Origin of the sequence: Mesorhizobium yinganensis (genome assembly GCF_040081985.1) — a bacterium.
GTDB lineage: Bacteria > Pseudomonadota > Alphaproteobacteria > Rhizobiales > Rhizobiaceae > Kumtagia > Kumtagia yinganensis.
Genome location: NZ_JBEBMH010000002.1, coordinates 505,875 through 558,790, shown reverse-complemented (window position 1 = coordinate 558,790; position 52,916 = coordinate 505,875). Strand labels below are relative to the sequence as shown.

Below are 52,916 nucleotides of genomic sequence, written 5' to 3'. Positions count from 1 at the left end.
TACAAGCCGCAAGGCCCGTCCGATCATGTGCCGGCCGACCCGATGTCGATCGCCGTCGCGCTGGCCGAAAAGGTCGATACGCTCGTCGGCTTCTGGGCCATCGACGAGAAGCCCACGGGATCGAAGGACCCCTACGCGTTGCGCCGCGCGGCGCTGGGAGTGATTAGGATCGTGGTGGAGAATGGGGTGCGGATAGGCCTGTTGGTTCCACTAATACGCAGTGGGCGGCTAGTAATGGCCGCTCGACACGATGCCCAATCTAACTTGGTTGAGAGAAAATTGCAGACCATTCGCCAAGTAGGAGATGTCGCGCTCAAAGATCGCTTTGCGACGGCGGAGACATCGTCGCCCGCGGCTGTAAAGGCTCTTCGCGATGCTCCGATTGCCGCGGAAAACATAGCCGAGTGGGAAACATTGGCATCTACCGACCTCCTCTCCTTCTTCCACGACCGCCTGAAAGTCTATCTCCGTGACAAGGGCGCGCGGCATGATCTCATCGATGCCGTAATCACGCCGGAATCCGACGACCTCCTCACCATCGTCCGCCGGGTCGAAGCGCTTGGCACCTTCCTCGACACCGAGGACGGCAAGAACCTCCTGGCCGGCACGAAACGCGCCGCCAACATCCTTGCCGCCGAGGAGAAGAAGGGCACGGCGATTGCCGCCGCCGTCGAGCCCGCCCTGTTGCGCGAAGATGCCGAGAAAACCCTGTTTTCGGCGATGAATCAGGCTGAGAAGGAAGCCGGCGAAGCGATTCAGAACGAAGACTTTTCCGCCGCCATGCGTGCCCTTAGCGCGTTGCGTGAACCCGTTGATTCATTCTTCGAAGGGGTTCTCGTAAACGACGAGGATGTGGCCGTGCGCGCCAATCGCCTGGCGCTGCTCGGCCGCATCCGCGCCGCGACGGGACAGGTCGCGGATTTTTCGAAAATTGCAGGATGAGGCAGTCGGCAATGGGCAGTCGGCAGTAGAGAAGCCCATAGAAGGCTGCGCGCAGCGCCAGTATCTTTTCCTACTGCCTACTGCCTACTGCCTACTCCCGTCACCCCGGCACCGCGAATTGCCGCGTCGACTTCGCCGGGGCCGGCGCTGCTGGCGTCGGCTGCTGCGGCGCTTCCCGTTTTCTGCGGTTCTCGCGCTTGTTCTGGCGCGGCGTGTCGGCCTTGCCGTCGTTCGCCGCGGCCTGCGGCACGACCACCGGTTCGGCGCGCTGGGTGAAGGCATCGCCGGCGATGCCGCCGCGGATCACCAGCGGCTTTGGCTGGGGGGCCAGGTGCGGACGGCCGATCGCCGCGACCTTTTCGGAGGTCACCGGCGGCATGGCGTTTTCGACGGCCACGACGGAGGGGCTGATGGCCAGGAATTTTGTCGGCGCGGCGGGCGCCTGAGGAAGCGGGTCGGTGAGCGGCGCCAGTGCAGCGCCCTTGCTGTCGGGTTGCGCCGCCGCCACGTCCGGCTGCCTCGGTGAAGTCGGCCTCGGCAGTCCGATTTCGGTGATCGAGGGGGACTGGCCGGCCGAGGGCGGCGCGACAAAGGCGAAGGACGAGGCATCGGCCGCGCCGCTTGTCGCCGTCAGAAACGCCAGTGTTGTTATTTTCAGCCGCAAGGCCGGTCCCCGGAAATCCTTCGATTGACTTTATGCCGGTCGAAGTCGATGCCTGAATGCTCGTGTAATGACATCGACCGGTTGAACAAAAGCTCATGAAGCGGTCAAAGCCATGATTGATGAGGCTAATTTGGCGAAAGGGTTAACATTTGGTGGCTGAGGTGAAACCGGCGGACCAGGCGCTGGACGCCGCGCTGGCGCTGCTTGCCGCCGGCGAGGTGGTGGCCATCCCGACCGAGACGGTCTACGGGCTTGCCGGCGACGCCACCAGCGGCCAGGCGGTGGCGCGCATCTTCGAGGCAAAGGGCCGGCCGCGCTTCAACCCGCTGATCGCCCATGTCGCGTCGATGGCGATGGCGGAAAACTTCGCCCTCTTCGATCCGCTATCGGCACGGCTGGCGGAAAAATTCTGGCCGGGACCGCTGACACTTGTCCTGCCGTTGCGCGAAGCGTTCGGCATCCATCCTCTGGTGACTGCAGGACTGGATACCATCGCGCTACGCATGCCGCGCGGTTTTGCCTCCGGCCTGATCGAAGCTCTCGGCCGCCCGCTGGCCGCTCCGAGCGCCAACCGTTCCGGCCGCGTCAGCGCCACCACGGCGGCCGCCGTCGCGGAAGATCTGGGCGACCGCATTCGCCTCGTGGTCGATGGCGGGCCGACGCCGGTGGGCGTTGAATCGACGATCCTCAAAGTCGACGGCGGAAAGCTGCGCCTGCTGCGGCCGGGTGGCGTCACGGCGGAAGAGATCGAACAAGCCGCCGGTGTCACGGTCGAGCGCGCTGGCGACGCGCCGATCGAGGCGCCCGGCATGATGACATCCCACTATGCCCCTGGCGCGGCGGTGCGCCTCGATGCGCGGGAGGTCTATGACGGAGAGGCGCTGCTCGCTTTCGGCCCCGTTCGGGCGTCGGGCGCCGGGAATGCGGCCGCAGTGCAAAACCTCTCCGAAGGCGGCGATCTGCGCGAGGCTGCCGCAAATCTCTTCTCCTTCCTCAAGCACCTAGACCGTTCAAGTGTCGCCACCATCGCCGTCGAGCCCATTCCCTTCGACGGGCTCGGCGAGGCGATCAACGACCGTTTGAGGCGGGCTGCTGCGCCGCGCGACGCCATGACATGAACGGGGACTGACACGATGCCTGCCGCAGACGATGCCGCTTTCGCCGCTTTGCTCGACCGTTTCGCCGCCATCGTCGGCGAGCATCATGTGCTGCGCGCCGAAGTTGACATTGAAACCTATGTCACCGAGCGGCGCGGACTTTATCCCGGCATCTCGCCGCTGGTGCTGCGCCCCGGCAGCGTCGAGGAGGTCAGCCGCGTCCTGAAACTCGCCACAGAGACCGGCACCGCGATCGTCCCGCAAGGCGGCAACACCGGCTTGGTCGGCGGCGGTATGCCGGATCGCAGCGGTCGCCAGCTCGTGCTGTCGCTGTCGCGGCTGAACCGCATCCGCGAGATCGATACGCTGTCCAACACCATCACCGCCGAGGCCGGCGTCATCCTGCAGTCGCTGCACGACGCGGCCGAAAATGCCGAGCGGCTGTTCCCGCTGTCGCTTGCTTCGCAGGGCTCCTGCGAGATCGGCGGCACTTTATCGACCAATGCCGGCGGTACGGCGGTGCTGGCCTACGGTAATGCGCGCGAACTCTGCCTCGGCGTCGAAATCGTGCTGCCCACCGGCGAGGTTTTCGACGATCTGCGCAAACTGAAGAAGGACAACACCGGCTACGACCTGAAGAATCTTTTCGTCGGCGCCGAAGGTACGCTCGGCGTCATCACCGCCGCCGTGCTGAAACTCTTTCCGAAACCCCGCGGCCGCGAGGTGGCGATTGCCGGGCTTGCCTCGCCGCGGGCGGCGCTCGACCTGTTCAGCCGTGCGCTCGACCGTGCCGGCGCCGGGCTCACCGCCTTCGAGCTGATCGGCAAACGGCCGATCGAATTCGTGCTCAAACATCTGCCGGGCTCGCAGGCGCCGCTTGCCGGCGACTGGCCGTGGCTGGTGCTGACGGAGATCTCGTCGGGCCGCTCGGCCGAGGATGCCCGCGCCACCATGGAGGAGATCCTCGGCGAGGGGCTGGAGGCTGGGCTTGTCGGCGACGCGGTCATCGCCGAAAGCCTCGCCCAGCAGAATGCCTTCTGGAAACTGCGGGAGGACATTTCCGATTCGCAGAAACCCGAGGGCGGCTCGATCAAGCACGACATCTCCATACCGGTCGCCTCTGTGCCCGTATTTATCGAGCGCGCCGCCGTCGCCGTCGAGCATGTCTGCGCGGGAGCCCGCGTCGTCTGCTTCGGCCACATGGGCGACGGCAATCTTCACTACAATGTGTCCCAGCCGGTGGGCGCCGACCCAGCGGCGTACCTCGCGCTCTATCGGCCAATGAACAAGGCGGTGCACGACATCGTCCGCGACCTCAACGGCTCGATCTCGGCCGAACACGGCATCGGCCAGTTGAAGCGCGACGAACTCGCCGCCACCGCCCCGCCGGTCGGCCTCGATCTGATGCGGCGGATCAAGGCGGTCTTCGATCCCGCCGGCATCATGAACCCGGGCAAGGTGATCTGAAGCCTGGCGCGCCATCATTCGGATGGGCGGCCGGCCATCCTACCGCACTGGCGGTACGGGAATAGGCCCGGTCGGCGGAACGGGTGATGGCATCGGATCGGGAGCCGGATCCGGGTCTGGAAACGGCCGGGGCGGCATGGAGCGCATGGCGAAAATCTCCTTTGCGCCTCAACGCCGGGTCATGCGAGCGGTTCCTGTATGAACATAACGGAACGGCCATGCACGGGATTGCATGGCCGTTCCGCTTCGTCGGAAAGGCGGCGCGGGACGGGGTCGCGCCGCCCTTTCGAGCGATCCGCTCAGATGATGATAAAATCCTGGTAGGTCAGGATCGGAACGTCGCCGGAGAAATTGTCGGCGATCGCAAACAACTGGGCGGATTTGCCGCCGGCGCCGTCCGCGTCGTAGTAGATGGCGCCGGTGTTCTGGTTGTAGAGGATGTGGTCGTCGGCATCGATGGCCTGGCCGTTGCCGATCACCTTGAACTCGCTCTGCTTGATCGTGCCGAGCGCCTGGCCGGTCCACTGGAAGACGGAGTCGTCGAGGCGGATCGAGTCGTCCTGCGGGCGGAAGTCGCCGAGGTGGTCGACATTGGTCGATGCCACGGCTGTGTCGAACACGAAGGCGTCCTTGCCGTCGTCGCCATACATCGTGTCGCGGCCGAGCCCGGCATTGATGACGTCGCTGCCGGCGCCGCCATACATGGTGTCGTTGCCGCCGCGGCCGTGCATCCAGTCGTTGAAGTCGGAGCCGATCATCTCGTTCTTGCCGTCATTGCCGGTAAGCACGACGCGCGACGTCGCCATCGTGGCTTCGATGTTCAACTGCAGCGGCTCGGTGAAGCTCTTCGAGAAGTCGAGTGTTCCGCCCGCGCCCTGCAGGAAGAAGTAGAAGCTGTCGTTCTCGTTGTTCACGCCGAAATGGGTGACGTCCTTGAGCTGCGCGATGCTGGCCGTGAGGTTGGTCGAGTCCACGATCATTTCGTCGACGCCGACAAGGGTCAGCCCTTCGTCGAGCACGTTGTAGCCGGCGCCCTGCAGGTGGACCAGGTCATAACCCGCGCCACCATCGATCAGGCCGGTCTGGCCGGTCTCGATCATGAACAGGTCGCTGCCGCCATTGCCGCGCAGGCTGTCATTGCCGCCAGCGGTGCCCTGGAAGATATCGGTGCCGTTGCCGGCACTGATCGTATTCTGGTTTTCATCAATGGTGTAAGTCGTCATGGTAGTATCCTGATGTTGTTTGTGTTGAAGGTTGCAGATAGAAGCCGGCATTCGCCCTGAGGTTTTGTGCCGGCCGACTGCGAGGGTCGAAGTTGCTCGTGTGTGCGTGGTGCCTTCCAACCTTTGGGGCATGACCTCGCAACGAAGCCATCCGACTCCTCTACCGAGCCGCGCGTTGGGAGGACGCGCAGCTTATCCAGATGTTATGGTGCCGCCTTCGCGTTCCGAGGCGGATTGCGGGTTTGGCGCAAACGGCGCCGTTCCTTCAGTCAGTGGTCTAAAGGCGAGCCGTGGAAGAGAGCGTGGGAGAGAGCGTGGAAAAACCCATTGAATCGAACGGGCTACGCCCGGACGAAACGGGTCTGTCGCTTGAGATACGTTTTTTCGGCCCGCTGGTTATCCGCCAGGACGGCATCACTCAGGCATTGCCGGCGTCCCGCAAGGCGCGTGCGCTGCTTGCCTATCTCGCCCTGTCGCCGCATCCCGCGACGCGCAGTCAGCTCTGCGACCTATTGTGGGACCTTCCAAATGATCCGCGCGGCGAGCTGCGCTGGTGCCTGAGCAAGATCAGGGGCCTGGTCGACGGGCAAGGCCGGCGCCGGGTCCAGGCGCAAGGCGATGCGGTGCGTCTCGATCTGTCCGATTGCTTCGTGGACGCGGCCGCCGTCGCCGCCGCGGCACAGCGTGGTTTCGACGCTTGTTCTCCGGAGAAGCTGAAGGCACTGGCCGACCTGATCGCCGGCGATTTTCTGGCGGGCCTGGAGATCGACCGCAGCCCGGCCTTCGAGGGCTGGCTCGTCGCGCAGCGGCGCCGTTTTCGCGATCTCCATGCCGGCCTTCTGGAACATCTCACAAAACGCCTCCCTGACGAGGAGGCGAAAATCTATCTCGACCGGTGGCTGCAGCTAACCCCCTTCGATCCGCTCCCTCACGAGGCCCTGCTGAAGGCGCTGGCTGCCGAAAACCGCATCCGTGAAGCGGAAGAGCACCTGTCGGCGACCGCGAGACTGTTCGAAGCCGAGGGTCTCGACTTCGCGCCCTTGCGCGCGGCATGGCAGTCTGCCCGAGCCCGTCCGGCCGCTGCGCCGACACCTCGCTCGGCCGCCCCGGCCGCTGCGGCCGCGCCCGCCGTTCCTTTGCCGCTGCCGGTCAAACCCTCGATCGCCGTCCTGCCTTTCCTCAGCATGAGCGACGACCCTGAGCACGAATCCTTCGCCGACGGATTGACCGAGGACCTGATCACCGACCTGTCGCGGAATGCCGGCCTGTTCGTCATCGCCCGCAATTCGGTCTTTGCCTACAAGGGCAGGGCCGTCGACGCGCGCCAGGTCTCGCAGGAGCTTGGCGTCCAGTACCTGCTGGAGGGCAGCGCGCGCCGCGCCGCCGGCCGCGTGCGCATCAACGCCCAGCTCATCAACGCGGCGGCCGGCGAGCATTTGTGGGCGGAGCGCTTCGACCGCACCCTCGAGGATATTTTCGCGGTCCAGGACGAGGTGACGGCCAGGATCGTCGAGGCCCTCGTCGGCCGGCTGACCGCGCCGGCACCACGCAAGAGGCCGCAAAACCTCGACGCCCACGACCTTTGCGTGCGCGCCCGCGTGCTCACCGAGGAGTCGCCGCAGACGGCGCGCGAGGCCTATCTTCTGCTCAAGAGGGCGGTAGACCTCGATCCGTCCTATGCCGAGGCGCACGCTTTGCTTGCCTACAACCGCTGGCTGGCCTGGACGCATTTCGGCGAGCCGGAGGACCCGAACCGGGCGCTGGCGGTGGAGTTGGCGGAAAGGGCCGTCGCGCTGGACCCCAACGACGCCGGCAGTTTTTACTTCCTCGGCACCATTCTGGCCTATGAAAGGCGCTGGCCGGATTCGGATGCCGCCTTCGCGAGAGCGCTGGAGATCGACCCGAACCACGCCGACACCTGGGCCGCCTTGTCGGACATGTCGGTACTCAGCGGCCGGATTTCGGAGAGCCGGGAGCAGATCGAAAAGGCGCTGCGGCTGAACCCGTATCCCGCCTGCTGGTATCTATGCCACCTCGGCCAGGCCCAATACGCCGCCCGCGACTACGAGGCCGCGGCCGCCACGCTGCGCCTCGAAGAGACCTACCGCACCAACTCGCGCAAATTTCTTGCCGCGAGCCTGGCGCAACTCGGCCAGCTCGACGAGGCCGCGCGGGAGGCGGAGATGTTCCTGGTGTCCCACCCGCATTTCACGATCGGCCATTGGACAAGTTCGCAGCCCCTGCGTGATGCCGCCGTGGGAGAGCATTTTGTCGATGGGTTTCGAAAGGCGGGCCTGCCGGAATGAACGGGTGAAGCGGAAAATCTCTGGTCGGTGGCGGGTAGACTCTCAGAAGCATCCGCTAGGCGCGGTTCGCGGGATGATGGGTTTGGCGAGCGTCGGCTCGAAGAGGGTCACATGCAACTCGCCCGTGTCGTCATAGATTATTTGGACTGGCCGGCCTTCAGCGACCGGTTCGACAGGCCGGAGACGCCGTTCTACCTCGATACATCCCACCACGGCAGCGAGGATGACTACGGCTACGGCCTGGTTGGCCGGAGGGCCTGTATGTAACGGAGTCCCCACTGAAAGTCCTAACCCCCTCCAATATCGAGTTTGCTCCGCATCTGAACGCCGGGGACAGGACAATAGCCGGGGGCGGTTTGGTTTTGGACTTGTGGCCCTTTCTCTATCCATGCGAAGCGATTCTTCACCCGCAGGCATGTATCGACCGGAGGCGATTACGATCAAAAATCGGAACGAGAGTCGGGTGCCTATCCGGTTTGATTGGGAGGCTGGGGTCCGTACCGGTGGTGAGATAACGTTGGTCAATAGGATTTAGCGCAAAGCGGTGCCAACTGAAGTTGCGCACTGTGCGATTTGATTTTGCGCGCTACACCGCGCCGATTTACCCCTTCTTGATCCCTCTTTCCAAATCCTTCCCTACGGTTGCATTCCGCTAACCATCGGGCGGATCAGCGAAAATTTAACCCAATTCCTTAAGCGGGCCGATAAGGCTGCCGCGTATTGTCATTCCCATAAAGAGCCCGGGGAAAACCGGGGCAGGGAGACCGGAACACCGGCTCTCGGGAGTAACAGGAGACGGCAAATGAGCACCGGGCTGAAGCCAGTCTGGGCGGGACGCAATATGCGCCTCGACCCTTCCCGCCTGCCGCAGGTGGTGAGCTATGCGACACGCGACGACTTCGGCGATGTCACTTTCACGATCGACCATCGCGGCGCCGTTCTGCGCCGCGTCCTCGACAGGAGCGGCCTTCCGGTGACGGTCGCCCTGCCGGCGCGCGCTTTCCGCGGGGTGGCGGCGCGCGCCATCGAGGACGACCGCGGCAACGTCACGGTGACGCTGGAACTGATGCACCGCGATCCGATGCTGTCGGTTCCGCTGCTGGTGGCCGAGGATCTTGACGACGTGGCGGCCGACTGGCGCGCGTGGTCGGAGGCCTACGGCCTGCCCATGCTGCTGGTCGAGGCCGATGGCGTCGCCCGTCCGCTCGAAGAGTCGCTCGGCAAGGCGATCCGCCCGATGCCGCCGCAGGCGCGGCGCCAGGGCAGGCCGACCAGAGAGCGCCGGCCGCGCTTCCTCATGCGCCGCCGCACCGGCGATCTCGGCCTGCGGCTAGTGGTCGAGGGCGAGGAGATCGTCGCACAGAACTGAGCGGACGCGATCAGGGTCCGACGGCCGGCTTCAGTGCGATCCACACAGCGCCGCCGATCAGGCCGAGAAAGATCAGCAGCCCGACGACCTTGTTCGAATGGAACAGCGCCAGGCACTGTTTCGGATCGTCGATATCCAGCACCCAGACCTGCCGCGCCATATGCGCGCCGGCCGCGACCAGCCCGGCCAGCGCCGGCAGCGGGGCTTCCGCGGCGGCGAAGGCAAGCGCGAAACAGGCCAGCGCCCCGGCATAGAGGCCGGTCAGCCACGCCTTGGTGTTCTCGCCAAACAGCCGCGCCGTCGAGCGCACCCCGACCAGCGCGTCGTCCTCCTTGTCCTGATGCGCGTAGATCGTGTCGTAGCCGATCACCCACAGGATCGAGCCGGCGTAGAGCAGGATCGCCGGGCCATCTATGTCTCCGAACTCGGCCGCCCAGCCCATCAGCGCGCCCCAGGAAAACGCAAGCCCCAGCACCAGTTGCGGCCAGTCGGTGATTCTCTTCATGAACGGATAGGCGGCCACCACCACCAGCGAGCAGAGGCCGACGAGGATGGCAAAACTGTCGAACTGCAGCAGCACGACCAATCCGACAAGCGCCTGCATGATCAGGAAAACCCAAGCCTGCCTGCGGCTGACCTGGCCCGAGGGGAGGGGCCGCGAGCGTGTGCGCTCGACTTGTGAGTCGATCTCCTCGTCGACGATGTCGTTATAGGTGCAGCCTGCCCCGCGCATGGCAATCGCGCCGGCGAGGAACAGGAACAGTACCCACGGCGACGGCAGCAGGCTCATGAGCGTGTCGCCCGGCCGCGCGTAAGCGACGGCGGCCAGTGCCGCGGACCACCAGCACGGCAACAGCAGCAATTGCCAGCCGATCGGCCGGTCCCACCGCGCCAGTTGCGCGTAAGGCCACAGCCCGCGCGGCAGCAGGCGGTAGACCCAATGCCGGCTCGGCGCATCGGCGACCCGGCCCTGGCCGGAACGGGACTGGATGGTTTCCATTTTTTTCAAGCTCCGGCTTCCCGTGCCGTCAGTTTCCTTTCGGCGCGGCGATGCACCCTCCAGAACCGGCGCTTGACCCAGCGCAGGTGCTTCCACCATTCCGGCGGCGGCACAAGGTGCCCCTTCCTGACATGCGCCATGAGTCATCTTCCCTTCGATTTCATAGTGATGGTCGCCGTCTAGCACAATTTGACGCCTTGCCGCGCCCATGCCGAGGCGGTAGCGGGTTCTGGCGAACGGAATCGGGAATTTTGCGCATGAATGTTCTTCTGATCGGCTCCGGCGGCCGCGAGCATGCGCTGGCTTGGAAACTTGCCGCCTCGCCGATGCTGACCAAGCTTTTTGCCGCGCCGGGCAATCCCGGCATCGCGAAAGAAGCCGAAATTGTCGCGCTCGACATTGGCGACCATGCGGCGGTTGCCAGCTTCTGCCAGGATAAGGCCATTGATCTTGTGGTCGTCGGCCCCGAAGCGCCGCTGGTGGCCGGCCTCGCCGACGACCTGCGCGCCGCCGGCATCCGCGTCTTCGGCCCCTCGGAAGCGGCGGCGCAACTGGAAGGGTCGAAGGGTTTCACCAAGGATCTGTGCGCGCGAAAAGACATACCGACTGCCGCCTACGGCCGCTTCGGCAATGCTGATGACGCCGCCGCCTATGTGCGCCAGCAGGGCGCTCCGATCGTCGTCAAGGCCGACGGGCTCGCCGCCGGCAAGGGCGTGACGGTGGCGATGACGGTCGAGGAAGCGCTGGAAGCGGTCGCCGCCTGCTTCGACGGCAGTTTCGGCGCGGCCGGCGCCGAGGTCGTCGTCGAGGAATTTCTGACCGGCGAGGAGGCGAGTTTTTTCTGCCTGTGCGACGGCGTGACCGCGCTGCCCTTCGGCACAGCCCAGGACCACAAGCGGGTGGGCGAGGGCGACACCGGCCCCAACACCGGCGGCATGGGCGCCTATTCGCCGGCGCCGGTGATGACGCCGGAAATGGTCGAGCGCACCATGCGAGAGATAATCGAGCCGACCATGCGCGGCATGGCAGAACTCGGCGCGCCGTTTTCCGGCGTGCTGTTCGCCGGCCTGATGATCACCGCCGACGGGCCCAAACTCATCGAATACAATGTCCGCTTCGGCGATCCGGAATGCCAGGTGCTGATGCTGCGGCTGAAGGACGATCTGCTCGTCCTGCTGTCGGCGGCGGCGGACGGCCAGCTTTCGCATATGTCGGCGCGCTGGCGCGATGACGCGGCGCTCACCGTGGTGATGGCGGCAAAGGGTTATCCCGGCACGCCGGAACGCGGCAGCTCGATTTCCGGACTGGAGCGCGTCCCCGAGGGCGTCGAGGTGTTTCACGCCGGCACCGCCGAGAAGGATGGCAAAATCGTCGCCAATGGCGGCCGCGTGCTCAACGTCACCGCGACCGGCAAAACCGTCACCGAGGCGCAGGCCCGCGCCTATGAAGGCGTCGACGCAATCGACTGGCCCAACGGATTCTGCCGCCGCGACATCGGTTTTCGCGCCATCGAAAGGGAGAAGAACGCATGAGCGTCACGATCTATCATCACCCGAAATGCAACTCGTCCATCCAGGCGCTCGACCTGATCCGGCAGGCCGGCATCGAGCCGACGGTCATCGAATATCTGGTGACGCCGCCGACCCGCGAAAAACTTGGGGAATTGATTGCCGCGCTCGGCATCAAGCCGCGCAACCTGCTGCGCCAGAACGAAAAGATCTATGAGAAGCTCAACCTCGCCGATCCGAAATGGACCGACGACCAGATCGTCGATTTCATGCTGAACAACCCGATCCTGATCAACCGGCCGATCGTGGTGACGCCGAAGGGCACGGTGCTGGCGCGGCCGGGCGATAAGGTGAAGCCGTTTCTTTGACGAGCCGGACACGGGCTTCCGCTGCGATATGGCGAAATCCGTTCGCAGTCACCGACCAGTCTGCCCGATCATCTGACGTCGGTTCGCATCGGATCGACGCTCGAAGTGAAGCGGCAGGCGACAGTTTTACCCGCTCTACCCGACAACCCGAAAACCGTTCGCGCGTTGTCGATGCTCGAAGGGGAAGCGCAGGGGACAGTTTACTTTTTTCGGCAGAAAGGCCGCGGCAGTCCAGAGGTCGCGCGGGCCGAAAAAAGTAAACTGTCCCCGGCATTTACGCCGGCTCGGCCGCGAATTTTGGCGAACCTGTTTCGATTATAGGATGGATAGGGTTTAACTGCCGGGAGCCGCTTTCCGCCATCGCAAGGCAGCCACCTGACCGGCCAGGCCGATGACGGGAATGAGCAGCAAGAGATAATTGTACATAGACATCGGTCTGGTTTCTCGCCTCACCGCCCGAACCCAAACGGATCCGGTGCCGGCGCGGCCGGCAGCGTCCCCTCCGCCTCGCGCCGCTTGAAATGCGTGAGCGAACACGCCGGCGAACACAATATGCCGCGATCGGTCCAATAGGCCGCACCGTTCTCGATCTGGCCGTGGTGATAGTTGAAGCCCGGCATGGTGAAGGGCAGGCCGCACTCGATGCAGCGGCGGGTTTCGGGTCTGGCTAGCATTTCTAGGCGGCCTCGGTCGATCGGATGGGAACAGCCTCTCCCTTAGCGCAGAATGCCGCCGCTGCCGAGCCTCCTCAATTGACGTTTACGTCAAAAGAACCTATCGGAAAAGCGTTGGGGCCTCCGCGTCCCGCGAGGAGGGACCTCAGATGTACCGCGCGCCTGTCGACGAGATTGCCTTCACGCTGAAGCATGTGGCGGGCCTGAAGGCGGCGCTCGATGCGGGCTCGCTGGGCGACCTGTCGGAGGACGTGGCCGATGCCGTGCTGGCTGAAGCCGGCCGCTTCGCCACGGACGAGGTGGCGCCCTTGCGTGCCCTGGGCGACCGGCAGGGCGCGGTGCTTGAAGGCTCCTCCGTGCGCATGCCCGACGGCTGGAAGGAACTCTACCGTCGCTGGATCGACGGCGGCTGGAACGCGCTCTCCGGTCCGGTCGAGTTCGGCGGCCAGGGCCTGCCCACCATGCTGGCGGTCGCGGCGATCGAGATGTGGAACTCCGGCTCCATGGCCTTCGGCATCGGCCCGACGCTGACCATGGGAGCGGTGGAAGCGCTGCACAGGCACGCCTCGCCGGAACTGCGGGCCAAATATCTGGAAAAGCTTGTGTCGGGCGCCTGGATGGGGACGATGAACCTCACCGAGCCGCAGGCCGGTTCCGACCTTGCCGCCTTGCGCGCCCGCGCCGAGCGCGCCGGCGACGGCACCTACCGCATCTTCGGCCAGAAAATCTTCATCACCTATGGCGAGCACGATTTTACCGACAACATCGTGCATCTCGTCCTGGCGCGGCTGCCCGACGCGCCGGCCGGCACGCGCGGGATTTCTCTGTTCCTCGTGCCGAAATTATTGGTCAACGAAGACGGGTCGCTTGGCGCGCGCAACGATGTGTTCTGTTCCTCGATCGAGCACAAGCTCGGCATCCACGCCTCGCCCACCTGCACCATGATCTATGGCGACGGTTTTGCAAAAGACCGGGAACCGGGCGCGGTCGGCTGGCTTGTCGGCGAGGAGAACAAGGGTCTCGCCTGCATGTTCACCATGATGAACAACGCCCGTCTCGCCGTCGGCATGCAGGGCGTGGCCGTCGCGGAGGCGGCGTTCCAGAAGGCGCTCGCCTATGCCAATGAGCGCCGGCAGGGCAAGGCCGCGACCTTTGCGGGCGAAGGCATGGCGCCGATCGTCCATCATCCAGACGTGCAGCGCAATCTCCTGACCATGCAGGCGCTGACCCGCATTGCCCGCGCCATCAGCTATTCCTGCGCCCACGCCATCGACATGGCGCGGGCCGGTGGCGAAAAAGCTTCCTTCTGGCAGGAGCGCGCCAACCTTTTGACCCCCGTGGCCAAGGCATTCTCCACCGATATTGGCGTCGATGTCGCCTCCCTCGGCGTGCAAGTGCATGGCGGCATGGGTTTCATCGAGGAGACGGGCGCTGCGGCCCTGCTGCGCGATGCCCGCATCGCGCCGATCTACGAGGGCACCAACGGCATCCAGGCGATCGACCTCGTCACGCGAAAACTGCCGCAGTCGGGCGGCGAGCATGTGCGCGGCTACATCGCCGAACTGCGCGCGGATATCGAAGCGCTCCGAAAATCCAACCTCGGCGGCTTTGGGCGCAGCGCCGAAAAGCTCGCAGCGGCAATCGATGAACTCGCCGCCGCGACCGACGATCTCCTCGCCATGCTGGCGGACGGGCGGCAGCATGCGGCTTTGGCCGGGGCCACGCCCTATCTAAGACTGTTCGCATTGGCGTCGGGCGGCGCCTTCCTGGCGCGGGCGGCCGTCGCCTCTACCGCGCCCCAGCGCATCGCGCTCTGCCGGTTCTTCGCCGAAAATCTCGCGGGCGAGAGCGTCGCGCTGCGCGAGCGCACGCTTGAGGGCGGGGCGAGCCTGGAAGCCGCCGCCAAGGCGCTTTTCGCCTGAGCCGGAGAAGAACCCATGACCGACCATGTCCTGATCGAACGGCGCGGCGCGATACAGGTCATCCGCCTGAACCGGCCAGACAAGAAGAACGCCATCACCCGCGCCATGTACGGTGCAGTGTCGGCGGCGCTCGCCGCCGGCGACGCGGATCCCGCGGTGCGCGTCCACGTCTTCCTCGGCGTGCCCGGCGCCTTTTCGGCCGGCAACGACCTTGCCGATTTCATGGCGGTGGCCATGGGCGGCGACGGTGGCACGGAAGTCTGGGATTTTCTCCTCGTCCTGGCCCGGGTGCAAAAACCCATGGTTTCCGGCGTCGACGGCATCGCCGTCGGCATCGGCGCGACGTTGAATTTTCACTGCGACATCACGCTCGCCACGCCGCGCACGGCCTTCCACACGCCCTTTGTCGATCTGGGCCTTGTCCCCGAGGCGGCATCCAGCCTGCTCGCGCCAAATTTGCTCGGCCATCAGCGTGCCTTCGCCCTGCTTTGCCTCGGCGAGCCGCTTTCCGCCGAACGCGCGTTAGCCGCCGGCCTGATCCATGCGGTCGTGCCGGAGGACCGGCTGGAGGCCGAGACGCTGGTCATTGCGGAAAAGATCGCGGCCAAGCCGCCGGAAGCGCTGAGGATTGCCCGCGACCTGATGCGCGGCCCGCGCGAGGCCGTCGTCGCCCGCATCGGCGAGGAGAACGAGCATTTTCGCGCCAGGCTGAAGTCCGACGAGGCACGCAACGCCTTCGCCGCCTTCCTGTCGCGCAAGAAGGCGGGCTGACTTTTGAACACCCAGGTCGGCCGCATCTCTTGTGCGGCCGAGGATATCGCATGGCTATGGGACTTTCGCGCCCGTCAGGCTACGGGCCGCGTGTCGCGTCCGTCACACCGGTGCGTAGCAGACGTGGCGATAGCCGTAACCGTCGCGGAACGTGTTGTTGTAGGGGTTGTAGTTCCGGTGGTGCGCGTAGCACCAGCGCACATGCGCGTTGCCGACCGGCGCGACGTGTTCATAGTAGACCGGCGGCTGGGCAATCGCGTTGCCGATGATGGCGCCGGTCACGAACCCGGCTGCCGGCGGAATCCACCAGCCGCCATAACCGCCGTGGTGGTAGTAGGGATGACCCCACCCGCCGCCATGCCAGCCTCCGCCGTGCCAGCCTCCACCGCCATGCCAGCCGCCGCCGTGATAATCGACATCGATCATGCCGGCTTGACCGCTGGAGAGAGCCGGGGCGGGCATCGCGTTTGCCGGTGCGGTCGCGGCCATTGCGGCGAGCGCCATCGCCGCCGCGCCAGCCATGCACAGAAGCTTTTTCATTTCGAACCTCATGAATCATATGCTCGTTAGGGAGCACTGGAATCAACGGCGCCGAAGGCCGGGGGTTGCCATTAAATCTCTGTAATCCGGAACGATGGTGGAGGCGGAGCGCGGCCAAGGCGTCAGGAGCCCCCGCGCATTGTCGGCGTCTTGATCGCCGGTCGGAGAACGATGCCGTATGCCGTTCCCGTCAAGGCGACCGGACCCGTTGAACGCCGCTCCCGGAGCGCCTAACTTGTATGAGACGGCGGGTCGCGCGGGCGCGCGAAAAGAGGATGCGAGGCGATGGAGACTGCCAACCGCAAGCTGACCACAGTCTTTTCCGCCGACGTGCAAGGCTTTTCCCGGCTGATGGAGGTCGACGAGGAAGGCACTTTCGCCACGCTCAAGGTCTATCGCGACGCCATGGCGCGCCTCATCGCGGGGCATGGCGGGCGCGTCGTCAACACCTGGGGCGACGGCGTCATCGCCGAGTTCCCGAGTGTCGTGGCGGCGGTGCGGGCCGCCGTCGACGTGCAGAACGAACTCGCCACCAACAATGCCGGCCGTCCCGACGGGGAGCGTATGTTCTTCCGCATCGGCATCAATCTCGGCGATGTGATCGTCGACGGCGCCGACATCTATGGCGACGGCGTCAACATCGCCGCGCGTCTCCAGGGCGAGGCGCGGCCGGGCGGCATCCTGATCTCCAACACCGTCTACGACCAGGTGCGCAACAAGATGCCGGTCGCTTTCGAATTCCTCGGCAACCTCTCGGTCAAGAACATCGACGAAGCGATACCGAGCTACGCGGTGCGCGTCGGCGAGCCGGCGTCGGCTGCGCAGGCGGCAAACTGGGGCCGGCAGGGAGCCGAAAGCGCGGTGCGGCCGTCGGCCTTGGCCGGGCAGCAGGCTTCCTCGTCACGCCTCAACGTGCTGGGTCTTCGCCTCGACCGCAAGCAGGCAAGCCTGGTCGTGATCGCCGCCGCCTTGGTCGCGATCAACCTCATCGCCTCGCCGCAGGTGTTCTGGGCGCGCTGGCCGCTCCTCGTGTTCGCCCTGATCGCCGGCCTAGACTGGGCGCGCCGCACCACGCGATTCGGCCGCACCCATGCCGTCCTGCTTGTCATGGGCCTGTTCATCACCGGCATAAACCTGGCGTCGTGGCAGGGCGAGTTCTGGGCGGTCTGGCCGCTGCTCGCCTTCGCGCTCATCGCCGCGGGCCGCTGGCTGATGCGCCGCAACGCATAGCCCCTGCCAGTCAGCCTGTCTCCGTGCATCGATCACGGAACGGCGCAATTCACGGATAAAGCCGCGTCTTGCCCCAGCCCTCGCCGTCGCGCGCGAAAACCACGCGGTCGTGCAGGCGGAACGGACGGTCGTGCCAGAACTCGATCTGCACGGGCATGATGCGGAAGCCCGACCAGTGTTTCGGTCGCGGGATATTGCCGATCGCATATTTCGCCGTGTATTCGGCCACCGCCTTTTCCAGCGCGAAACGGCTTTCCAGCGGCCGCGACTGTTTCGAGGCCCAGGCGCCGATGCGGCTGCCGCGCGGGCGCGTTGCATAATAGTCGTCCGCTTCCGCGTCGGAGACGATCTCGACCGGGCCGCGGAGGCGCACCTGCCGCCGGAGCGACTTCCAATGGAAACACATCGCCGCCTTCATATTTCCGAGGATCTCGCGGCCCTTGGCGCTCTCGAAATTGGTGTAGAAGACGAAGCCACGCTCGTCGAAACCTTTTAGCAGCACCATGCGCACATCCGGCAGGCCGTCGGCGTCGACGGTCGCCAGCGCCACCCCGTTCGGATCGTTGACCTCGCTCTTCGTTGCGTCCTCCAGCCACTCCGCGAAAAGCCGGAACGGCTCGGTGCTTTCGGTGAAGTCACCGCTTTTTTCAGCAATATGCAAAGAATTCATGGCGTTAGATGGGGGTTTCCAAAGGGTTCCAGATTGAGGGTTCCAAGCTTATTTCAGCACTGTCAGGCGAGGTTTTATTGCCTCCAGTTTCGTGACCTTATCCATGGCCTGCACGGCGAGCCGGATCTGAGACGCCTCGCGGCTGTAGAGCTCGGCATAGGCGATGTTGTTGTGCCCGAGCGCCTCCATCAGTTGGCGCGTCGAGGCGTCCGCCTCGGCAAGCTTGACGCCCAAAGCCTTGCGCAGTCCGTGCATGGTATAGCCGGGCTCGATGCCCGCGTCCGCGCACCAGCCGGCCATGCGCGTGCTGAGAGACGCATCCGTGTAGGCGCCGCCGCGCGAAGTGACCAGCACCGTCTCGGTGTCGCGCGACAAGGTGGCCAGCTCCCGCTCCAGCATCGGCGTCATGGGCAGGAAGATGCGCCGGCCGCCTTTGATCTTGCGGCCCTTGAACTGCACGAACTCGAATCCGTCGACGGCGCGCACCTCCCCGTTCTCGACGACGTGCTTGGTCGTATAGTGGCTCCAGCGCAGGCGGGTGACGTCGCTGGCGCGGTTGCCCAGCCATAGCGCCAGCGCATAGGCTGTGCGCTGGCGCGTGCCGACCGGCCAGCGCTTTTCGTATTTCGTCATCACCTCGGGTGTCCAGGCTCGGTGGCCGTCCGTCTTCGGATTGCGCCCGATCTTGTAGGTCGGATCGGTCTCGATCCATTCCTCGTCGATCGCCACCAGCACGAGCTTTCGCAGGCAGACGAGGGCGATTCGCTCCATGTGCGGGGTCGCGCTGAATTTCGCCAGGATGGCCTTGGCGACAGAGCGCTTGAGATCCTGCATCGGCTGGTCGCCGACCTTCAGCCTGCCACCGCTGGTGGTGAAGGCGAAGATGCGCTCGATCGTCTGGCTGTAGCGGGTGCGGCTCTTTTCATCGAGAGCTTTCCACTCTTCGCCCATGCGCAGCAGGCGATACGCAGCCTTCATGCTTTTCGGGCTGACGACACTCGGCAGCGCCACCACATCGGCAGTCCGCCCTTCGATCGCGGAGAAATAAACCTCGTCGAAATCCGGCGTGTGCGGCTCGCCGGGAAGCATGACGTCCTTCCAGCCGCTACGGCGCAGGCGCCAGCGCTGCTTGCCGTGGCGCGTGACCATTGAGGAAACGCCGGGGTAGTCTGGGTGCTTCATGGCGCTATCCTACCGCGCTGCCGGCAAGCGCGCTACGGCCAGCAGATCAGTCCAGTTCAAGCAGGCGGTTGCGCCGCCCGGTGTCAGGCAGATCGGTGAATGCCATGTCGAGCGCGACGCGATCCCAGATGGTGCGGCCGTCCAGCCGCTTCGGCTTCGGCATGCGCCCGTCTTTCACCAACTCATCGAATTTCGTAGAGCCGACGCCGATGTAGCGGGCGGCCTCCTCGCGGGACAAGCCGCGCGGCGGGTAGGAAATGGCGTCGGCGCGGCGGAGCGCGGTCACGGTCTTGCATCTCTCCAGGTGATCGGCTTGTCGGCGGTGCCGTCGCACGGCTTTCGCCGCCTGATGGCGTTCCCGCTGGTGACCATAATGTAGCCGTCGGCGAATTCGACGCGGATCGAATTCATCTTGCCGCGCGCCGTGACTACGCAGGCCTGGTCTTTGCGGCTGTGGCGGTCCCAGCGATAGATGTAGGGGAGTATCGAGGCAGTGGGCATCGTATCCATCACTCACACCCTCATCGGCATCAGCACGTAGAACGGGCCGTCAGCCTTGCCGCCGGGCTCGATGCGGGCAGCCGCGCCGGCCGGGCCGAGCAGGAAGGTCACGGTCTCGCTCTCGATGGCGGCCAGCATGTCGAGGCAATATTTGCCGTTGAAGCCGATCTCGACCGGCTCGCCCTGCTCCAGGTCGAGGCGCAGCGCGTCCTCGGCGCTGCCGGCTTCCGGATTGGCCGTCGTCAGCCGCAGATCCTCCTCGCCGAAGGCGAAGCGCACGGCGCTGCCGCGCTCCGACGAGATCGTGGTGACGCGGTCGACGGCTTTCGCTAGTTCCTCGCGGTCGACGCTGAAGCGGTTCTGGTTGTCGGCTGGCACGACGCGCCGGTAATCCGGGTAGGTGCCGTCGATCAGTTTCGAGACCAGCGAGGCCTGCCCCTGCGCGAAACGGATTTTCGTGTCCGACACGGCGACCGCCGCATCCTGCTTTTCGTCCAGGATGGATTTCAGCATGCGCACCGTCTTGCGCGGCAGGATGACGCCAGGCATGCCGTCGGCTCCGGCGGGCAGTGGCAACGGGTACAGCGCCAGGCGATGCCCGTCCGTCGCCGCCGCCTCCAGTCGCTCGCCGGACTGCGCCCAATAGATGCCGTTGAGGTAAAAGCGGGTCTCATCGGTCGAGATGGCGAATTCGACTGCCGCGACCATAGCCGCAAGCGTCTTGCCGGGCAGGCTGAATTCATGGCTGAAGCCGCCCACCGTCATGGTCGGGAAATCAGCGGCTGGCAGCACCGGCAGGCGGAAGCTTGAGCGGCCCGCCGCCAGCGTCATGTTCTGCCCGTCGCTGGTCAGCGCCATCTCGACGCCGTCGGGCAGCTTTTTCACCGCGTCGTGCAGGAGCTGCGCCGGCACGGTGAAGGCCGCGGCGGCGCCGGCCGCGCCCTCGATCGCCGCGGTGTATTCGGCGTCGAGGTCGGTGGCGGTCAGCGACAGCACGCCCTTGGCCGCCGCCAGCCTGAAATTGCTCAGGATGGGGATGGTGTTGCGGCGCTCCACGATTTTCAGCGCGGAGGCCAGCGCCGGCAGCAGCGCTGCGCGGGCGATCACGATGCTGCCGGTCTTGGCCATGGCGTTCAGCCCTGGCCGATTTCGGGCTTGCCCTCATAGACGGGCAGGCCGGTTTTTTCGCGCGCCTCGAACAAGGTCTGGCGCACATGCTCGGTGATGGCGAGGTCGGGCCGGTAAAGCGCATAGGACCAGGTGATGTTCGCGCCGGCCGGGCGATAGCGGAGGCGCACCGGCAAGCGGATCTTGTCGCCCATGAAGAAAGGCGCGATCGACAGCATGAAGAGGCCGGGCACCTTCAGCGCCTGGCCGGTGGCGTCGTTGTGGGCCTCTTCCCACGCGATCTGGCCCTCGCCACTCTGCAGCGTCACAGCCGTCTTGACGCGGGTGTCGACATTGACCTTCAACCCGCGCGACAGTTCGACCACCTGCGCCGGCGTGGCGATCTTGGTGGCGAACTGCTGTTCGAGCGTCACCCGCTCGTGGTCCGTCGGCGCCGACAGTTCTGCAACACGATCCTCGAGGAAGTAGGCGAACTCGGCCTGCTTCATCGGCTCGCCGTTCAGCTTGATCCACTCCTTCCATTCTTCCGAGAGCGGGTAGGCGTAGTGGACGCGGTGGCGGCAATTGTCGGCCAGCCCGCCGCTCTTCGCCTCGTGATAGTCGATGACCGCCGTCAGCGCCGGCTTGGTCCAATCGGTGTTGGCGAAGATGACGCTGTGCGCCGTCTTGTGGCGGTTGGCGAGTTCTAAGAACGATTCGAGCGTCAGCGCCTCGGCCTGGCCGGCCTTGCGGGCCGGGTGCAGGCGATAATATTCGAACAGTTGCGCGAGGCTGCGCACTTCCGGCTGCTTGCCGTTGATGAACGCTACCGGGATATGTTTGGGCAGGCCTAGTGCTTCGTCGGGCGCGAACAGCGGCGCGAGGGCGATCGATGAGGCTTCCGACGCCAGATCGGCGATGGTCTTGATGTCGAAGGCGCCGGGCGGGATCGAGGCGATCGGGTCGGATGGCGCCTGCGGTTCGAGTTTTGCCATGGAAAAAACCTTTCAGGATTGGCCGCCGGCCCCATGCCGGACGGCGGGGCGGTTCAGTTGCGGCTGTCGGCGGCGCGCGGGCCGGCGAACATGTCGGTCTGCTGCGGGTGTTCCGTGGACAGCGAGCCGTCGTCGAGCACCCAGTAGAAGGAGCGGCCGCGCTCGGGTTTCGGTCGCTTGGAATCGATGTCGCAGGACACCTCGACCGTGCCGGCGTCGACCTCGAAGCCGATCTTCAGGGTGACCGAGCCCTTGACCTTGTTCTTCGGCCGGTTGCCCGACATTTCCTTGAGTTTGGCCAGCGTATCGGTGATCTCGCTGCCGAGCGCGGCGGCAAGTTCGCCGCCTTCCAGCATGCCGATGATGGTCTGCGCGTCTCTGATCTTTTTCATGTCCTCACGGCCGTTTCGCCCGCCAGTTGGAGGAACCGGGACCGAAGGCGCTGGCGGGCTGGCCTCCGGACGGGGCGGCTAACGCCGGCCCGCGGTCGCGGGCTTAGAAGGGGATTTCATCGTCAAGGTCGTTGTGACGTGACGGGGATGATGGTTCGCGATCCTGGCGGGACGACCCGCCGCTGGCGGAGCCGTAGTCATCCGGGCCGCCGGCCGGCTGGCGTGTTCCGTTGCCTTGCGGCAGCAGCTTTAGTTCGCCGTTGAACTCCTTCAGCACGACCTCGGTCGCGTAGCGCTTCTGGCCGGCTTGGTCCTCCCAGGTGCGGGTGCAGAGCATGCACCTCGGACGGGCGCCTGTTCCGGAAAATCGTCGGGCAGTGGGAGGATCTCGGCAAGACGATTTACGGCAAGTCGCTTTACGAGCTGGCCGTTGAGTTCGGATACACCGGTACCGAGGAAGAGTTCGTCGCCGAGAGCGACGCGAACCGCGCCGCCACCGCCGCCGACCGCGCGGCCGTGGCGGACGATCGGGTGCAGGTCACAGGCCTCGCCGGAGCGGTCGCCACCAATGCGGCGGCGGTGGCGGCGGATAAGGCCGCCACGCAGCTCGCCCGCCAACAGGCCGAGGCGGCGGTCGCGAGTGTCATCTATGCCGATACAGCGGCCGGACTGGCTGCGACGACGAATGGCCAGTTCTTCCTGGTCATCGGCATCAATGGCGGCATGGTGGTGGCGTCGGTCTACAAGAATGTCGCGGGGTCCGCCGTCGCGCAGAACCTGCAGCATCCATCGCTCGCCGCCTACGAGGCGCTGGCGCCGGCTGTCGACATCGATCTGATGACGCTGGCAGGCATCACCCAGCCCGTGCTCAAAAGCCCAGGTGGGCGTGCCTATCCGCTCGGCAGCGGCGGTTCCCGCGTGCAGCGCGACGGCACCCTGAGCACACCAAACTGGGAAATGAACATCATCGGCGTAGCAGCCGGCGAAAAGCCGATGCTGGCGATGAAGTCACGCGGCGGCAAGCTGGTGTTCCTAGCCGGCGGGCCGGTCGATCCGATGAAGGTACCGGCGCAGGCGTCAGGCTCCGGCGGCTCGCTGTTCTCAAAAACCCAGTACGATTATGCGCAGTCGCTCGCGAATGCCGAGCGCGCACGCAAGATGGGGCAGGACCTTTCGCCGCTGCTGCGCATGACGGCGGGCGTGCGGGTCGCACCACATGGCGGACAGTCTAAGGACGCGGCGTCGGACAACGCACGGACCTATGCGACGCTGGCGCGTATCGCCCTGCTCGGGCTGAAGGCCAATGCGGTGACGATCTCGCGCGACGGCCGATGCCTGATGACCGGCGACACGTTCCTGACCTATGACGGCAATTCGAGGGTGTTCCACGACATCCGCTCGAACATGACCCACGGCACCAATGTCGACCGCATCGTCACGCCGGACGAATATGCGCGCGGCGACTATCCGGTGAATGCGCGCGGCGAATGGTGCGGCGTGCTGCGGCCTTTCATCCGCCGCGCCCTGCAATGCGCGTGGCTCGGCATACCCTATGCCGCCGACCCCGCGCTGATGGAGATTGCCGGGAGTTGGTCCAAGACCGACGGGCTGGCGGCCGATGTCTTCGCCGGCGACGGCGCCGCCCGCTCGCTGAGCTATATCGACGTGGTGCTGGCGGCGCTGGCTTCGCCGAGCCATATCGACCCATCCTACGTCTTTCCGGCGGCGATCGGCACGCGCGGCGTCGAGAGCGTGCCGATCAAGCATGGCGAGGCCGACAACGGTACTAATGGCGGCGCCGGCACGGCCAATTACATCGCCATCCGCTCGGCCTGGTATTCGACCTTTATGGCCAAGCTTGGCCTTGCCTTCGGCCAGACGGCGCCCTTCGCCGTACTCGAGCGGCAGGTCGGCGGGCCTTATGCGACGTTGCTCAATGTCGCGGCCGACCAGCAGGCTGCCATGGGCAACGATATTTCCGGCGCTTCGCGCTGGGTGTTCATGACAAGCCAGGACTACGAATGCCCGAACTTCAAAAATGTCGGGGGAGGGCATCCCGGCGCGGGCGACCCGCACCATTCGCTGGCGGGCGCCGTCATCCTGGCGGTGCGCGACGGTATTGCCGAACACGAGATCAGCGACCGCGGCGTGCCACATTTCATTCCCGAGCCGTTGGCGAACGGGTTTTATGTCGGCAACCGCTTCATGATCCCGGTTGTGTCTAAATATCCCGGCCTGCACGAGGCGCCGATGCCGTGGGGCGTGACGCCGACCATGGCTAAACATCGCGGCGTTTCATTCAAGAGCAATGCCGGCGCGCTCAATACCGTCACCTCGATCAATGTCGTTCCAGGGCCGGAATACACACTGATCGAAGGTACATGCGCCTCCGACATCGCCGGTTTCAACAACGGGCAGACCGGCCGCAACGACGGCGGCGAATATCTCGGCTTTACCAATTTCCGCGACGGCATGCTGCCCGACATACCGATCAAGCTGCCCTTCGACCGCAATCAGATCCAGTACGGCAACGTTGCCTACAATTCCGGCGTGCCCGGCAACGGTTATGTCGACGATCCCCGAACCAACGGTTTCGGCCGCTACATCGAGGATATCCCCGGCTGGGTCGGTGATTACGACTGGGGCAATCCGCTCGCCATCAAAAGCTTCACCATGGTTCCGCTGGGGGTCTGAACATGTCCATCGCACAAGGCAAATTCCAGGTCTATGCGCCGCCGCTGGCGTGGGCGGACATGGGCTGGCTCATCCTCGATGTGATGAAGGACAAGGCGTCTGGGGCCTGGTTCTTCGGCGCCTTCCCGGGCGAAAGCGACCAGGAGGCCGGCGACCGCTGCTCCTGGAACTGGGCCCCGAACGCGTCGAACACCGCCGAGGATCGCAACTGGATCAACGGCGTCCCGACCTTCTTCCCTAATTATGTGCTTGCGCAGAACGGCAAGCCGCTGGTGACCCGGCTGCCGCCTTGGGGCGCTTCGGGCGGCGCGCTGTTTTCGCTGGCCTGCACCACGGACTCGACGATCGGCCTGACCTCCAATGACCGGGCGCTTATCGCCGGCGACTACAACAACAGCAATGGCGGCGGCTTCGGCATGGAGTTTTCCGACTGGGCCAACGGCCGGGCCCGCGTCATCGACTTCGCTGTTGGCGCGCCGAACACGCCGGTGACCGCAACCATCGGCACCAATCCCAACGATCTCTCCAAGTGGCGGCTGTGGTACGGCGCGACCAGCACGGAACTGGTTGGCAAGAACCTGTCCGGCGACGGCTCGACGCCGAACCCCGGCCCTATGGCGCTGTCCGGCGGCCGCAGGGAGGGCCAGCAGGCTTTTGCCCTGTTCGGCCGCATCACCACGGGCGCCAACTACACGCCGACCGTCACCAAGAAGGTCAGTTTCGTCATCCGTGTCGACGAGGTTCCGAGCGTCAATGACCTTGCCACGCTCAAGGCCGAATGCGAAGTGCTCGCCGGCGAACAGGGCGTTACGCTGTTGTCGGTCACACCATAGGAGATTGCCATGAACCATCAGGATGTTCGCTTTTGCTCCTTTCTCCTGAACGACGCGGAGTGGGGACTGGCGCGTTTCGCGCGGCCCGCATGGTTGGCCCGTGTCACCGATGTGGCTGGAGATCTGGCCGCCGTCGCCGCAGGCCACACCACCGGCCCGCGGTTCACCGCCCTTGCCGATGATCTGGCCGGTGCCGACGCCATTTACGATGTGTGCGGGTCGGAGACGAAGGAATTGGCGCTCGCAGACGCGGCTGCGGCCGTTGCGCTCTATGCTGCCGAGGGTCGTGCAGACGACGCGGCCAAGGCGCATATTTGGGGCTGGGAGCATTTCGGCCGAGACCGCGCCGCGATCCTTATCGCGCAGAACGCCGCACGCAATTGACGGGGCGGAGCAACCCCGTTGGCGCGGCGCTATCAATCTCTATCGCTGGCAGCTTCGATCCTGTCCAATATTTTGAAAGCCGCTTTCGGTTCGTCGATGGCTTCGGTCAACTCGTCGCGCAGCCGCTCTGCGATATTGACGTCGGAAATGAACAGCGTAGCAGCAGCGGCCAGCCGCCTCGCCATCGCATCGTTGTCAATATCACCTCGCTCGATTACGGCACGGATGTCAGAGAGATCCCTTGGCACCACGTAGTTGATCGAGTTTGGTCTTGAATGCGGACCTCGTAGGATCGAACTGCACCGCTCGCTCCAGACATTTGATTGCTGCGCGAAAGCTTCGCTTCTCGGCGTAGATTCGACCGAGAGAGTAGTGGGACAGGCCGAATGTTGGCCAGTTGGCCAAAATACCCTTGTGGACCTCGACTGCGCCCACTAGGTCGCCCGACTTCTCCTTGGCGGTCCCGAGTAGGAAGCGGGTCTCGCGCGAATTGCGGTTTTGTTCCAACGCCTTTTGCAATACCTCTATCGCCTCCTTCGGGTGATCCCGCATTAGGAGCGACTTGCCGAGGTACATCATGGCAAATTCGGCCGTTGGGTATAGGCTAAGTGCCTTGAGCGACCACCGCTCCAAGTCGCGCCAACGCTTTCCGCGCTCGGCGCAGTACGCGCTGTACAAGCTCTCGGGAAACCCAGGCGTTAAGCCGCTTCCCGCGTTCGGGACGGGCGGAATCGGCTCGTCATTCATGAAAGCGTCGAAAAGTGGGTCAAGCCGTCCTCGATTGCGCAGATGCGCGGGTGGCCCGTGTCCGACGCCGCGGAGGGTGACAGTTTCCACCATTGGCAGGTCAGCGATATGGGCTGCCGAGATCAAGTCGACTGGTTCGCTCTCGCCTGAATAGACGATGATTCGCTGCTTGGCTTTGGCGACAAGTGGGCGGAAGTCGGTAAACTCTGGGACGAAATCGCGCACCATGAGCCGTTTTACATTGCCAAAGGGATAATCGAGTCGGGTCTCGAAGCCCATTCCCAGGACACGTGCACCGAGTGGCACTCCGTAGATCAGGGCGCCGGACCCACCCATTGAGCCACCGCAGGTGTAGATGTCGCTGGCGCCGAGTGCTTTGGCCCACGATTTGAAACCGGCCACGGTGGCTTTGTAAGTGTCACCGATGCCGGGGATGCCGCGCATGTACCATTCGTTGCGGCCGTTGTTGACGTAGATGATGCTGGCGTCGATCCTCTGGCCCATCTTCCACCAATGGAACCGATGGTCTTCGACGCCTGTCCCTGAAAAGAAAATGGCGAGCTTCTTCGAATCGCGGGGGATGACGCGATATCGGGGGTGCTCAATCGGGCCAAGTTTCATCGCTGGGGACTCCGTATGATCGTTTCGCTGGTGGTCATAACCGCGAAACGCTGAGTTGTACAACGGCCTCTGCCGCTACGGCATCCAAAGGGAAATCTACCATGACCACCGTCGCTGACATCCAGCGCGCTCTCATCGCGCGTGGGTATGACGTCGGGCGCACCGGCGCCGACAACATCACGGGCCGCGCAACCATGGCCGCTATTCGGAAATTTCAGGCGGATAGGAATCTGCCGGTGAAATATCCGGGAACGGTCGGGCCGATCACGCTTGCCGCGCTTGGCCTGGCGGCGGACAAGCCGCCGGAGCCCGGCGTAGCTGTCGACGAGCTTGTGCCTCCCTGGGTGGCGCTTGCGCGCACCAAGATCGGGCTGCATGAAAAGCTCAACAACAAGACGCTACGCGACTGGCTGAAGAGCGACGGCAACACGCTGGGCGACCCGGCCGTGCTGCCATGGTGCGGCGACTTCATGGAAACCGTGATTGCCGTCACGCTGCCCGGCGAGCCGCTGCCAGCCAATCCCTATTGGGCGCTGAACTGGAGAGAGTTCGGGCAACCGATCGACATCGTGGCACTCGGCGCGGTCGCGGCCTTCCAGCGGGAGGGCGGCGGCCACATCGGCATGATCGCCGGCCACGAAAGCGGCTATTTCCATGTGCTCGGCGGCAACCAGTCGAACGCCGTCATTATAACCAAAATCGCCAAGACGCGGCTATCCGGCCCGCTGCGTTGGCCGATGACCTATTCGCTGCCGAGCGAAGCGCTGCCGATGCGCGCGATCGAGGCGACCGTCTCCACCAACGAAGCTTGAAAGGGACTTCCATGGACAACAGCACTTATCGCGAGCGCGCCGGCGTGCTCGTTTCCGCCCTCGTCGTGCTTGCGCTGGTCGCTGTCGGGCCGGTGCAGCTCGTCGTGCAGGTCTGGACTGCGCAGCCAGTCACCTTCGACCAGACATGGATGGTTACGCTGGCCGGTATGGCCGGCACGGCGTTCGGCTTCCTGATCGGCAAACAAACCACCAATGCCGGCGTGTCCGGCAGCGCGACGGTGAGCCTGCCGGTACAGGTGACCGCCGAGCCGCCGAAGCGCGAAGACTGAGGCTTCGGGGGGATGACCACCAAGCTTGACGACATTTCCGAGGCGATCGGCAGCCTGCGCGCCGAGGTGGCGGGCCTGCGGCGCGATTTCCAGGCGTCGGAGTTTCGCGCCATTGACCATCGCTCAGGCGTCCACCGGCGCATGGATGAGCTGGTCGGCGACGTGTCGGCGGTCAAGGTCGACATGGCGGTGGTCAAGGAAGACGTCGCCGAGATGAAGCCGGTGACCGACGACGTGAAGCGCTGGAAGCTGATGGGCATCGGCGCGCTCGGCGTCACCGGCATCGCGGCGGCCTCCATCGCCTCCATCGTCACCGCCTATTGGGGCAAGATCGTCGCCGCGATCACCAGCCCGTGAAAATCCGCGCCCGGCGGCACCGGGCATTTCTGAAGGAGAAGACCGATGACGGTCCGAGCAATGTTCTATGTTACCGAGATCAATCACCGCGCCACCAGCAGCCCGGGCGATGTCAACGTGCAGGTCAAGATGGCGGCGGCGTTCGGCAGCTATCTCAAGGGTTTGGCCGAGGGCAACAAGGACTGGTCGAAATACACGCCATCTGGCGAGCTTTCGATCACCATCACCGCTCCCGGCGCGATCGACCAGTTCGAGGTCGGCGAGGTCTATGAGATGACGTTCGAGAAGGCGGCGAAGGCCGACTGATCGACTTTGTGACGAAAATTAAGCGCCCCGCTGGCTCCGGCCGGCGGGGCTTTTGCGTCTGGAACCAGCGAATAAACTTACGTTTCCGTTGCCGCCATCGGCGCGGCTCCTATGAAGCGGCTTGTCGCAGCAGCAGCTCCAAGTTCAACAGGTACCGGGCCCTGGACTGCGAGAAGCGTGTGAATCCGCTGTCTCCCGGCCGGCACGACGCGACCGTCTCATGATAGACTGACGAAACGTGCCCTCGAACATCCATCTCGCTTATCGCTGCAAGAACACGCGACGTTTTCGGGTTTATGAGATCCATGCTGTCTTTCAGCAGCATGTCGTCAGCGATGGCGTCGTCGTCTTCCTCCTCGTCATCAATATCCACGTTGGCGCCGGGCGACCGGTATTCCTTACTTGTGGACATCAACTTGCTGTACGGCTTGCCAGCTAATTTTTCGGCAAGGTCGTAAACCTCGTTCTTCGGTCGGCCCACCACCGACAGCCCACGGCTCTTGCCCAGGAGGTAACTTACGATCGGTCCTGACATAGCAACGAACAGCGTCCGGCTGCCGTCGGGGAGCGGCATGGTGGAAATTCGCTTGTTCGATAGATGGCTGTATGTGTGATAACGGACCAGGTCGACAGCGAGTCGCGGTGAAACATCGCCGACATGATCGTGAAAAAGATCGACCTCTCGATCCAGATACTCGGTTTGGCTTAGTTGGTTCACCGGATAATTGGGCCGCACGAGCAGGTTGGGATACTGGCTCGATATCATGCCACGGACTATTCCGGCGCCACCAGGCTCCGTATCAGACATCATTCTCTTATGAAGCTTCGCAAAGAATTCAATTGTGTCTCGCTGGAAAGCAGGATCGTTCAAATAAACGTCTGAAAATTGCAGATTGCCAATGAAAGATTGGTATTGTTGCTTTTCTTCCTCTGCCTTCTTCAGGCTATTCATTTTTCCTTTAGATAGATAACCCTTCTCAAGATTTCCCTGTAAAAGCAACATATTCACGTTGAACATGGCGTCCATGTTCTGTCCATGAATTATATCCGATCTACCCATTCTATTATCGATAAAAGCGAGATGTGGCCCTTTCGAGCTTATAATGTCGTTCTCCATCATGCGCTTTATTTCGTCGTTGACCGAGGTCGAGGACAGCGAGTCGTGGGCTATATATTTGACATTGAAACCAATATTCTGAGAAATCGGGAAGGCTCGATATTCACCATTCGCCAGCGAGTGCTCTCTCGACGTCTCGATCGTAAAAACCCGGATGTCCTTCGGGTCCATCTTCTCTCGCAGGGAAAGGTAGATGACGAGGCTGTCGACACCGCCCGAGAGCATCAGGGCAGGCTTTTTCTTTGTTCTCGCATAGTGCCTGGCGAGCGACTCAGAAAGCTCCTCCATCGCAGCTTCAAACGACGCGGGCGGCGGGAGAAGGGCAGCGGTCGTCAGGTATGAATAACAGGTCGTCAGCTTCCCGTTTTCAAACTCGACCACCGAGGCCGGCGGCAGGCGCCGCACATCCCTGAATGGGGTCGAGAATGGTAACTGCTGATACGAACCCTTGGGGGCATGGCTCAGCGAAAGGCAAAGCCCGTACGGGTCCATCTCAATCTTCGAATCGGCGCCGGCGAGAACCGAAATCAGTGTCGTACCGGCGAGAACTTGACTATCGGTCTGTCGGATGTAACCGCCGCAGTATCCAGTTGAGGTCACGATACGGCAGCGGCCAGGCTTGCTCGTGTCGACGACGCAATAACTGCCAACACCGTGGCGGGCCTGATGCGCCAGGAAAGTTTCCAGTGAGTCGGAAACGTAGCTTTGGATTACCTTCTTCAGTTCGGCGTGGATGGGTTCGCCATAGATCAGGATTTCCCCGGCATCGTTCGGAGAGCGTGCATCCTGCACAACCTCCATCGCTTCAACCGGATGGAGGCGTAAATCCAACTGCGGCCCACTTTCCGCTGCAGCATCTGCAGGGAGGGGAGGTGGAACTACTGCCGTAGGTTCGCTATCCATCGAAGGCTCTACTGCGGGATGTTCCACCGGGGCCGCTACGGCGGGCGTTTCGGATTCTGTTTTTGGTGCCTGCGCTGGAGCAATCTCCTCCTCGCGCCGGCCTCGCAACAGCCCAATTTTTTCAAGCCAACTAGTTTTGTTTGCCCGCATCACTCGTCAATCAGTCTTGTTTAACTAGCCGCGACCGCCTGCGACCTTTACCCTGGTAGCAGCAACACGACCAGAAGAGAGAACCGCTTCGTTGGCTCCTAGAGCCTTCGATATTTCCGGTACCGACTCGCGGACAGCAAGGGCACGTTGTTTGCGCTCACCTTTTGCGTCGATTGTTTCGTTTTTAAAATATAACGTCGAGCCGCCGCCTGCCCGTGACGTAATGTGCGTTACGTTTGAAAACTCTACAAGCATTGGTTCCAAATCTCTGCCCGATAGCCGAATCCACATTCCACATCTCCTCGTTTGGGCCGCAATCGGCGGTTGACTGGGGCCGTTTACCTGCCCAAGCGGCAGAAAACAAGGACTAACGTGGAGGTTGATGTGCGCTGCGACCCTCCGCCGCTCAATCGAACTTGGATGGCTGAGGGTTGAGCCGCACCGAATAAATCTGTACGCAGACACCATCCGTTCCCGTTGCCGCAGACCTTGCCGCGCCTAGACTCCCTGCGTGCGTAAGCGCGTTCCGCGTCCGGGCGCAAGGAACGCTTAACCACGCGGATTGCTTGATCCAAAGTACCGCTACTGCCGTACAGAGCTTCTGATTAGACCTTTGGGTGGGCCGCTCGGAGGAAGATCATGGCGCCGGATCAGAGGTCAAAAACCGAAAAACTTCGCTACCTCCATGGTTTGCTTCGCGAGATGAGAGAAATCTCGGATGCAGAGCGCTTCCGGTTTTTGTCGCACCTTCTTGAAATGGCATATATCGAGTCGGGAGACATGCTCCGGAAAGCGAGAGCATCGCCGGTCAACCTCGGCGATCGGTGGCCCTAACGGTTCCTTTACTATCCTGATTGAATATTTAAGGGCGGTTTTGTAATTCGTTCCGCCTCAGGCAACGCAGCCCGCTGGCCAACCCAAGCCCCCCGTACCCCTGTGCAGCGGGCCTTTCCTCAACTTTCAACGGAACTGGTTTCCCTGGTCGCTGTTGATGCATATCGCAGCCGCTTTCTGGTGCCTAGCTAGAGCTGCGTGCCAAGCCCGTCACCCCCTGTCAGGTTGGCGGGCTTGGCATTTGACGGAACTGTCACCAGAGATTAGGTTTTGCCTGGGCTGGAACGCTCCGGCATGAGGGCAGTATGAGAAACCGAACGGGGGTTGAGGGGTTCAGTCCGTGGGACTTGAACAACCTCCAGGATTGCTTCGATGCGATCCTCGATGCCTCCCGGCTCGATAAGAGCAGCGAAGAGGCAGACGAGGTCGCGCAAGCTCTCATCCTTGCCTATAAGAACGGCGTGAGGGACCGGGACGAGCTCATCCGGATTGCCGCCCCGGTAAAGTGGAAGGACGGCTAAAGCCGCTTCAGCCAGCTCGCCTTGAATTTGAGGTCGGCGGCAAAGATGTAGGTTCCTTCTTCGTCTCGCACCTTCACCCAAAAGTCCCGTTCATTGCCATCCGGCAATTCATCGTGAGCCATGTCCGGGAGGGCTGCGACCGCGTGCTGGGCGACCTCCTCCTCTCTATCGACATTAAGTCCCGTCTCGTCGCGGACAACGAACTCCCCGTCAAACACGTCAAAATAGTAGCGTGGCATGCGCACTTCTCCCGAATTGCGGAGAAACTGCGGAGATGCGGTGAGGTTCCGGCGCGCGGCTCACGCGAGGCCGAAGCCCGCCGCTTTGAAGCGGCGGGCGTTCTATTGGGTCCGAATCAGCGAACCGGAAGGGGGCGCGGGGGACTAAATGCGCTGATCGCGAGTGCCGCTTTGGGCCCGGAAATATGTCCCTGCGCGACCTTCCCATTTAGGTATTGAGGCAAGAAGTTGGGGAGGTATTCCGTTCGGACCCATTTCCGGAACTCGCCCAGCGCATCATCTGGATAGCAATAGGCAGGCTGTGGGTTCGACGGGGCTTGTGGGAAATAGAGCGGATAGTTATGCTCATACTGCCGTCGTTCGCCGTACAGCACCTCCAGATTGTGCTTCTTCCACGAGCGGATTGTCCCGGATTGAATCACTTTTCGTTCCCGTTGCCGGTTTATAATCGGCGCCTAGAATCCTGGTCGTGCCAAAGCGTACCGGGGACAGGCTCGCGTTCATTGAGCCCATGTTGCCAACCCTCGTTGACGATGCTCCCGAGGGTGGCGACTGGATTCACGAAGTCAAATGGGACGGCTATCGCTCGCAACTGGTGAAAGAGTTCGACCGGTCACGCATCTTCACCCGCCGAGGTTTTGACTGGTCCGATAAATATGCCCCGCTCGTTGCCGCAGCATCGAGTTTGGATTGCGTCGACGCCATCATAGACGGCGAGATCATAGTCCTCGACGCACTTGGGCGACCCAGTTTCAAAGCCCTGCGAAGCGCCATCATGAAAGAGCCTGGGCCGCTGATCTTCATGGCGTTCGATATCTTGCATCTGAGCGGCCACGATCTCCGAGGAATGGCGCTGGAGGAACGCCGTGCACTTCTCGGCGATCTCATCGCAGACAGTGACACAGGCGGGGTATACCAATTTTCCGAGGCGATCGATGGCGCGCCAGAGCAGGTGTTCCGGGCCATAGACAAGCAGGGCCTCGAAGGCATGGTGTCGAAGCGGCGGGGCTCGCCCTACGAAAGCGGGCGCACCACGGCCTGGGTCAAGGCCAAGTGCTACGACGAGGGCGACTTCTCCATCCTCGGCGTGCAGCGCGAGCGCGGCAAGCCGGCCATGGCGCTGATGGCCGACCGGGCCGGAAAATATGTCGGCGGCGCCTTCGTCACCTTGCCGCAGGGCATCCGCCAGCGGCTGTGGGATCGGGTGCAGGCCAAGGCCGGCGCGACGCCACCGAAAGGCATGGCCGCCGAGAAAGCCGAATGGATCAAGCCTGGCCTCGTCGCCCGAGTGAAATTCCTCAAAGGCGAGGACAAGCTGCGCCACGCCACGGTGAAGAGCTTTCGCGAGGGCACGCTGAAAGGCGAAGCCGCATCGCTGCACGAGGATGACGGATGAGTGACCGTTCGGCATCCTAGTCGTACGCTCCCTTGAAGACGGGATCTTCCTTGATCTTGTTGAGGCCTATCGGTGCCCACACAGGAGGATTTGGACCGAAGCCTGCGGCTGCACTGCGCAAGATCGCCTTTGTAAATATGTGCGGAACCAACCCAGCTAGGTTGAGGAGCCCTATTATTTTGATCGAGACGAATACGGCAGCCGAGGCCTCCCATCTATCCGCCAAGTGGCCACCATGAGCAATTTCATTTCTTAGTCTATTGAACCATTTGAGCGCGGGCACCCCTTGATCCCACATCTCATCGAGCGATTGACCCGACACAAGCTTAAGCAATGCGACAAGGTATATTGTCAGGCGATTTTCTTTGATGCCTCTCAGGATCTCTGTTGAACCGGTTTTGTCCAGGCCGCGCTCTTTCATTTGAGATTGATGCATTTGTTGAACAACGTCATCGAGGATGGCGTGAGCCACAATCACAACCTCCGAATAAAAGCCGACTTCGAGTAGTTCAAAACACTTCACGAAGCGGCGCGCGACTTGATGGGGGGCGTCTCGTTCTAAATGTCGTCGAAAAGAATTTGCAGAGGGTCGAGCGGCTGTAGGATCCCATGCTTCATTTGGAACCCTGATATTGGGGCCATTGACGGCCTTTCCGTCTACAATCTCGGTCCAAAATAGAACATCCCCCAGTCCCATTGTTCGCAATTTCAAAAGTGATAGATGGCCAACGTTCGGAAGTTTGAAGTCATTAACAAGAGCATTTATGTAATCGATAGCACGTACCACACTAGACCCGTCGCTGCTTCTCTTGGATGATTGCTCCGGCCACGCAACTTGAAAAACTGTGTAGTACCCGACCGGGAGGCGGAACGAGAAATGTGCTAAAGTGATGTGGTCAGGATACGAAATTGTAACTATCGCATTTTCGATCTCGTACTTTCCGGGGGGAATGACCTCGGCGACCAAAGCGCCAATCATCCATTCGCGCTTTTCCGCTCTACCTTTTGTACTCACGTTCGGAGACCTCACATTTTCATGCACATAAACCGCCTCATGGCAGATTTGCTAAGCGCACCCCCGGTAAGCGACTGTCTCCACTCCACCTTATCAAACGTGTCAACCTGAGATATCGGCGCATCAACGCCGCGCACTGGCGCGCCAAAAGGCGAGTTGGGTTTCCATGACGGCGACCTCATCCATCGCGCGGCCGTGCGCCCATAACAGAGATCCGACGGCCGGACCGACATCCTCGAACGTCCAGCCGGCGGCCTGGGCTCGCGCGATGAGTTCCTGAACCTCGCGCTCGAGTGCCTGCTGACAGTCGATGTCGCGGTCGGGATAATCATGCATGCGTTTCGGCGGGTCGACACGGCCGGTCATAGCGGGTTGAGTGGCTCTGATGCGAGGTCGATCCGTTCGATCATGTGGGGAAGATCGTTCCGTTGCTTGTCCTTGGTCGAGGCGTTCACGTCGCGGCTGACGCGGTGGAACTGCAAGGCGCCGTCGATGTCGTGGGCAAGGACATCCTTCAGATCGCCTTCCGGGGTCGAAGGATCAAGCCAGGCGTCGTAATAGGCCGGGTCGAGGATCACGGGCTGGCGGTCGTGCAATTCCGACATCGGATTGGCCGCTTGCTCGGTGATAATCGTGCAGCTCGTCACATCCAGCTTGTCATTGTGCGCCCATAGCCCGGCGAAGCTGAAAGGCGCGGTTCCGGGCATGGAGATGAACCACGGATCCTTGCCGCCATCGGCGGGGCTCTTCGTCCATTCGTAGAAGCCGTCGGCGGGGATGAGGCATCGCTTCGACTTGTACGCGTCTTTGAAGGCGCCCGAGGTGGCGACGGTCTCGATCCTCGCGTTGAACATTGCCTGCTTAGGCATTTCCTTCGCCCACCAGGGCACGAGCCACCACCGGCCCTCTTTCAGGCTATGGCTGCCATTCTCTCCGGAGGTGACGAAGAAAACATTCTGCGTCGGCGCGACGTTGTAGCGAGGCTCGTCGTTGCGCTGCTTTTCCCAGTCGAGCGTGAGCCGGTAAAGCCGGTGAACCTCCGACCATGGAAGAAAGCGAGTGAAGCGTCCGCACATCGGCAGGTTCCCCGTCCATCCTGCCCGGCATCCTCGCCACACCGATCCGAAGCGTCAACTCCGGACTTAGGGCAGCCGGGAATGCGGCCCCTCGGCGTCGACTAACGCCAGCGGCACAAGCAGCGGCCCGCTACGCACGACGCGCTGCCAGGGTTCGTTGCGAAGCCATGGACCTTGGGAAACGCCACGCTGCCGGTCTTGCTTGGGGTCGAACAAAATGCCCCCGAAACGCATATTGAACGCCGCGGCCGATGCTTCCTCGGCAAAACAATGTAGTCTGTGTTTTTCATGCTTGCCGTTGGGCCAGATGGCGGTGACGTGTCGCGTATGCCAGGGGACGCCGAGCGCTTCGCAGAAATCGTAAAGCAGCCGGAAATTTCGGTCGACGCAGAGATCGCTGAGCAGCGCCACTTGGTGCGGGAAATCCCGGTCGATGCTGAACGCGCTGGGAATGGTGCGGTTACGCCTGACCATCGTGCGCCCATCGGTCATGATGCCAGCCGCGGGAGAAGCCGCGAGACACGACCGGCCGCGTCATCGCCAGCTCGTGTTCGAGGCGGTCGATCTCCGCCAGCAGGCACGCAATGGCGGCTCGTGCGTCGCCGAATTCATGGATGGTATTGTCTATGGCTTCCTGCGGCACGGCTTCGCCGCTCCGCTCTGGCGCTGCCTTGGCGGTCATTGTCATGTATCTCGCATCCGGTTTCGCCGTGGAGCATGTCACTTCGGCGTTGACCGGGCAAGGGATTTGTTCCTAATTCGTTCTCCATGCCTTCACCCTATCGGCACAAAGATTTTCCACTATCGAGCCTCAACCAGGGCGGCCGTCAGCTCGTGCGCGTCCATTGCCGCTATTGCAAGCGCACCCACAACTATTTCCCTGACGATCTCATTCAGATTTTTGGCGACGTCGACGTCGATTCGCTGATGGACCGCATGACCTGCGAAGGCGGCAAGCACGGCCGTCTCGACGTTTCGGCGTTCATGCCGACCGGCTCGCAGTCGGTCGGTTTGCGCATCCGCCGGCTCGTGGCCATCAAGATCCATCGCGTGCCGGTGTGGCGGGAGGACTGATCGCTATTGCAGACATGCATCGCCAACGCGGTAGATATGCGGGGAATCTCCCATCGTCGGCGAAGGTTTCTGAGTGAACGACTAGCACGACATTTTTCGGAGAATGCCAAGTCCATCCTAGGACTGCTGGAACAACTTGATCGGGCGTCTTGCTGCCGGTCGAATAGCCGCAGATGATCATCTGCGGTCCATGGTTCCCGCCTATGGCATCGTTCATGAGCGCGAACGACATTGGGGGCGATAATGAGCTATTCAACTGAGCAATAAACGGCGGAGGGTCGTCGCCGTCGCCGTCGTGTTCATCTTAGCTGCAAGTCAACAGGAATGTAGATACTACGCTCATCGACCATTCTCCTCTAACACCACGGCTTGCGGTGTCCTGTCCACGGCCGCGCCAGGCGCTTGGCTATCAGCGCCTCGCCCACATCGACGCCGCCGGCGCTGACCACGGCCAGCAGCCGGCCTTAGCGATTCGCGCGTGCGCCCGTCGCGCGGGTCCCCGGGCGTCACGACAATCTGGCCCGCCCCGAGTAATTCCTTCAGCCGGCCTTGGCGATCATGCCCAGCCGGAACTCCGCATCGCACTTCGCTTTCATCGTCTCCGGCGCGTCGATGTTAGCGATGCGGATGCTCTGGCCGTCCATGGCGAAGGTGTCGCCCTCGATGACATAGAGGGAGACGGCAAGGAGGAAGGTCGTCAGCACCGTTTTGGGTTTCCACGGAGACCGGGAACAGGTCGGAAACCTATTTTGGAACCCCGTCTTCTAACCAATTGAAAATGGCCGATAGCAAAGGAACCGCTTTTTAACGTGTCCTGGCTCATTCTCCGCATCCATTCTGTCTGGCAGTGCGGGGAGATTGCCGATTGTTGAGAGGCGCGCAAGCCTCAGCGGACATTCATTGTTGTCCGGCGCCACGCGCCGGCCTACTCGCAGCCGTTCTGGCGTCGCTCGTTTTGACAGGATGCGCGTCCGGCGGCTTCAGCCTTTCCAAGGCCGAGACCGATCCGACGATCCTCACGGGCTCCGTCGGCGACACGCCGGCGGTCGCGGTGAGCCCGGAACAGGTTTCCGACGAGGCAACAATCCGCAACGCAGTCTCCTCGGCCGACGTCGAATCGCTGAAGGGCGCGCCGATCCCCTGGGCCAACGCCGATACGGGCGCGCGCGGCGCCATCAGCAGCCTTGTCGAGGACAAAAGCTCCGGCACGCTCTGCCGGCGGTTCGTCACCTCGCGCGAAAGTTTCGACGGCGTGGCGCTCTACAGGGGGAAGGCCTGCATGGTCGCACCGGGCTCTTGGCGGATGGAGCGATTTGGCGCATCCTGACCGGCAAAGCGGCGTGCCTTCTTTCGTTCCGCCCTCTGGAATTTGTTCCTAGTGCACCGCATATAAGGGGCGAATATCAACCCATGCCGCAGGCAGTGTGAATGCGCGATCCCTATGAGGTGCTGGGCGTTGCGAAGACCGCGACGGCCAAGGACATCAAATCGGCCTATCGAAAACTGGCCAAGAAATACCACCCGGATCAGAATCCCGACGATCCGAAGGCCAAGGAGCGCTTCAACGCGGCAACCCAGGCCTATGAGATTGTCGGCGACGACAAGAACCGTGGCGCTTACGACCGTGGCGAGATCGACGCCGAGGGCAAGCCAAAATTCCAGGGTTTCGAGGCGCATGGCGGCGGCGATCCATTCGCTGCGTTCCGGCGTGGCGGCCAGCAGGGGCCGGGCGGTTCGCGGTTCGAGTTCCGCACCGGCGGCGGCGACGCGGCCGATATTTTCAGCGAGATCTTCGGCCAGGGCGGTTTTCCCGGCGGCGGCCAGGGTTTTCCGGGCGGACGAGGCGGTATGCGTTCGCCTCCGGCCGGGGAGGATTTGAACGCCTCGCTCGACGTCACCATCGAGGAACTCGCGTCGGCCGCGAAAGTCAGCGCCATCTTCCCCGACGGACGCAAGCTGGCGGTGAAACTGCCGGCCTATGTCGAGGAAGGCCAGACGATCCGGCTGAAGGGCCAGGGCGAGCAGGGGCCGGGCGGCGCCGGCGACGCGCTGGTCAAGATCCACATCCGAAAACACCCGCGCTACCGCATCGAGGGCCGCGACCTGCATGTCGACCAGCCCGTGCCGCTCGAGGACGCCATCCTCGGCGAAAAGGTCGCCGTCGAGACGCCGACCGGCAAGGTGGCGGTCACCGTGCCGCCATGGTCGAGTTCCGACAAGGTGCTGCGGCTGAAGGGCAGGGGGCTGCCAGTCAAGACCGGCGGCCATGCCGACCTCTACGTCCACCTGCGGGTCATGCTGCCCGACACGCCGGACCCCGAGCTGGAGGCGCTGGCGCGCAAGCGCCGGGGCTGACGATTTTCGCCTTGCTTCCAGGCCGATCGCGAGATCTCGAAGTTTCTTGGAAGGATACGGATATCCGCGTATTCGTGTCGACCGTCCGCGCCGACCCTCACTGCCTGCCGGGCAGCTCTCCCCGTAAACGGCAGGGCAATCGCATATGGATTTACTTTGACAACGATCCTCCCCATCTCGCCTGCGGCGAGACGCGGAGGCATCACCCCCTCACCGGCCCTTCGGGCCACCTCTCCCCCTGCCCGGGGGAGAGGATACGCAGCGCCGGCGATTGGCGCTCACCTTGCGGCCGGCTATCCTCTCCCCTGGCAGGGGGAGAGGTGGCCCGAAGGGCCGGTGAGGGGGTGATGCCGGTACGAACCGGCGAAGCCGGATCGGAGCGGATAACTGCTCACATGCGATAGCCCTGCCGTAATGAGGAGAGACAATCTGTTTGCTCTGATTTCGCCAATCGTCCACGTGGGAGATTGGCGAAACCGGCACCTTCTCCCCGTTTTTGCGGGGAGAAGGTGCCGGCAGGCGGATGAGGGGCGGCGCAAACCGTCAAGATGAGCCGGTCTCGGCATCGCGCTGAAAACGAAAGCAAAATCGTACCGAATCTTTCTTCCGCCGACATCTTTGCAATCGCTCGGACAGCGTTATTTTCATGGCACTCATCCCCGCTCGTTCGATCCAAGCGATAATCGCGATGCCTGCGCTGGAGGCGGGCGGCGATGGATGGGACCTGGGCAATCGAACGAAACCTGGAAGCCTTGAAGCGCATCCTCGTCATGCTCGTCGCCATGGCCGGGATGGGCGCTGCGAGGCCGGGCGCCGGGGGCGTTGGCACTGGGGATGTTGGCGCTGGAAGCCTTGGCGCTGGGGGCGTAGGCCCTGGGGGACAGTTTACTTTCTTTCCGCGGAAAGGCGAAGCCGCTTCAAGGCTAGCGCAGGCGGAAAAAAGTAAACTGTCCCCGGCACTTACCCTCCCCCGCCATCTCTATCTCGCCATCCTGCGGCTGTTGCGTCCGGCGGAAGCCGCCGCGCGGCGGCTGATCATCGCAGCGGCGCTCGGCCTCGTGGTAAAGCTTCCGCCGCTACGCCCGCGCAAACCGAAGCCCGCGATGCTGCGAGGTCCCCGCGCCTTCCTGCCAAAGGGACCGAAGAAGCGGGCAAAGGTCACCCTGCGCACCTGGAGCCTATCGCTGCTCGATCCGCCGCGGCGTCTGTTCCACATCCCCCGCCGCCCTGTTCCCGCGCACGCCGCCCCGCGCATATTGGGCCTCGATTTCAACGCGACGTACCGCCCGCTGCCTCCCCCTCCGTCGCCGGACGACCCGATCAACGCCGCAAGGCTTGGCCAGCGCCTTGCCGCGCTCACCGCCGCGCTCGAAGACCTGCCGGGACAGGCAAAACGTTTCGCCCGCTGGAAGGCACGGCGCGACGCCGCGATCGCACGGGGCCCGGTCTCCGGCCGACGCCTCTCGCCGCTGCGGCGCGGACGTCCGCCCGGCGGCCGGCTGTCGCGCTACGATCCATCGGCGACCAATCCTCGCAACATCCGCGAGGTCGACGAGATCCTTGCCCACGCCCACGCGCTGGCTGTCTACGCCCTGGAAGCGCCCGACACGTCATGACGGCCACGCCACTGCACCGCAAACCGACGAATCAATGGCCGGCGGATTTTTCCGCGGTCCGGCGCCGAGAAAGTATGGCCACTGCGATGCCGTTTCTCATTCCTGTTTCCCCCATCGCTCCGGTCACGGGTTCCACCGATTGCCGCGCCGCCGCCCCATCCGGCTTGAAGGCGTGAAAAGCCTATGCGATAGGGCGGACGAGAACCATTTCGGAGGTGCTTCGATGGCGGGTGGACAGGGTCTGATGGCGGGCAAGCGCGGGCTCATCATGGGCGTCGCCAACAATCGCTCGATCGCCTACGGCATTGCAAAAGCCTGCGCCGATCAGGGCGCCGAGATCGCGCTGACCTATCAGGGCGACGCCTTCAAGAAGCGTGTCGAGCCGCTGGCGCAGGAGCTTGGCGCGGAAGTGGTCGGCCATTGCGACGTGACCGATGCGGCAACGCTCGACGCCGTATTCGAAGCGGTCGCAAAGCTCTGGGGCAAGATCGACTTCGTCGTCCATGCCATCGCCTTCTCCGACAAGGAAGAGCTTGACGGGCGCTACGTCGACACCAGCCGCGCCAATTTCAGCCGCACCATGGAGATTTCGGTGTTCTCCTTCACCGACGTCGCCAAGCGTGCCGAGGCGCTGATGCCGGATGGCGGCTCGCTGCTGACGCTGACCTATTACGGCGCCGAAAAGGTGATGCCGCATTACAACGTCATGGGCGTCGCCAAGGCCGCGCTTGAGGCCAGCGTGCGGTATCTCGCCGTCGATCTCGGCGGCAAGAACATTCGCGTCAACGCCATTTCCGCCGGACCGATCAAGACGCTCGCGGCGTCGGGCATCGGCGATTTCCGCTACATCTTGAAGTGGAACGAATACAACGCGCCGCTGAAGCGCACCGTGACGCCCGAGGAAGTCGGCGATTCCGGCCTCTATTTCCTCTCCGACCTGTCGCGCAGCGTCACCGGCGAGGTGCACCATGTCGATTCCGGCTATCACGTCGTCGGCATGAAGGCGGTCGACGCCCCCGACATCAGCGTCGTCAAGGAGTGACCGGCGGCTGCCGGTCGCCGGCTTTGGGGCTTCCGGCATGCATCCGCTGATCTATTTCGTCCGGCACGGACAGACCGCCTGGAACGCCGAAGGGCGTCTTCAGGGGCAGGCCGAGAACGACATCACCGAGACCGGGCGCCGGCAGGCCGACCGCAACGGCGCCAAACTGCGCGAACTGATAGGCCATCCCTCGGATTTCGATTTCGTCGCCAGCCCGATGCGCCGCACCCGCGAGACCATGGAGCGCGTCCGCATCGCCATGGCCCTCGCGCCCGGCGGCTATCGCACCGATCCGCGCCTCGTCGAGGTCAGTTTCGGCGACTGGCAGGGATTTACCTTCCTCGAACTCGAAGCGGCCGAGCCGGGCGTCACCCTGGCGCGCAAGCGCGACAAGTGGAACTTCGTCCCCCCGGGCGAGGGCGCCGAAAGTTACCAGATGCTGCTCGACCGCATCCGCCCCTGGCTCGACGCGGTAGACCGGCCCACCGTCTGCGTCACCCATGGCGGCGTCATGCGCACGATTTTTCGCATCCTGGAGGACACGGCGCCGAAACGCGCCGCGACGCTCGAAATCTTTCAGGATCGTGTCTTGCGCCTGGAAGACGGCAGGCTGGACTGGCTCTGAGGCCCGTCCGCGCTATTCCGGCAGTTGCATGTCGGTGATCAGGTTCTGCCCGCCGATCTCGTCATAGGCGAGCAGCACCTCCATGCCGGGCTGGATCGAATCCATGTCGAATTCGCCCGGCAGCTTGTAGGATTTCCCGTCGTCCAGCGTGATCGTCTGGTTGTCCGCGTCGATCGATTTGATCTTGCCTTCGGCCTCGGCGGCGTACGCCGCGACGGTCGTGAGAATGGCAACGCAAAGGGCGCCGATCAGGGTACGCATGTCGATCCTCTTCTTTATTAGCATCCGCTTGGCGCGGATCTTCCCCCGATTCAGGAGACCAGAAACAGGGTGAATGTGTCAAAACTATTGCGTTTTGTCTAGGGCCTTGTTTTCGTTGAGTTTTTCGAATTTTGGGCCGCACTTTTTTCCTGGGTGCGGCCGATTTTGTTGGCGATCTGTTCTGCGGCGACCCTCGCCAGACGGGCTCGATCGGCTGCTTTGGTGTAGACTTCCGCGGTTGCTAGACGGGTCCATCCGAACATTGCCATGAGCTGGTGAGTGGTTGCTCCTTCGTTGGCGGCTATCGTAGCACCAGCTTTGCGAAGACCGTGTGGCGAACAATGTGCCGGCAGTCCGGCAGCCTTCACCTGACGGGCGAACCAGCCAAAGAAGGTGTTCCCATTGTCATAAGGCTGACCCTTTTTGTTGGTCAGGAAGATCATGTCTCCGGTCGGCGTAGCGTCTATTGACGTCCGTAGCTCGGGGAAGATCGGGATCGAAACCTCGGCTCCGGTCTTCAGGTTCTTGATCGTCAGGACCTCGTTTTTGACATGCTGACGGCCGAGCACGATGAGATCGGAACGGCGCAGCCCGGTGAACAGCAGAAGGTCCAGGGCAAGCCTGGCCTTGGTGCCGGTCGGGTGTTTGGCCCGATATTGATCGACCTCTTCCAGGGACCAGGTGTGATGACCCTTTATCTTGGCGTTCATCGGATCGACCCCTTCGCAAGGATTTTTCTCGAGCAGGTCGTTCTTTACCGCCCAGGTGAACAGGACATTCATGGCCACCAGGAAATTGTTGGCAGCATGAGGCTTAGCTGCTCGGTCATTCATCGCCTCGAGCATCTTCTTTTTGGTGATGCGGACGTACTGGACATGGCCAGCTTGCTCACAGACCCGTTGGTAGATACTGTCCCTGGATCGGCGAGAGCTTTCCGCCATGCCCAGGAAATGAGAGCCGGTCTTATATTTGCGAACCAGCCACTCGAGAGAACCAGTCTGAGGACCGATCTTGTTGACGACGGCACGGCCTTCGAGGGCAGCGTTATAGGCTTCCCAGAATTCCTTGGTGCCGTATGTGTCGGGCAGCCGGATACGTTTCTGGCCCTTGCCCTTCTTGCGAAAATACCAACGCACCTTACCGTGCCGGCTGACTTCGCGGATGAGGTTTACAGGACGTGGACGGGGCATGGCTTTTACAGCTTGAAGTCGTCATCGTTCTCGACGAAGCGGCCAGGCATCGGGGGAATGGCAAGCTCTTCGGGAACCAGGCGGACGAGCATATTACCCACCTGGATCACAGGCGTATAGCCAGCTTCCTTGGCTCCCTTGCAGAGAGCCTTTATTTGGCGCTGAGTGAGATCGAGCTTGCGGCTCGCCGGCGGAATGTCTTCCTGCTCCTTTCGGAGCTGGTAAAGCGTGTCAGGGTCTTTCATAGTGGATCCTCCCAGCCGATCCACTTTTCCTTGACGGCTTGGCGGCGAGTGTTTTCGAGGTGGTTGAACCAGTCGGCGAGAATGGCTTCTTCAGGCTTGCCAGCTCGCTCACGCATTTCGCGATCGAGCATGGATTGAAGAATGCGGGCTTCGCCGTGACTGGAGACGGAAAGACTGGCGATCACATGCCCACGCTTGAAGCCCTTGTGACCGTAGAGCGTGTAACGGGAGCTAGGTCCGCTCATGGGAATCTCCTAGTAGGCGCCGACCTGAAAGATCAGCTGCCACATGCCCCAGATCGAGGCGAGGATGAGGGTTGTTCGGATGACGGTGTCTCGAACCAGACCGAGGACTTGCATCACTCGGCTGCGGTCGGGCCGTCGAAGCCACCGTTTGGGTTTCGGGCCACATAGTCGGCCGACGGCCAGATCACGTCCGAGGAAGATTTTACTCGACCTTGGATAATGTCTTGGACTTCATCTTCACTGAGATGAATCGAAGGGATGTGACGGCTATGGTTCGGCCACCGTCTGGTGGTGAGTATATCCGGGGTTTCTGAGATGATGCCTAGCTCCTGGAGCGTTTCCAGAACCAGGGGCTTGATGTTGACCGGCGGATGGCTGTTGGCCTCGAGACGAGCCAGACGCTCATGGATGCAGGGATCATCGCCGGTGGACGCATCAGCGTCACCCAGGGCGGTCCAGAGAGCTGCTTTCATGGCAGCCGGCTTGTCGTGTGGATTGCGCTCGAGGGCTTTCTCATAGGCCAGCAGCGCCCCGAAGAGCTGTATCTGGGTGACGTGTTGCATGATCGTTCCTTCAGAGGAGCTGGACGTGCCAGTTGGTGTTTTGGTAGCCGCCCTTGGTCGGGCGAATGAGGACCTTGATAGCGCCACAATTGGTCAGCTGATCCAGGAGGTCCCACATATTGCGGTTGATTTTGGTGACTTCCTTGGCCTCTCTCGAGGTGAAGGATGCCTGTCCGATCAGGTCGGCACGCTCATGAAGGAAATCCATCATGAGCTTCTGGTTCTCGCCGTAGATGGCGTTCTTGGTCCTGGTCTTCAGGGGAACCAGGATGCCTGAGACGTCGGTGATCTGCTTGCCGGCTCTGGCTTCAGAGATACAGCCTCGAGGATCTGACAGCGTGTAGCCGGCGCCATAAGTCGTGGTGATCTGGATACCGAACCGGGCTGTCTTCTGGCGAACCCGATGGGCGTAGACCTCGACGGTCTTGGGATCCGGCGGCGTCCTCATCTTGTCGTAGTAGAGAGCGCCTAGGATCTGGTCCCTGTTCCTGGTTCGACCATCGGACAGCAAATTGAGGAGCTTCGCCTCGAGTGTGCTGAGACCGAAAGCCATCTGCAGCTGAGGAATGTCGTCGAAGGCCATAGCCTCGGTGAGATTGTCCACCTGGCTCTGGAGATCGTCGATGTGCTCGATCAGCTGCTCACGGGAAAGGTTCTCGAGCAGCATTATGCAGCCACCTTTTCTTGATAATCGGGAAGAGGTATTCCTAGATAATACCCCTCATTTTGAAGATGGTGCAGGAGCTTACGTACCTGCTTGCGTGCGGAGTGGTTGAGTCGATCGTAATCAGCGACCTCGGCTTCAGTGCTCCCCTCCCAGGGGGACAATGCCGGCAGCATGACCTCGAGAGCTCGGCCGAAGGCACAATCCGGAGGAACGACCAGCATCTCGGTGTCGACCAGGTGCTGGAGCAGATAAAAGGCAATGATGCCTATCTTCCGCGGATCAGGACTTTCGGTCTTTAGATACGGCTGGATGATCTCGTGATGGATCCGCTCGATGCGGCGCAGCAGCGAGAATTCCTTCTTCTTGGGGTACAGACCCACCAGCGGCTCAGCCATGGCCTCGAGCAGCAAGTCCTTGGTCTGCTTGAAGATCTCATAGTCCCTGGCAAACTTCGCATCGCTGGCCACCCTCTGATGGTGACGCTCCCAGGCTTTGGTCCATTCGAGAATGCCTTCGGGACCAGGTGTAGCCGACGGCTCGGCGCAGTTCGCACCGGACAGCAGAACAGCCAGCATGATGTGGACGGGTAGAGATAGCTCCACCCGCATGGTGTCGTTAAGATATGGCATGGATTTTGTTCGGCTATTTTTAAGGATTGCGGGAAGGCTTATTGCCTATTTCAGTCCAAGAAAAAAGCCCCGCATTATTAAAAATGCGGAGCTTGATTTTAGATAACGTGGTTGTGATCGATTATGTCGTCGTCATCACGAAGGACACGGACAAGCCGCTGTGCTTGTGGGTGGCCGTGATGGTCGAGGTGCCGTTGGCGACACCCGTGACGACACCGGCGGCGCTGACCGTCGCCTTGGTCGGATCACTCGAGACCCAGTTGAAATCGTTGTTGTTGGCGTTGACGTTGGCTGGTTGGTACTTGACGACGGCAGCCACCGTTCCTGGATCGGCAGCCGTAACATCAGCCGCGGTCAGGTATTCGGCGTTCATCGCCGGACCATGACGGACGATGCTGATCGCCTGCATATTGGTGATGTTGTAAGGGAACATCGCATTGTCAGCAGGGCTTCCAGCCTCACGCTTGTTCAGGATGTCCCGAACGTGGTGGAAGAGTGCGTGATTGCCTGCATGAGGATGCACCGGATCGTCCGACTCGTTGTGGTCGAAGGTGCCGAGAGACACCGATCCACCCGGAGGACTGTCGGCGCCGAAAGTGAGGTAAGCGGTCTTTCCGTCAGCGCTGATTGCCAGCTCATATGTCGACATGGACTATTTTCCCTGAAAATGAGAGTGACCCACCCTCCAAAATCAGGAAGGTGGGTCACAATACATTATCGGAGATAATCAGGAAAGGGCGTAGTTGCTCTCCCTGATGCGGTTACCAAGGCTCGGATCGATCTTGTTCACCTGGATCGTCTTGCCCAGCAGCTGGCCAACGATGTCGGCCAGCATATTGCTCTCGGCGATCAGCGCCAGCAGCTCGTTGTATTGCCGGCGAAGGTCGTTGCCGTAGTTCGGTAGGCAGCGGAAGCAGTCATGCACAGACATGACCTGGAACGGCTTTTCCGGCAGCGAGGAGAGCAGCCGCTTGATCACGAAGCCGTTGACCAGGCCGATGTTGTCGATGGTCAGGTGATCCAGGATGCGGGCCGACAGGAAACCAGACTGGAGATACCGATCCCAAAGGATCTGCACCATCTTGTCGTCGGCCTTGTGGGTCGAACGTCCTGCGGCGCCGGCGTCGATGAGCTTGTGTAGATACTGGATCCTGGCCGGATCGTAGTTACACCGGCGCAGCATCTCCCGCACCATCATGCCGTCGATCGAGTGGACCATGTTGGCCCCGAGGGACCGGCCTTCCTTGATCGGCATGTTGATGTGGTAGTCCACCTCGAACGGCTCGTTGAGGAAGTGGACGGTCTCCTTGACCTGGCCCATGACCTTGACGATCACATGGAAGTTGTCCGGCATCACCCACTCGTTGGTGAGCTTTGTCGGATCCCAGATCGACAGCATCGTCTTGTTGATTTCTTCCGGGCCGGGAGCGTTCTCGATGATCGTGTCGTAGAAAAGGCTGAGCAGCTCGCCTTCTCCAAACACTCGCTTCGGCACTGCCGTCGAGCAATAGAAGTGCGTCATCAGCGCCTGCTTGCTCTGCTTGCGGTCGATCTTGGCTTCCTCACCGAGCTTACTCACCATCTCATGGTAGATCTGGACGTAAGCATCCTTACGATGACCGACGTCTATGACGTTACAGATGGCGGCAGCCTTCGGATCGCAGGAGAGGGCAGCCAGGATCTGGATCCCAGATGCCGTGGCATCTAGTGAGATCGGATAGCCGGAGACCTTGCCGGCCTTGCACTTCTCCCAGGCAACCAGGCCAGCGTAATAGAGAGCCGGCTCATCGGCCTGTGGCATCAGAGCTTCGAGCTGGTGCTCATTCTGATCGAACCAGGCGAGGCGCTCATCCCAATCCTGCTTGTCCAGGCCGAAGGAATTCGCGATGTCGATCTTCAAATAGTCACGTCCGGAGAACAGCTGCATAGCCATTGTGGTAGCTCCTTCGTTGATGTCGTGGGTTTAGATGCTGTTAATTGCTTCAGTTATTGCAGCCTCTCGGCTTGGCGATTGAAAACGAAACATTTCATTTTCCCCGCCTTTAAGGCGATGTCCGTACAGACTTATTTTCCCGCCGTAACTGCCCCAAGAATAAGACTTACCGTCATTGAAAACAGCGTACCCTCCTGCAGGGCTTCCGTTTCCAACGAAGCGGCTAATCACCTCTAATTTAGTAACTTTCATTGGTCAGGTTTTCCACGCATAACAGCTTCTTCTGCTTTTACGTTACGCTCGGCTTGTCTAACACCATCACGAAAACCCTCTGTATAGTTTTTGTGATCACGATGTCCGACTTGCCAAGGAGGATCAAAGGGCAACCCATCCAAAGCATCTTGAAAGCCTGCTTTGTACCATTTGCTCATGTCTTCCTCCTGGTTCAGGTGTTCTCTAGGATCCAATCGTAGCGATCCCCAGGTGTCTCTAGCGCCATGTACTCAGTGCTGTTGGCGCAGATCAGCAGCGCATCACCATGACAGGGCGCCGGCTTACAGAAGCAGACCAGGTGCTGTCCGATGAGTGGTCGCAGATCCAGATAGGGAAGCTGTCTCGCCTTGTATTTGGCGATCACCTCTTCCCTGGTTCCGTCGAGACCAATCTGATGGTTGTTCCCGTAAGGGGATCCGCGGCCGATGTAGACGGCCTTCTGTGGCGCCGTCCGCCGGTGCTTGTTGTGAACCCTGGGCTTGGCTGGATCACGGGGATTGAAGGACTGGTCGAATAGACGTTCGACAGGCTTGCGGGTGACGATGCCCATTATTTAGCATCCTGTTTGGCGAGCCAGGCGTAGAACTCAGGCCACTCTTCGAGATCACCCTCACGCCAGCAGCGGAGGAATGCCTCACGATCATCCCTCTCCACGTCGAGAGCGTAGTTGATGGCCTGAATGGCGGTGCCGTGATCGCCTATCGGTCGACCAGTGCGAGGGTCAATTGTCATGGGATTATCTCCAAAATAGAACAGCCCCACGAAGGGGCTGTTGATGATCTGGGTATGCGTGCATTCAGTTCCCGCTAACCAAAGGGAAGCGAGAAGTCGATCCGGCGCTTGGGGATGGGTTGTGGCGTCTCGGGCTTAGGGGCAGCGTGGAAAATCATGGTTGCTGTCTCCTGATAATCGACAGGGATTAACCTAGCCGATTATTTTGGAAACCGCCAGCTATTTCCAGGCGTCGTAGGCGCTGAATTCGTCGCCGAATTCGAACTCCTCGATGAGATCGAATTGTTTCAGGTACGTTTCATCAACCGACGAACTATCTTTCTTCTCGACGTATCGGCGTATCGCTTCCTCACGAGAGACGTTGAGGTAGCATTGCTTTACACCAAGCCAGCCGATGACGATCAGCTTGTTTTTCACTGGATCACCTCTCCGTCGGCGAGTTCGATGACGGCCTTAGCGACCGTGGTTTTGGTGAAAACCATATTTAATCTCCGCTTCCTTTCTGGCTGCGACGGCAGCATCAAAGTCGTTGAAACGACCTAGATTTATATGCCGACGCTCGTGTTTGATGCGTGCTGCCCATTTTTGTTTGGCCTTATCCCATACCACGCCGATGTGCCCAGACGTGTTGTTGGAAGGCGTTTTCATATTCATCTGGTTTTGTTGACCAGTCACGTCACGAAGATTTAGAAGACGGTTGTTTAGCGTGTCTCCATCTTCATGATCAACTTGGTCAGCGTCGACATTGTGTTCTCGTTTATAAATCACACGAGACGCACGATAAAATACGTTCTGAATAGCGCCGACACGATAGCCTTTCTTGTCGATTGCTGTAAATGCTGGCATTCCAGCATACCTATTATTCCATGTACTAAATGCGCGTTGACTAGCGAACATGCTTAATGGTCTGAATTTCCATGTCAGTTCGCCAGTCATAGGATCATAGTCGAGCAATGCTCGAAGGGTTTCTTGCGAAGGTAAAACTTTCATGGGGTGCTCACTGCTTTATCTGGGAGTACCCTACTGTATGATTTCACCATCCGCAAGTTCTATTGTGGCTTTATTCCACGCATTACCCTGGTAATTGACGTGATAGCCGCCGCTGTAGGTCCGGCCACGCTTATCGTACCGATGAGTGAGATAGAACTCCCCCTCATTGGTCAAGCCGAGTGTGTCCATCACATCGTGGGCGGTGCGATCGTACTTCTCGAAGGCTTTCACCCGTTTGAGGAAGTCGGCCTTTTCCTCATCAGGCTTCTGCTTGTCGAGGTTTCGCCACTGGTTCTTGACCTTGGTGGCGACGTCCTGGTTGATGCGGTAACGCACCTGGTTCGCCCTATTGAGGTGATCCAGGCAGACGTCTTCCTCATGGTGGTTCTTCTTGAGGATGACCGAACCAGAACCGGTGTAATAGCCGGTGTCCCGGTTGGTCTTGAGCTCTTTTGGCTGGACCACCATCGGCAAGGGGAACTGGTATCGATCCAGGTCTGCCTGCACATCGGGAGTGATGTCGTGGATGATGATGAACTGCCGCTGGACCGGGTTCCAGTCGACCAGATCGTGCTGGGCAGCCAATAGCAGGGCATCGGCCGTCTTCTGACAGTCGCCATCGAAATGGTTGCGCAGGCAGCCTACCAGCGTCGGCAGAGTAGCCCTCTTGTGCAGCACCATCTGAACCAGAAGGCTGAAGCCGAAGTCTGGATCGATGCCCCGTTCTTCCATGTATGGTCGGAATACAGGGCAGTCCTCGAACTCACGGTAGATCCGCGGCATCAGCTGGTTCTTGTGGAACAGCGTTTCGATGTCGATCTGCCGCTCGGCAGGCGTCTTGTTGTCCTCAAGCCTCTCGGCTTGGACGAACTGATCACGCTTGAGCAATTCCATCATGAGATTTCTCCTGATTGAGAGTGCGAAAAACCAAAGAAAAACCGGACAAGGGATGGAGACCCTTGTCCGGTTCTTTTGCAGATCAGAGTGTCAGAACACACTCGTCTCAACGAAAGCGCCTGGACGCTTCGATTTGATTCTGTGCTTGATCATCAGCTCTCGCAGCTTGGGCAGCGAGAAACCTGGTGACAGATAGTTCTCACCCTCGGGTCCGAACCTTACGCCGCCGGTAAGCAATGGTCCGGTGAGCACGTAGGCATCGAGCTTATCGCCATACTCATGCCAATGATTGAGCATGTGTTCGATGGTGCAGATGACCGTGGTTCCATCTGCGAGCTGCAGATTGCGACCAATGAGCATTGAGCATGCGGCCAGTTCCTCGATCGGAACGTAGACCAGGCTGTCGGCCCAAGGGTTCTGGCCGTGCCAGAATGGGCCTTCCAACACCGATGCAGTTGTCGTCATCGTCATGTCCTTCGATTGCTGCCATGGCCAGCTTGTCGCCGAACCAGATGAGGATGAGGGGAAGTGTCTCGGCCGAATAACGGGCCTGGTTCGGCCGGGTGAGACGAGGCTCAGCCATCACCGGCACTTTCGATCACGGCTTTGACAATGGCGCTCTTGGTTGGTTCCTCGAGCATACGGGCTATGTCCTGCTCGACCGTTCCGAGAGCACCTAGCTGTTGAAGTCCGGGATGATCCCAGACACCTTGAATTCGGGCCTCGATCGTCTTCAAAAGAGCAATCGTTCCGAACTCGTATTCGTCCAGGGCCTTCTTCACCTCGTCGGCCGAGATCGCCAGGTTGGGCCATTCGACGGCCATACCGTCTAGGCTCTCGAGGCTGTTGTCGAATTCAGAAAAGCGACCGAACCAATAATTGCTCTGGTTCTCCGCATAGTCCGGAGCTCGACAATTCATCCCTTCGATGTCGGAGAGCAGGCTCTTCACTGCCTTGATAAGGTTTTCCATGGTCAGTCGTCTCCATATTCGTTGATGGCGAGATCCTCGATGATTGCGATCGCCTCCTGCTGACGGTGAGCTTCGTCAGCTTGTTCGGGGTTGGAGACGTCATCGAGAGCGTTTTGTTTTGCCAGATCGATGACAATCTGCAGAGCTTCTGCGATATCCATGGTTCAGTCCTCCTCGATAGGCTCGTCGGCCCAATAGTTGCTGTCGGTTCGGACATCCTCACGAACACCATCCATCTTGGTGGTGTGGCATTTGGCGCATGTCCGGAAGAGCGGGATGTTGCGAGCATCGTAGGCCCATTGGGATGGTAGCCCCGAGCCACATGGGCAGGGTCTCATCTTCTGGCTCATCTGAGTTCGATGCCTCGCAAATAGGCCGCACGCTT

Annotated in this window: 69 protein-coding genes (2 of these 69 cut by a window edge); 26 read left to right on the top strand and 43 right to left on the bottom strand. The window is 61.8% G+C overall.

Annotated features, from left to right (window positions below; all coding sequences use genetic code 11):
* Positions 1-942, top strand: partial view of a glycine--tRNA ligase subunit beta gene (locus ABMA59_RS06360; RefSeq protein ID WP_349004466.1) — the 3' portion only. The gene continues 1,569 nt to the left of window position 1, outside the view; only the last 942 of its 2,511 coding nucleotides appear in the window; its start codon lies off the left edge, out of view; its stop codon occupies positions 940-942.
* A gap of 100 nt (positions 943-1,042) precedes the next feature.
* On the opposite strand, the gene ABMA59_RS06355 is transcribed toward ABMA59_RS06360, so the two are convergent.
* Positions 1,043-1,606 (bottom strand): hypothetical protein, encoded by a 564-nt coding sequence (locus ABMA59_RS06355; protein ID WP_349004465.1) that lies wholly within the window; start codon positions 1,604-1,606, stop codon positions 1,043-1,045.
* Between the two features lie 152 nt (positions 1,607-1,758).
* Between ABMA59_RS06355 and ABMA59_RS06350 the strand changes: the two genes are divergently transcribed.
* Both ABMA59_RS06350 and ABMA59_RS06345 read left to right on the top strand, forming a co-directional pair.
* Positions 1,759-2,724, top strand: coding sequence for an L-threonylcarbamoyladenylate synthase (locus ABMA59_RS06350; RefSeq protein WP_349004464.1), 966 nt, complete (start codon positions 1,759-1,761; stop codon positions 2,722-2,724).
* 15 nt (positions 2,725-2,739) lie between these two features.
* A complete protein-coding gene (locus ABMA59_RS06345; RefSeq protein WP_349004463.1) occupies positions 2,740-4,170 on the top strand; it encodes an FAD-binding oxidoreductase in 1,431 nt (476 codons plus the stop codon).
* A gap of 299 nt (positions 4,171-4,469) precedes the next feature.
* Here ABMA59_RS06345 and ABMA59_RS06340 read toward each other — a convergent pair whose 3' ends face one another.
* Positions 4,470-5,393: a calcium-binding protein gene (locus ABMA59_RS06340; RefSeq protein ID WP_349004462.1), complete on the bottom strand. Its 924-nt coding sequence runs from the start codon at positions 5,391-5,393 to the stop codon at positions 4,470-4,472.
* Positions 5,394-5,707: 314 nt separating this feature from the next.
* Between ABMA59_RS06340 and ABMA59_RS06335 the strand changes: the two genes are divergently transcribed.
* The 3 genes from ABMA59_RS06335 to ABMA59_RS06325 all read left to right on the top strand — a co-directional run bounded on the left by ABMA59_RS06335 (position 5,708) and on the right by ABMA59_RS06325 (position 9,068).
* Positions 5,708-7,699 (top strand): hypothetical protein, encoded by a 1,992-nt coding sequence (locus ABMA59_RS06335; RefSeq protein WP_349004461.1) that lies wholly within the window; start codon positions 5,708-5,710, stop codon positions 7,697-7,699.
* 111 nt (positions 7,700-7,810) lie between these two features.
* The gene (locus tag ABMA59_RS06330) at positions 7,811-7,966 is read left to right on the top strand and encodes a hypothetical protein (RefSeq protein ID WP_349004460.1); all 156 of its coding nucleotides are present in this window, start codon (positions 7,811-7,813) and stop codon (positions 7,964-7,966) included.
* Between the two features lie 535 nt (positions 7,967-8,501).
* Positions 8,502-9,068, top strand: a complete 567-nt coding sequence (locus ABMA59_RS06325) for a DUF6101 family protein (RefSeq protein WP_349004459.1) — start codon at positions 8,502-8,504, stop codon at positions 9,066-9,068.
* Between the two features lie 10 nt (positions 9,069-9,078).
* Here ABMA59_RS06325 and ubiA read toward each other — a convergent pair whose 3' ends face one another.
* On the bottom strand, positions 9,079-10,068 hold the full coding sequence (ubiA, locus tag ABMA59_RS06320; protein WP_349004650.1) for a 4-hydroxybenzoate octaprenyltransferase: 990 nt from the start codon (positions 10,066-10,068) through the stop codon (positions 9,079-9,081).
* Between the two features lie 257 nt (positions 10,069-10,325).
* Here ubiA and purD point away from each other — a divergent pair, with 257 nt between their 5' ends.
* Positions 10,326-11,600, top strand: coding sequence for a phosphoribosylamine--glycine ligase (gene purD, locus ABMA59_RS06315; RefSeq protein ID WP_349004458.1), 1,275 nt, complete (start codon positions 10,326-10,328; stop codon positions 11,598-11,600).
* Positions 11,597-11,944, top strand: coding sequence for an arsenate reductase (glutaredoxin) (gene arsC / locus ABMA59_RS06310; RefSeq protein WP_425475866.1), 348 nt, complete (start codon positions 11,597-11,599; stop codon positions 11,942-11,944). The genes purD and arsC overlap by 4 nt, the downstream gene beginning before the upstream one ends.
* Before the next feature lie 449 nt (positions 11,945-12,393).
* Here arsC and ABMA59_RS06305 read toward each other — a convergent pair whose 3' ends face one another.
* Positions 12,394-12,618 carry a hypothetical protein gene (locus ABMA59_RS06305; protein WP_349004457.1) on the bottom strand — a complete coding sequence of 75 codons (225 nt, stop codon included), beginning with the start codon at positions 12,616-12,618 and terminating at the stop codon, positions 12,394-12,396.
* Positions 12,619-12,767: 149 nt separating this feature from the next.
* On the opposite strand from ABMA59_RS06305, the gene ABMA59_RS06300 reads away from it, so the two are divergent.
* Positions 12,768-14,540, top strand: coding sequence for an acyl-CoA dehydrogenase family protein (locus ABMA59_RS06300; protein WP_349004456.1), 1,773 nt, complete (start codon positions 12,768-12,770; stop codon positions 14,538-14,540).
* A gap of 15 nt (positions 14,541-14,555) precedes the next feature.
* A complete protein-coding gene (locus ABMA59_RS06295) occupies positions 14,556-15,311 on the top strand; it encodes a crotonase/enoyl-CoA hydratase family protein (protein WP_349004455.1) in 756 nt (251 codons plus the stop codon).
* Between the two features lie 102 nt (positions 15,312-15,413).
* Here ABMA59_RS06295 and ABMA59_RS06290 read toward each other — a convergent pair whose 3' ends face one another.
* Positions 15,414-15,851 (bottom strand): BA14K family protein, encoded by a 438-nt coding sequence (locus ABMA59_RS06290; RefSeq protein WP_349004453.1) that lies wholly within the window; start codon positions 15,849-15,851, stop codon positions 15,414-15,416.
* A 285-nt stretch (positions 15,852-16,136) separates the two neighbouring features.
* Between ABMA59_RS06290 and ABMA59_RS06285 the strand changes: the two genes are divergently transcribed.
* Positions 16,137-17,081: an adenylate/guanylate cyclase domain-containing protein gene (locus ABMA59_RS06285; RefSeq protein WP_349004451.1), complete on the top strand. Its 945-nt coding sequence runs from the start codon at positions 16,137-16,139 to the stop codon at positions 17,079-17,081.
* 49 nt (positions 17,082-17,130) lie between these two features.
* On the opposite strand, the gene pdxH is transcribed toward ABMA59_RS06285, so the two are convergent.
* From pdxH to ABMA59_RS06245, 8 genes are all read right to left on the bottom strand, one after another.
* The gene (pdxH, locus tag ABMA59_RS06280; RefSeq protein ID WP_349004450.1) at positions 17,131-17,751 is read right to left on the bottom strand and encodes a pyridoxamine 5'-phosphate oxidase; all 621 of its coding nucleotides are present in this window, start codon (positions 17,749-17,751) and stop codon (positions 17,131-17,133) included.
* 48 nt (positions 17,752-17,799) lie between these two features.
* Positions 17,800-18,933: a tyrosine-type recombinase/integrase gene (locus ABMA59_RS06275; protein WP_349004449.1), complete on the bottom strand. Its 1,134-nt coding sequence runs from the start codon at positions 18,931-18,933 to the stop codon at positions 17,800-17,802.
* A gap of 46 nt (positions 18,934-18,979) precedes the next feature.
* Positions 18,980-19,219, bottom strand: coding sequence for a helix-turn-helix transcriptional regulator (locus ABMA59_RS06270; protein WP_349004448.1), 240 nt, complete (start codon positions 19,217-19,219; stop codon positions 18,980-18,982).
* Positions 19,216-19,443: a hypothetical protein gene (locus tag ABMA59_RS06265; RefSeq protein ID WP_349004447.1), complete on the bottom strand. Its 228-nt coding sequence runs from the start codon at positions 19,441-19,443 to the stop codon at positions 19,216-19,218. The genes ABMA59_RS06270 and ABMA59_RS06265 overlap by 4 nt, the downstream gene beginning before the upstream one ends.
* A gap of 3 nt (positions 19,444-19,446) precedes the next feature.
* The gene (gene dnaN, locus ABMA59_RS06260; protein ID WP_349004446.1) at positions 19,447-20,562 is read right to left on the bottom strand and encodes a DNA polymerase III subunit beta; all 1,116 of its coding nucleotides are present in this window, start codon (positions 20,560-20,562) and stop codon (positions 19,447-19,449) included.
* Positions 20,563-20,567: 5 nt separating this feature from the next.
* Positions 20,568-21,536, bottom strand: a complete 969-nt coding sequence (locus ABMA59_RS06255) for a DUF2303 family protein (RefSeq protein ID WP_349004445.1) — start codon at positions 21,534-21,536, stop codon at positions 20,568-20,570.
* 53 nt (positions 21,537-21,589) lie between these two features.
* Entirely contained in the window at positions 21,590-21,928 is a 339-nt protein-coding gene (locus ABMA59_RS06250) for a hypothetical protein (RefSeq protein WP_349004444.1), read from the bottom strand.
* Between the two features lie 103 nt (positions 21,929-22,031).
* Positions 22,032-22,265 carry a single stranded DNA-binding domain-containing protein gene (locus ABMA59_RS06245; RefSeq protein ID WP_349004443.1) on the bottom strand — a complete coding sequence of 78 codons (234 nt, stop codon included), beginning with the start codon at positions 22,263-22,265 and terminating at the stop codon, positions 22,032-22,034.
* Between the two features lie 194 nt (positions 22,266-22,459).
* Between ABMA59_RS06245 and ABMA59_RS06240 the strand changes: the two genes are divergently transcribed.
* From ABMA59_RS06240 to ABMA59_RS06230, 3 genes are read left to right on the top strand one after another with little or no spacing between them, the layout of a single operon-like run.
* Positions 22,460-24,622, top strand: coding sequence for a hypothetical protein (locus ABMA59_RS06240; RefSeq protein WP_349004442.1), 2,163 nt, complete (start codon positions 22,460-22,462; stop codon positions 24,620-24,622).
* A 2-nt stretch (positions 24,623-24,624) separates the two neighbouring features.
* Positions 24,625-25,455: a hypothetical protein gene (locus tag ABMA59_RS06235; protein ID WP_349004441.1), complete on the top strand. Its 831-nt coding sequence runs from the start codon at positions 24,625-24,627 to the stop codon at positions 25,453-25,455.
* Between the two features lie 9 nt (positions 25,456-25,464).
* Positions 25,465-25,839: a hypothetical protein gene (locus ABMA59_RS06230; protein WP_349004440.1), complete on the top strand. Its 375-nt coding sequence runs from the start codon at positions 25,465-25,467 to the stop codon at positions 25,837-25,839.
* Between the two features lie 32 nt (positions 25,840-25,871).
* Here the strand turns inward: ABMA59_RS06230 and ABMA59_RS06225 are convergent, their stop codons facing one another.
* The gene (locus ABMA59_RS06225; protein ID WP_349004439.1) at positions 25,872-26,087 is read right to left on the bottom strand and encodes a hypothetical protein; all 216 of its coding nucleotides are present in this window, start codon (positions 26,085-26,087) and stop codon (positions 25,872-25,874) included.
* A complete protein-coding gene (locus tag ABMA59_RS06220) occupies positions 26,068-27,207 on the bottom strand; it encodes a tetratricopeptide repeat protein (protein ID WP_349004438.1) in 1,140 nt (379 codons plus the stop codon). The genes ABMA59_RS06225 and ABMA59_RS06220 overlap by 20 nt, the downstream gene beginning before the upstream one ends.
* 101 nt (positions 27,208-27,308) lie before the next feature.
* Between ABMA59_RS06220 and ABMA59_RS06215 the strand changes: the two genes are divergently transcribed.
* From ABMA59_RS06215 to ABMA59_RS06200, 4 genes are read left to right on the top strand one after another with little or no spacing between them, the layout of a single operon-like run.
* A complete protein-coding gene (locus ABMA59_RS06215; protein WP_349004437.1) occupies positions 27,309-28,019 on the top strand; it encodes an NlpC/P60 family protein in 711 nt (236 codons plus the stop codon).
* A gap of 11 nt (positions 28,020-28,030) precedes the next feature.
* On the top strand, positions 28,031-28,309 hold the full coding sequence (locus ABMA59_RS06210; RefSeq protein WP_349004436.1) for a hypothetical protein: 279 nt from the start codon (positions 28,031-28,033) through the stop codon (positions 28,307-28,309).
* 12 nt (positions 28,310-28,321) lie between these two features.
* Complete coding sequence (locus ABMA59_RS06205; RefSeq protein ID WP_349004435.1) at positions 28,322-28,666, top strand: DUF1515 family protein; 345 nt, start codon at positions 28,322-28,324, stop codon at positions 28,664-28,666.
* A 45-nt stretch (positions 28,667-28,711) separates the two neighbouring features.
* Positions 28,712-28,972: a hypothetical protein gene (locus ABMA59_RS06200; RefSeq protein ID WP_349004434.1), complete on the top strand. Its 261-nt coding sequence runs from the start codon at positions 28,712-28,714 to the stop codon at positions 28,970-28,972.
* 109 nt (positions 28,973-29,081) lie between these two features.
* On the opposite strand, the gene ABMA59_RS06195 is transcribed toward ABMA59_RS06200, so the two are convergent.
* Positions 29,082-31,142: an asparagine synthase-related protein gene (locus tag ABMA59_RS06195; RefSeq protein WP_349004433.1), complete on the bottom strand. Its 2,061-nt coding sequence runs from the start codon at positions 31,140-31,142 to the stop codon at positions 29,082-29,084.
* Between the two features lie 1,139 nt (positions 31,143-32,281).
* Here ABMA59_RS06195 and ABMA59_RS06190 point away from each other — a divergent pair.
* The gene (locus ABMA59_RS06190; protein ID WP_349004432.1) at positions 32,282-32,497 is read left to right on the top strand and encodes a hypothetical protein; all 216 of its coding nucleotides are present in this window, start codon (positions 32,282-32,284) and stop codon (positions 32,495-32,497) included.
* On the opposite strand, the gene ABMA59_RS06185 is transcribed toward ABMA59_RS06190, so the two are convergent.
* Together ABMA59_RS06185 and ABMA59_RS37535 are read right to left on the bottom strand one after the other, a co-directional pair.
* Positions 32,494-32,736 (bottom strand): DUF6894 family protein, encoded by a 243-nt coding sequence (locus ABMA59_RS06185; RefSeq protein ID WP_349004431.1) that lies wholly within the window; start codon positions 32,734-32,736, stop codon positions 32,494-32,496. The two genes, ABMA59_RS06190 and ABMA59_RS06185, sit on opposite strands and share 4 nt — an antisense overlap.
* A 116-nt stretch (positions 32,737-32,852) precedes the next feature.
* On the bottom strand, positions 32,853-33,158 hold the full coding sequence (locus ABMA59_RS37535) for a BstA C-terminal domain-containing protein (RefSeq protein WP_484534584.1): 306 nt from the start codon (positions 33,156-33,158) through the stop codon (positions 32,853-32,855).
* 89 nt (positions 33,159-33,247) lie between these two features.
* On the opposite strand from ABMA59_RS37535, the gene ABMA59_RS06180 reads away from it, so the two are divergent.
* Positions 33,248-34,132 carry an ATP-dependent DNA ligase gene (locus ABMA59_RS06180; protein WP_349004430.1) on the top strand — a complete coding sequence of 295 codons (885 nt, stop codon included), beginning with the start codon at positions 33,248-33,250 and terminating at the stop codon, positions 34,130-34,132.
* Positions 34,133-34,148: 16 nt separating this feature from the next.
* Here the strand turns inward: ABMA59_RS06180 and ABMA59_RS06175 are convergent, their stop codons facing one another.
* The 5 genes from ABMA59_RS06175 to ABMA59_RS06155 form a co-directional block, all read right to left on the bottom strand.
* The gene (locus tag ABMA59_RS06175) at positions 34,149-35,147 is read right to left on the bottom strand and encodes a hypothetical protein (RefSeq protein ID WP_349004429.1); all 999 of its coding nucleotides are present in this window, start codon (positions 35,145-35,147) and stop codon (positions 34,149-34,151) included.
* A gap of 123 nt (positions 35,148-35,270) precedes the next feature.
* Complete coding sequence (locus ABMA59_RS06170; protein WP_349004428.1) at positions 35,271-35,513, bottom strand: hypothetical protein; 243 nt, start codon at positions 35,511-35,513, stop codon at positions 35,271-35,273.
* Positions 35,510-36,223: an SOS response-associated peptidase gene (locus ABMA59_RS06165; RefSeq protein WP_349004427.1), complete on the bottom strand. Its 714-nt coding sequence runs from the start codon at positions 36,221-36,223 to the stop codon at positions 35,510-35,512. The genes ABMA59_RS06170 and ABMA59_RS06165 overlap by 4 nt, the downstream gene beginning before the upstream one ends.
* Positions 36,224-36,289: 66 nt before the next feature.
* Entirely contained in the window at positions 36,290-36,715 is a 426-nt protein-coding gene (locus ABMA59_RS06160) for a hypothetical protein (RefSeq protein WP_349004426.1), read from the bottom strand.
* Positions 36,684-36,905, bottom strand: coding sequence for a hypothetical protein (locus tag ABMA59_RS06155; protein WP_349004425.1), 222 nt, complete (start codon positions 36,903-36,905; stop codon positions 36,684-36,686). Before ABMA59_RS06155 ends, ABMA59_RS06160 begins: the two co-directional genes overlap by 32 nt.
* An 86-nt stretch (positions 36,906-36,991) precedes the next feature.
* Here ABMA59_RS06155 and ABMA59_RS06150 point away from each other — a divergent pair, with 86 nt between their 5' ends.
* On the top strand, positions 36,992-37,297 hold the full coding sequence (locus ABMA59_RS06150; RefSeq protein ID WP_349004424.1) for a hypothetical protein: 306 nt from the start codon (positions 36,992-36,994) through the stop codon (positions 37,295-37,297).
* A gap of 539 nt (positions 37,298-37,836) precedes the next feature.
* Here the strand turns inward: ABMA59_RS06150 and ABMA59_RS06145 are convergent.
* Entirely contained in the window at positions 37,837-38,001 is a 165-nt protein-coding gene (locus ABMA59_RS06145; RefSeq protein ID WP_349004423.1) for a hypothetical protein, read from the bottom strand.
* 251 nt (positions 38,002-38,252) lie between these two features.
* Here ABMA59_RS06145 and ABMA59_RS06140 point away from each other — a divergent pair, with 251 nt between their 5' ends.
* From ABMA59_RS06140 to ABMA59_RS06120, 5 genes are all read left to right on the top strand, one after another.
* On the top strand, positions 38,253-38,624 hold the full coding sequence (locus ABMA59_RS06140) for an RT0821/Lpp0805 family surface protein (RefSeq protein WP_349004422.1): 372 nt from the start codon (positions 38,253-38,255) through the stop codon (positions 38,622-38,624).
* Between the two features lie 101 nt (positions 38,625-38,725).
* Entirely contained in the window at positions 38,726-39,652 is a 927-nt protein-coding gene (locus tag ABMA59_RS06135; RefSeq protein ID WP_349004421.1) for a DnaJ C-terminal domain-containing protein, read from the top strand.
* A gap of 713 nt (positions 39,653-40,365) precedes the next feature.
* Positions 40,366-41,268, top strand: a complete 903-nt coding sequence (locus tag ABMA59_RS06130; protein WP_349004420.1) for a hypothetical protein — start codon at positions 40,366-40,368, stop codon at positions 41,266-41,268.
* A 223-nt stretch (positions 41,269-41,491) separates the two neighbouring features.
* Positions 41,492-42,310: an enoyl-ACP reductase FabI gene (fabI, locus tag ABMA59_RS06125; RefSeq protein WP_349004419.1), complete on the top strand. Its 819-nt coding sequence runs from the start codon at positions 41,492-41,494 to the stop codon at positions 42,308-42,310.
* 37 nt (positions 42,311-42,347) lie between these two features.
* Positions 42,348-42,935 carry a histidine phosphatase family protein gene (locus tag ABMA59_RS06120; protein WP_349004418.1) on the top strand — a complete coding sequence of 196 codons (588 nt, stop codon included), beginning with the start codon at positions 42,348-42,350 and terminating at the stop codon, positions 42,933-42,935.
* A 12-nt stretch (positions 42,936-42,947) separates the two neighbouring features.
* Here ABMA59_RS06120 and ABMA59_RS06115 read toward each other — a convergent pair whose 3' ends face one another.
* The 19 genes from ABMA59_RS06115 to ABMA59_RS06025 all read right to left on the bottom strand — a co-directional run.
* Positions 42,948-43,196, bottom strand: coding sequence for a DUF1344 domain-containing protein (locus ABMA59_RS06115; RefSeq protein ID WP_349004417.1), 249 nt, complete (start codon positions 43,194-43,196; stop codon positions 42,948-42,950).
* Between the two features lie 98 nt (positions 43,197-43,294).
* Positions 43,295-44,386 carry a tyrosine-type recombinase/integrase gene (locus ABMA59_RS06110; RefSeq protein WP_349004416.1) on the bottom strand — a complete coding sequence of 364 codons (1,092 nt, stop codon included), beginning with the start codon at positions 44,384-44,386 and terminating at the stop codon, positions 43,295-43,297.
* A gap of 5 nt (positions 44,387-44,391) precedes the next feature.
* Positions 44,392-44,631 (bottom strand): hypothetical protein, encoded by a 240-nt coding sequence (locus ABMA59_RS06105; protein ID WP_349004415.1) that lies wholly within the window; start codon positions 44,629-44,631, stop codon positions 44,392-44,394.
* Positions 44,628-44,876: a hypothetical protein gene (locus ABMA59_RS06100; protein WP_349004414.1), complete on the bottom strand. Its 249-nt coding sequence runs from the start codon at positions 44,874-44,876 to the stop codon at positions 44,628-44,630. Before ABMA59_RS06100 ends, ABMA59_RS06105 begins: the two co-directional genes overlap by 4 nt.
* A gap of 113 nt (positions 44,877-44,989) precedes the next feature.
* On the bottom strand, positions 44,990-45,439 hold the full coding sequence (locus tag ABMA59_RS06095; protein ID WP_349004413.1) for a hypothetical protein: 450 nt from the start codon (positions 45,437-45,439) through the stop codon (positions 44,990-44,992).
* Positions 45,440-45,449: 10 nt separating this feature from the next.
* On the bottom strand, positions 45,450-46,106 hold the full coding sequence (locus ABMA59_RS06090) for a helix-turn-helix domain-containing protein (RefSeq protein WP_349004412.1): 657 nt from the start codon (positions 46,104-46,106) through the stop codon (positions 45,450-45,452).
* A complete protein-coding gene (locus ABMA59_RS06085; RefSeq protein ID WP_349004411.1) occupies positions 46,106-46,735 on the bottom strand; it encodes a hypothetical protein in 630 nt (209 codons plus the stop codon). Before ABMA59_RS06085 ends, ABMA59_RS06090 begins: the two co-directional genes overlap by 1 nt.
* Positions 46,736-46,856: 121 nt before the next feature.
* Positions 46,857-47,384: an Ig-like domain-containing protein gene (locus ABMA59_RS06080; RefSeq protein ID WP_349004410.1), complete on the bottom strand. Its 528-nt coding sequence runs from the start codon at positions 47,382-47,384 to the stop codon at positions 46,857-46,859.
* 78 nt (positions 47,385-47,462) lie between these two features.
* Positions 47,463-48,668 carry a DNA-directed RNA polymerase gene (locus tag ABMA59_RS06075; protein ID WP_349004408.1) on the bottom strand — a complete coding sequence of 402 codons (1,206 nt, stop codon included), beginning with the start codon at positions 48,666-48,668 and terminating at the stop codon, positions 47,463-47,465.
* A gap of 30 nt (positions 48,669-48,698) precedes the next feature.
* Positions 48,699-48,920, bottom strand: coding sequence for a hypothetical protein (locus ABMA59_RS06070; RefSeq protein WP_349004407.1), 222 nt, complete (start codon positions 48,918-48,920; stop codon positions 48,699-48,701).
* Positions 48,917-49,099, bottom strand: coding sequence for a hypothetical protein (locus ABMA59_RS06065; RefSeq protein WP_349004406.1), 183 nt, complete (start codon positions 49,097-49,099; stop codon positions 48,917-48,919). Before ABMA59_RS06065 ends, ABMA59_RS06070 begins: the two co-directional genes overlap by 4 nt.
* Positions 49,100-49,113: 14 nt before the next feature.
* Entirely contained in the window at positions 49,114-49,491 is a 378-nt protein-coding gene (locus ABMA59_RS06060) for a DUF4326 domain-containing protein (protein WP_349004405.1), read from the bottom strand.
* A 401-nt stretch (positions 49,492-49,892) separates the two neighbouring features.
* On the bottom strand, positions 49,893-50,090 hold the full coding sequence (locus tag ABMA59_RS06055) for a hypothetical protein (protein WP_349004404.1): 198 nt from the start codon (positions 50,088-50,090) through the stop codon (positions 49,893-49,895).
* A gap of 36 nt (positions 50,091-50,126) precedes the next feature.
* Positions 50,127-50,663, bottom strand: a complete 537-nt coding sequence (locus ABMA59_RS06050) for an HNH endonuclease (protein ID WP_349004403.1) — start codon at positions 50,661-50,663, stop codon at positions 50,127-50,129.
* Positions 50,664-50,693: 30 nt separating this feature from the next.
* Entirely contained in the window at positions 50,694-51,560 is an 867-nt protein-coding gene (locus ABMA59_RS06045) for a hypothetical protein (protein ID WP_349004402.1), read from the bottom strand.
* A gap of 90 nt (positions 51,561-51,650) precedes the next feature.
* A complete protein-coding gene (locus ABMA59_RS06040) occupies positions 51,651-52,025 on the bottom strand; it encodes a hypothetical protein (protein ID WP_349004401.1) in 375 nt (124 codons plus the stop codon).
* Positions 52,026-52,135: 110 nt separating this feature from the next.
* Positions 52,136-52,531 carry a hypothetical protein gene (locus ABMA59_RS06035; protein WP_349004400.1) on the bottom strand — a complete coding sequence of 132 codons (396 nt, stop codon included), beginning with the start codon at positions 52,529-52,531 and terminating at the stop codon, positions 52,136-52,138.
* Between the two features lie 2 nt (positions 52,532-52,533).
* Complete coding sequence (locus tag ABMA59_RS06030) at positions 52,534-52,692, bottom strand: hypothetical protein (protein WP_349004399.1); 159 nt, start codon at positions 52,690-52,692, stop codon at positions 52,534-52,536.
* 185 nt (positions 52,693-52,877) lie between these two features.
* Positions 52,878-52,916, bottom strand: partial view of a hypothetical protein gene (locus ABMA59_RS06025; RefSeq protein WP_349004398.1) — the end only. 150 nt of this gene lie beyond the right edge of the window; 39 of the gene's 189 nt are visible here — the last part of the coding sequence; its start codon lies beyond the right edge, outside the window — the gene reads right to left on this strand; it ends in the stop codon at positions 52,878-52,880.

Excerpts from the sequence above, each read along its gene's own strand:
- ABMA59_RS06345 (WP_349004463.1), top strand. The coding sequence starts at position 2,740 with ATGCCTGCCGCAGACGATGCCGCTTTCGCCGCTTTGCTCGACCGTTTC.
- ABMA59_RS06340 (WP_349004462.1), bottom strand. The coding sequence starts at position 5,393 with ATGACGACTTACACCATTGATGAAAACCAGAATACGATCAGTGCCGGC.
- ABMA59_RS06330 (WP_349004460.1), top strand. The coding sequence starts at position 7,811 with ATGCAACTCGCCCGTGTCGTCATAGATTATTTGGACTGGCCGGCCTTC.
- ABMA59_RS06325 (WP_349004459.1), top strand. The coding sequence starts at position 8,502 with ATGAGCACCGGGCTGAAGCCAGTCTGGGCGGGACGCAATATGCGCCTC.
- ubiA (WP_349004650.1), bottom strand. The coding sequence starts at position 10,068 with ATGGAAACCATCCAGTCCCGTTCCGGCCAGGGCCGGGTCGCCGATGCG.
- purD (WP_349004458.1), top strand. The coding sequence starts at position 10,326 with ATGAATGTTCTTCTGATCGGCTCCGGCGGCCGCGAGCATGCGCTGGCT.
- arsC (WP_425475866.1), top strand. The coding sequence starts at position 11,597 with ATGAGCGTCACGATCTATCATCACCCGAAATGCAACTCGTCCATCCAG.
- ABMA59_RS06305 (WP_349004457.1), bottom strand. The coding sequence starts at position 12,618 with ATGCTAGCCAGACCCGAAACCCGCCGCTGCATCGAGTGCGGCCTGCCC.
- ABMA59_RS06300 (WP_349004456.1), top strand. The coding sequence starts at position 12,768 with ATGTACCGCGCGCCTGTCGACGAGATTGCCTTCACGCTGAAGCATGTG.
- ABMA59_RS06295 (WP_349004455.1), top strand. The coding sequence starts at position 14,556 with ATGACCGACCATGTCCTGATCGAACGGCGCGGCGCGATACAGGTCATC.
- ABMA59_RS06290 (WP_349004453.1), bottom strand. The coding sequence starts at position 15,851 with ATGAAAAAGCTTCTGTGCATGGCTGGCGCGGCGGCGATGGCGCTCGCC.
- ABMA59_RS06285 (WP_349004451.1), top strand. The coding sequence starts at position 16,137 with ATGGAGACTGCCAACCGCAAGCTGACCACAGTCTTTTCCGCCGACGTG.
- pdxH (WP_349004450.1), bottom strand. The coding sequence starts at position 17,751 with ATGAATTCTTTGCATATTGCTGAAAAAAGCGGTGACTTCACCGAAAGC.
- ABMA59_RS06275 (WP_349004449.1), bottom strand. The coding sequence starts at position 18,933 with ATGAAGCACCCAGACTACCCCGGCGTTTCCTCAATGGTCACGCGCCAC.
- ABMA59_RS06265 (WP_349004447.1), bottom strand. The coding sequence starts at position 19,443 with ATGGATACGATGCCCACTGCCTCGATACTCCCCTACATCTATCGCTGG.
- dnaN (WP_349004446.1), bottom strand. The coding sequence starts at position 20,562 with ATGGCCAAGACCGGCAGCATCGTGATCGCCCGCGCAGCGCTGCTGCCG.
- ABMA59_RS06255 (WP_349004445.1), bottom strand. The coding sequence starts at position 21,536 with ATGGCAAAACTCGAACCGCAGGCGCCATCCGACCCGATCGCCTCGATC.
- ABMA59_RS06250 (WP_349004444.1), bottom strand. The coding sequence starts at position 21,928 with ATGAAAAAGATCAGAGACGCGCAGACCATCATCGGCATGCTGGAAGGC.
- ABMA59_RS06245 (WP_349004443.1), bottom strand. The coding sequence starts at position 22,265 with ATGCTCTGCACCCGCACCTGGGAGGACCAAGCCGGCCAGAAGCGCTAC.
- ABMA59_RS06235 (WP_349004441.1), top strand. The coding sequence starts at position 24,625 with ATGTCCATCGCACAAGGCAAATTCCAGGTCTATGCGCCGCCGCTGGCG.
- ABMA59_RS06230 (WP_349004440.1), top strand. The coding sequence starts at position 25,465 with ATGAACCATCAGGATGTTCGCTTTTGCTCCTTTCTCCTGAACGACGCG.
- ABMA59_RS06220 (WP_349004438.1), bottom strand. The coding sequence starts at position 27,207 with ATGAAACTTGGCCCGATTGAGCACCCCCGATATCGCGTCATCCCCCGC.
- ABMA59_RS06215 (WP_349004437.1), top strand. The coding sequence starts at position 27,309 with ATGACCACCGTCGCTGACATCCAGCGCGCTCTCATCGCGCGTGGGTAT.
- ABMA59_RS06210 (WP_349004436.1), top strand. The coding sequence starts at position 28,031 with ATGGACAACAGCACTTATCGCGAGCGCGCCGGCGTGCTCGTTTCCGCC.
- ABMA59_RS06205 (WP_349004435.1), top strand. The coding sequence starts at position 28,322 with ATGACCACCAAGCTTGACGACATTTCCGAGGCGATCGGCAGCCTGCGC.
- ABMA59_RS06200 (WP_349004434.1), top strand. The coding sequence starts at position 28,712 with ATGACGGTCCGAGCAATGTTCTATGTTACCGAGATCAATCACCGCGCC.
- ABMA59_RS06195 (WP_349004433.1), bottom strand. The coding sequence starts at position 31,142 with ATGCGGGCAAACAAAACTAGTTGGCTTGAAAAAATTGGGCTGTTGCGA.
- ABMA59_RS06190 (WP_349004432.1), top strand. The coding sequence starts at position 32,282 with ATGAGAAACCGAACGGGGGTTGAGGGGTTCAGTCCGTGGGACTTGAAC.
- ABMA59_RS06185 (WP_349004431.1), bottom strand. The coding sequence starts at position 32,736 with ATGCCACGCTACTATTTTGACGTGTTTGACGGGGAGTTCGTTGTCCGC.
- ABMA59_RS06180 (WP_349004430.1), top strand. The coding sequence starts at position 33,248 with ATGTTGCCAACCCTCGTTGACGATGCTCCCGAGGGTGGCGACTGGATT.
- ABMA59_RS06170 (WP_349004428.1), bottom strand. The coding sequence starts at position 35,513 with ATGACCGGCCGTGTCGACCCGCCGAAACGCATGCATGATTATCCCGAC.
- ABMA59_RS06165 (WP_349004427.1), bottom strand. The coding sequence starts at position 36,223 with ATGTGCGGACGCTTCACTCGCTTTCTTCCATGGTCGGAGGTTCACCGG.
- ABMA59_RS06160 (WP_349004426.1), bottom strand. The coding sequence starts at position 36,715 with ATGACCGATGGGCGCACGATGGTCAGGCGTAACCGCACCATTCCCAGC.
- ABMA59_RS06155 (WP_349004425.1), bottom strand. The coding sequence starts at position 36,905 with ATGACCGCCAAGGCAGCGCCAGAGCGGAGCGGCGAAGCCGTGCCGCAG.
- ABMA59_RS06150 (WP_349004424.1), top strand. The coding sequence starts at position 36,992 with ATGCCTTCACCCTATCGGCACAAAGATTTTCCACTATCGAGCCTCAAC.
- ABMA59_RS06135 (WP_349004421.1), top strand. The coding sequence starts at position 38,726 with ATGCGCGATCCCTATGAGGTGCTGGGCGTTGCGAAGACCGCGACGGCC.
- ABMA59_RS06130 (WP_349004420.1), top strand. The coding sequence starts at position 40,366 with ATGGATGGGACCTGGGCAATCGAACGAAACCTGGAAGCCTTGAAGCGC.
- fabI (WP_349004419.1), top strand. The coding sequence starts at position 41,492 with ATGGCGGGTGGACAGGGTCTGATGGCGGGCAAGCGCGGGCTCATCATG.
- ABMA59_RS06120 (WP_349004418.1), top strand. The coding sequence starts at position 42,348 with ATGCATCCGCTGATCTATTTCGTCCGGCACGGACAGACCGCCTGGAAC.
- ABMA59_RS06115 (WP_349004417.1), bottom strand. The coding sequence starts at position 43,196 with ATGCGTACCCTGATCGGCGCCCTTTGCGTTGCCATTCTCACGACCGTC.
- ABMA59_RS06110 (WP_349004416.1), bottom strand. The coding sequence starts at position 44,386 with ATGCCCCGTCCACGTCCTGTAAACCTCATCCGCGAAGTCAGCCGGCAC.
- ABMA59_RS06105 (WP_349004415.1), bottom strand. The coding sequence starts at position 44,631 with ATGAAAGACCCTGACACGCTTTACCAGCTCCGAAAGGAGCAGGAAGAC.
- ABMA59_RS06100 (WP_349004414.1), bottom strand. The coding sequence starts at position 44,876 with ATGAGCGGACCTAGCTCCCGTTACACGCTCTACGGTCACAAGGGCTTC.
- ABMA59_RS06095 (WP_349004413.1), bottom strand. The coding sequence starts at position 45,439 with ATGCAACACGTCACCCAGATACAGCTCTTCGGGGCGCTGCTGGCCTAT.
- ABMA59_RS06090 (WP_349004412.1), bottom strand. The coding sequence starts at position 46,106 with ATGCTGCTCGAGAACCTTTCCCGTGAGCAGCTGATCGAGCACATCGAC.
- ABMA59_RS06085 (WP_349004411.1), bottom strand. The coding sequence starts at position 46,735 with ATGCCATATCTTAACGACACCATGCGGGTGGAGCTATCTCTACCCGTC.
- ABMA59_RS06080 (WP_349004410.1), bottom strand. The coding sequence starts at position 47,384 with ATGTCGACATATGAGCTGGCAATCAGCGCTGACGGAAAGACCGCTTAC.
- ABMA59_RS06075 (WP_349004408.1), bottom strand. The coding sequence starts at position 48,668 with ATGGCTATGCAGCTGTTCTCCGGACGTGACTATTTGAAGATCGACATC.
- ABMA59_RS06070 (WP_349004407.1), bottom strand. The coding sequence starts at position 48,920 with ATGAAAGTTACTAAATTAGAGGTGATTAGCCGCTTCGTTGGAAACGGA.
- ABMA59_RS06065 (WP_349004406.1), bottom strand. The coding sequence starts at position 49,099 with ATGAGCAAATGGTACAAAGCAGGCTTTCAAGATGCTTTGGATGGGTTG.
- ABMA59_RS06060 (WP_349004405.1), bottom strand. The coding sequence starts at position 49,491 with ATGGGCATCGTCACCCGCAAGCCTGTCGAACGTCTATTCGACCAGTCC.
- ABMA59_RS06050 (WP_349004403.1), bottom strand. The coding sequence starts at position 50,663 with ATGAAAGTTTTACCTTCGCAAGAAACCCTTCGAGCATTGCTCGACTAT.
- ABMA59_RS06045 (WP_349004402.1), bottom strand. The coding sequence starts at position 51,560 with ATGATGGAATTGCTCAAGCGTGATCAGTTCGTCCAAGCCGAGAGGCTT.
- ABMA59_RS06040 (WP_349004401.1), bottom strand. The coding sequence starts at position 52,025 with ATGACGACAACTGCATCGGTGTTGGAAGGCCCATTCTGGCACGGCCAG.
- ABMA59_RS06035 (WP_349004400.1), bottom strand. The coding sequence starts at position 52,531 with ATGGAAAACCTTATCAAGGCAGTGAAGAGCCTGCTCTCCGACATCGAA.
- ABMA59_RS06030 (WP_349004399.1), bottom strand. The coding sequence starts at position 52,692 with ATGGATATCGCAGAAGCTCTGCAGATTGTCATCGATCTGGCAAAACAA.